The organism is Morganella sp. HSTU-ASny43 (assembly GCF_022819185.1).
Lineage (GTDB): Bacteria > Pseudomonadota > Gammaproteobacteria > Enterobacterales > Enterobacteriaceae > Morganella > Morganella morganii.
Genome location: NZ_WSPG01000009.1, coordinates 57,672 through 115,342, shown reverse-complemented (window position 1 = coordinate 115,342; position 57,671 = coordinate 57,672). Strand labels below are relative to the sequence as shown.

The following is a 57,671-nucleotide window of genomic DNA, read 5'->3' as shown; positions in this document are numbered from 1 at the left end:
GGAAACGCCGCAGTGGCGTGATGCGGATGTGGTGGTGATGTCTGACTTTATTGCCCAGCGGCTGCCGGATGAGGTGGTGAAGATGGTTAAACGTTCGCAGCAGCAGGGAAAACACCGCTTCCATGCGGTAGCCCTGTCCCATTACGGAAAGCCCGGTATCATGCGGATTTTTGATCACATCTGGCGTTTTGATACCGGCTTAAAAAATCGTCTGTTGCGCCGTTTCAGGCGGTGAGCCTCCGGGCTCACCGTACAACAGTGTATTACAGCATGTCAGTGATGGTTTCGCGCACTTCCGGTGCCCACACACTGCATTGTACCTGGCCGATATGGCTGCGCTGGAGCAGTAACATCACCAGACGTGACTGACCGATCCCGCCGCCGATAGTCTGCGGCATTTCACCGGCTGCCAGCGATTTGTGCCAGTCCAGCTCCATCCGCACCTGCTGACCGGTCAGGTCCAGCTGACGCGCCAGGGTGACCGGGTCGACACGGATCCCCATTGAGGATAACTCGAACGCATCCTGCAGTACCGGGTTCCACACGAGGATGTCCCCGTTCAGCCCTTTGTAGCCGTCACTGTTCTCAGTGGTCCAGTCATCATAATCCGGTGCACGGACATCATGGGACTCACCATGAGATAATTTACCGCCGATGCCGATTAAGAAGACGGCACCCAGTTCTTTCGCGATGGCGCGCTCACGGCCTTTGGCATCCAGGTCCGGGTAGCGTGCAAGCAGCTCTTCAGAGTGAATAAAATGAATTTGGTCCGGCAGGAACGGTGTCAGACCAAATTCCTTACTTACTGCAAGTTCTGTTTCTTTTATTGTCTGATATATTTTACTCACTGTCTGCTTCAGATAAGGCAGCGTACGCTCCTCATCTGCCATCACTTTTTCCCAGTCCCACTGATCAACATAGACAGAATGGATTGGGGTTAAGCGATCCTCATCAGGACGCAACGCTTTCATGTCGGTGTACAGACCCTGGCCCGGCTGAAAATCAAAACGCCCTAAGGTTTTGCGTTTCCATTTAGCCAGTGAATGCACGACTTCAAAGGTTGAGCCCGGCAATGATTTAACTTTCACCTGAACCGCTTTCTCGCTGCCGGATAAATTATCCTGAGTACCATCACCCACGCGGCTTAAGATTGGCCCCTGGACTTCAATAAGGCCCAGTTGTTTTTCCAGCAGACGTGAGAAGTAAGACTTCACGAAGCTGATTTGCTGCTGCTGTCGGATGAATGATTTTTCCATGATAATAATCCTTGATATGCGGAACATGTATTGCCTGTGAAATAGATTAAGCAACAGAATGGGGTATAAATTCAATATCCTTTATCAAAAATACCCTTTGCTATTTATAAAATTCATTTTTATGATACTAAAAATGAATATTCGTTAATTTAAGGGACATAAAATGGCCGAAATTTATCAGATCGACAATCTGGACCGTGACATACTTCACGCTTTAATGGCGAATGCCCGCACACCTTACGCGGAATTAGCGAAAAAATTTGCCGTCAGTCCCGGTACGATCCATGTCCGGGTAGAGAAAATGAAGCAGGCGGGTATCATCACCGGCACCCGGGTGGATATCAGTGAAAAACAGCTGGGGTTTGATGTGACCTGCTTTATCGGCATCATCCTGAAAAGTGCCAAAGATTACCCGGCCGCTCTCAAGAAACTCGATAAGCTGGATGAAGTGGTGGAAGTCTATTACACCACCGGGCAGTACAGCATCTTTATAAAGGTGATGTGCAAAACGATAGAATCTCTGCAGGACGTACTTATCAACAAGATCCAGAGTATTGATGAGATACAGTCCACTGAAACCCTGATCTCCTTACAGAACCCGATCATACGAACGATCCGCCCGTAAGAAAAAATTCTTATAACCACATTATCCACAGGTAGATCCCAGCTGTTTCACAGCGTACAATAGCGGCTCTTTACAGCAGGGGATCACCATGACCACAGTTACTCTCATTACCGGCAGTACCATGGGCAGCGCAGAATATGTTGCCGAGCATGTTGCCGAAATCCTGGAAAACGCCGGTTTTACCACAGATGTGCAGCACGGGCCGGAAGCGGACGACGTACCGCAGCAGGACAGTACCTGGTTAATTGTCACCTCCACTCACGGTGCCGGTGATCTCCCCGAAAATATACAGCCGTTCGCTGATGCCCTGCGCGAGCAGCAGCCTGATCTCAGTTCCGTCCGTTACGGGGCTATCGGGATCGGCAGCAGTGAATATGACACCTTCTGTGGTGCAGTCCGTACACTGGACGCTCTGCTCACCTCTCTGGGTGCGAAAAAAATCGGTCAGTCACTCGAAATAGATATTCAGAAACACGAGATTCCTGAAGATCCGGCTGAGATCTGGATCGAAGAATGGAAAAATTTACTCTGATTTGCTGATAAAAACAGCAATCAACTGTGGATAACTCGGGGATCAACTTGCGATCAACCCGTAGTTATTCACTGTATAAGATCACTCTCCGTCAGGCCCTGTGAATAAGTACCCGTTTTGATCCCAGCTTATACTGAACAGGATCAACGGTACTTCACAGGAAATGATCCTTTACAGTTTTATGATCTTTATGGGGATTTAACACTTATCCACAGAGGATCGCGATCCTAATAAAAGATCTAATAAAGAGATCTTTAAATAAAAAGATCTTTATATAATTACCTGCGTCTTTACCGCTCATGGTCAGACGGCAAGAGTTGAGTTATATTCTCTCCCCCGATGCGCTACTGCATTTTGTAATGAAGGTTTAACATGTTTTATCCGGATCATTTTGACGTCATTGTTATCGGCGGTGGCCACGCCGGTACTGAAGCTGCAATGGCAGCGGCACGTATGGGCCGTCAAACACTTTTACTGACTCACAATATCGACACTCTGGGTCAGATGTCCTGCAACCCTGCTATCGGTGGGATTGGTAAGGGACATCTGGTTAAAGAGATCGATGCACTCGGCGGACTGATGGCACATGCCACTGACCGTGCCGGTATTCAGTTCAGAACCCTGAACGCCAGCAAAGGACCGGCAGTTCATGCCACCCGTGCTCAGGCTGACCGCGTGCTTTACCGTCTGGCAGTGCGCACCGCACTGGAAAACCAGCCTAACCTGATGATTTTCCAGCAGCCGGTTGAAGATCTTATCGTTGAAAACGATACCGTTACCGGTGCAGTGACCCGGATGGGACTGAAATTCAGAGCCAAATCGGTTGTACTGACTGTCGGGACATTCCTGGACGGCAAAATTCATATCGGACTGGAAAACTACAGCGGCGGCCGTGCCGGTGATCCGCCATCAGTCTCACTGTCACACCGTCTGCGGGAACTGCCGCTGCGTGTCGGCCGTCTGAAAACAGGAACACCGCCGCGTATTGACGCCCGGACCATCGATTTTGCTCAGCTGACACCACAATTCGGTGACAACCCGATGCCGGTATTCTCCTTCATGGGCAGTGCGGATGAGCATCCTGAACAGATGCCGTGCCATATCACGTACACCAATGAAAAAACCCATGAAGTGATCCGCAATAACCTCGATCGCAGCCCGATGTATGCCGGTGTGATCGAAGGGATCGGCCCGCGTTACTGCCCGTCCATTGAAGACAAAGTGATGCGCTTTGCGGATCGTAACCAGCATCAGATCTTCCTGGAGCCGGAAGGCCTGACAAGCAATGAAATTTACCCGAACGGTATCTCAACCAGCTTACCGTTTGATGTGCAGATGCAGATTGTTCACTCGATGAAAGGCATGGAAAACGCGCGTATTGTGCGTCCCGGTTATGCTATCGAGTATGATTTCTTTGACCCGCGCGACCTGAAACAGACCCTGGAAAGCAAATACCTGCACGGCCTGTTCTTTGCCGGACAAATCAACGGTACCACCGGTTATGAAGAAGCGGCTGCCCAGGGGCTGCTGGCCGGTCTGAACGCCGCCCGCTATTCTGCCGATCAGGAAGGCTGGTTCCCGCGCCGTGATCAGGCGTATATCGGCGTGCTGGTGGACGACCTGTGCACACTCGGCACCAAAGAACCGTACCGGATGTTTACCTCACGGGCGGAATACCGTCTGATGCTGCGTGAAGACAACGCAGATGCCCGTCTGACCGAAACCGGCCGTGAACTGGGGCTGGTGGATGACGCACGCTGGGCACACTTCAGTGAAAAAATGGAGCTGATCGAGAAAGAGCGTCAGCGCCTGAGAGATATCCGCGTCCACCCGCAGTCCGAAAGCGTGAAAGAGATCAACGCGATCCTGAACACTCCTCTCTCCAAAGAAGCGACCGGGGAAGATCTTCTGCGCCGTCCGGAAATGGACTATAACCGTCTGATGACCCTGAGTGATTTCGCGCCGGGGGTTAATTCACCGGCAGCGGCACAGCAGGTGGAAATTCAGGTGAAATACGAAGGGTATATCTCCCGTCAGCAGGACGAAATTCAGCGCCAGCTTCGTAATGAGAACGCCACACTGCCAGTTGATCTCGATTACAAACAGGTGAGCGGGCTTTCCAACGAAGTGGTGGCAAAACTCAACGACCACAAACCGACCTCTATCGGCCAGGCATCGCGGATCTCCGGTATCACACCAGCTGCTATCTCTATCCTGCTGGTTTGGCTGAAAAAGCAGGGCCTTCTGCGGCGGAGTGCGTAACGGATGAGTGATTTACAGCAACAACTTTCCGCGCTGCTGCGCAGTGCGGATATCCGGCTGACCGATCAGCAGAAACAACAACTGACCGGTTATGTGGAGATGCTTCACAAATGGAACAAAGCCTATAACCTGACGTCTGTCCGCCAGCCGGAACAGATGCTGGTGCGTCATATCATGGACAGTATCGTGGTCGAACCGCATCTGACCGGCCGCCGGTTTATTGATGTCGGCACCGGCCCCGGGCTTCCCGGCGTGCCGCTGGCGATTGTCCGCCCGGACTCTCACTTTGTCCTGCTCGACAGCCTGGGTAAGCGTGTACGCTTCCTGAAACAGGTACAGCATGAACTGGGGCTGAGCAACATCGAACCGGTTCAGAGCCGCGTGGAAGAGTATCAGGGCGAACCATTTGACGGGGTTATCAGTCGTGCATTTGCATCACTGGATGATATGCTCAGCTGGTGTCATCACCTGCCGGTACCGGAAACCGGGCGCTTTTTTGCACTGAAAGGCAGTGTGCCGGAAGAGGAATTAACCCGGTTACCGGAGGGGATTTCTCTCGTCAGTGTTGAAAAACTGGTCGTACCGCAACTTGACGAGCAGCGCCATCTGGTGATTCTTAAAGCAAATTGAGTTTGCTGTACGTCAAAAAACAGAAATATTTTTAAGGGGACGGAGTCAGCGCATTTTCTGCACCGTCCCTTTGTTTTGCCGGAGACGAAAATAAAATGCGTAACGGGGCCGTTACAAAGTGACAACGGCAGATTGGTTACTTTCCGGTAAGTTTATCTGCGAAAAATTTCATGCCGGATCGTTTTTACTGATAACGCATTATTTCAAAATTATTTATTTTATTTAAAATTAATCTGTAAATATCAGTTAAATGTTTATTTTTTTAATTAACTGGTTGATAGATATTGCTATTTTTACAACCGCTGATCGCTATAAAATGTTAATTCAACTAATGTATTTTATGTTATGTGATTTTTGTCACGTTTCAGAAATGAGTTGCACGTCGTATTCCGAGGTAGGGTAGACTCTATTTTTTGTACGATTTGTGGCGGCGGCAAAGAAATTAAATTTTTATTCACTTTTTCGCTACTTATTGATTGAAAACAATCTGGCTGCCCGTATAATTTGCACGTTTTTGTCTCTTGACACTCTCGCTCAAAGGCAGTTTTATACATCATTCAGTAAGCCTGACCCCGGAAGGTGCACACGGAGAAACTAAATGTCATGTCTGTCTCCCTTTTCAACGGAAAATTGACCAAAAAACTGTTGTTTTTGCAGTTTATGACGTTTGTTGTTCTTAGTGCGCTTTTTTGCATAAAAAGTATCGAGTGGGGTGCTTCCGCGCTGGCCGGGGGAGTTGCCGCATGGATACCGAATGCGATTTTTTTGCTGATCAGTAACCGGCAGAAAGCGCATGAGGAACCGCAGTCGTACCGGATTGCATGGTTTTTTGTGGTAGGGGAAGGGTTTAAAGTTATCTTCGCGATAGCGATACTGATGATTGCTTTAGGAGTGTTTAAAGCGGCAGTTGCACCACTGGTCTTGACCTATTTAGCGGTGCTTTTCGTGCAGATTATCGCACCGGCCGTGCTAAGCGGTTAGCGGTTTTAACAACAAAGGGTAAGAGGCATCATGTCTGCATCAGGAGAAAGTTTAACCACAAAAGAGTATATCGGTGGCCACCTGAATAACCTTCAGCTGGACCTGAATACTTTCGAGTTGGTCAATCCCCATGCGAACGCGACTCCATCTTTTTGGACGCTGAACATTGACTCCCTTTTCTTCTCAGTCGTATTAGGTATTTTCTTTTTATGGCTTTTCAGAAGGGTGGCAAAGAAAGCGACAAGTGGCGTTCCCGGGAAATTTCAGACTGCGGTAGAAATGCTTATCGGCTTCGTTGACAGCAACGTCCGTGATATGTATCACGGCAAGAGCAAGGTTATTGCACCTCTCGCATTAACTGTGTTCGTGTGGGTGCTGCTGATGAACGCACTGGACTTATTACCAATCGACTTCATTCCGTATATCGGTGAACACATCCTCGGTTTACCTGCGCTGCGTATCGTTCCGACCGCAGACGTAAGTATCACACTGTCGATGGCGATTGGTGTATTCGTTCTTATCCTCTTTTACAGCTTCAAGATGAAAGGCGTGAAAGGATTTGCAAAAGAGCTGACATTACAGCCTTTTAATCATCCGTTATTCATTCCTGTCAACCTGATTCTGGAAGGGGTAAGCCTGCTGTCAAAACCTGTTTCCCTCGGTCTGCGACTGTTTGGGAACATGTATGCAGGTGAGCTGATCTTCATTCTTATTGCAGGTCTGCTACCGTGGTGGTCACAATGGTTACTGAGCCTTCCGTGGGCGATTTTCCACATACTGATTATTACGTTACAAGCCTTTATTTTCATGGTTCTGACGATCGTCTATCTGTCGATGGCGTCTGAAGAGCATTAATTTTATTACCAATAACTGTGATTTAACTGAAACAAACTGGAGACTGTCATGGAAAACCTGAATATGGATCTGCTGTACATGGCTGCCGCTGTAATGATGGGCCTGGCGGCTATCGGTGCTGCGATCGGTATCGGCATCCTCGGTGGGAAATTTTTAGAAGGCGCTGCACGCCAGCCGGATTTAATCCCTCTGCTGCGTACTCAGTTCTTCATCGTAATGGGTCTGGTTGACGCCATCCCGATGATTGCTGTGGGTCTGGGCTTGTATGTAATGTTTGCGGTTGCGTAGTGATACGCCCACTCCCGGATATTTACATCAACTCAATTAGATAAAGAGGTATTGTGCTGTGAATCTTAACGCAACAATCCTCGGCCAGGCCATCGCGTTTGTCCTGTTTGTTTTGTTCTGTATGAAGTATGTATGGCCACCGATCATGGCGGCCATTGAAAAACGTCAGAAAGAAATTGCTGACGGTTTATCTTCCGCAGAACGTGCTAAAAAGGACCTGGACTTAGCGCAAGCCAATGCGACCGACCAAATGAAAAAAGCGAAAGCGGAAGCATCTGCCCTGATCGATCAAGCGAATAAACAACGCGCTCAGATCATCGATGAGGCAAAAGCAGAAGCGGAAGTTGAGCGTAGCAAAATCATAGCACAGGCGCAGGCGGAAATTGACGCCGAACGCAAACGTGCTCGTGAAGAGTTACGTAAACAGGTCGCCATTTTAGCTGTCGCGGGTGCCGAGAAAATTATTGAACGTTCCGTGGATGAAGCTGCTAACAGCGACATCGTTGATAAACTTGTCGCTGAACTGTAAGGAGGGTGGGGCATGTCAGAAATCGTTACTGTAGCTCGCCCCTACGCCAAAGCAGCTTTTGACTTTGCTGTGGAAAACCGGGCCGTTGAAAAATGGCAGGATATGCTGGCATTTGCCGCTGAAGTGACACGCAATGAGCAGATCGACGATCTGATTTCCGGTTCTTTTGCTCCGGAAACCCTGGCTCAGGCGTTTATCACTGTTTGCGGTGAGCAGATTGACGAGCATGTTCAGAACCTGGTTCGTATCATGGCTGAGAATGGTCGCTTAGTGACCCTGCCGGAAGTTAGCCGTCAGTTCGCAACACTGCGGGCTGCGCTGGAGTCAACTGTTGAGGTTGAAGTCACTTCAGCCGGCGAACTCAATGAACAGCAGCTGGCGAAAATTTCTGCAGCGATGGAAAAACGTCTGTCACGCAAAGTTAAGCTGAATTGCAAAATTGATAAGTCAGTTATCGCGGGGTTTGTATTGCGCGCCGGTGACCTTGTCATCGACAACAGCATTCGCAATCGACTCGAGCGTTTAACCGACGTCTTGCAGTCTTAAGGGGACTGGAGCATATGCAACTGAATTCCACCGAAATCAGCGAACTGATCAAGCAGCGCATTGCTCAGTTCAATGTCGTGAGTGAAGCTCACAACGAAGGTACGATTGTCTCCGTCAACGACGGTATCATTCGTATCCACGGTTTAGCCGAAGTTATGCAGGGTGAGATGATCTCTCTGCCGGGCAACCGTTATGCTATCGCACTGAACCTGGAGCGCGACTCTGTTGGTGCGGTTGTGATGGGTCCTTATGCCGACCTGGCAGAAGGCATGAAAGTCAAATGTACCGGTCGTATTCTGGAAGTGCCGGTTGGCCGTGGCCTGTTAGGCCGTGTGGTCAACACCCTGGGTGAGCCTATCGATGGTAAAGGCCAGGTTGAGCACGATGGTTTCTCACCTGTCGAAGTTATCGCACCGGGTGTTATCGACCGTCAGTCCGTTGATCAGCCTGTACAGACCGGTTATAAGTCTGTCGATGCGATGATTCCAATCGGCCGTGGTCAGCGTGAGCTGATTATCGGTGACCGTCAGACCGGTAAAACCGCACTGGCAATCGATGCAATCATCAACCAGCGTGATTCCGGCATCAAATGTATTTACGTCGCAATTGGTCAGAAAGCGTCCACTATTGCTAACGTTGTCCGTAAATTAGAAGAGCACAATGCGCTGGCCAACACAATCGTTGTGGTCGCGAGTGCGTCTGAATCTGCGGCACTGCAATACCTGGCTCCGTATTCCGGTTGTGCAATGGGTGAATACTTCCGTGACCGCGGTGAAGACGCGTTAATCATTTATGATGACCTGTCAAAACAAGCGGTTGCTTACCGTCAGATCTCCCTGCTGCTCCGTCGTCCGCCTGGACGTGAAGCATATCCCGGTGACGTTTTCTATCTGCATTCCCGTCTGCTGGAACGTGCTGCGCGTGTTAACGCGGAATATGTGGAAGCGTTTACCAAGGGTGAAGTGAAAGGCAAAACCGGTTCTCTGACCGCGCTGCCAATCATCGAAACTCAGGCAGGGGACGTATCAGCGTTCGTTCCGACTAACGTTATCTCCATCACTGATGGTCAGATCTTCCTGGAATCCGCGCTGTTCAACGCCGGTATCCGTCCTGCGGTTAACCCGGGGATCTCCGTATCCCGTGTGGGTGGTGCAGCACAGACCAAGATCATGAAAAAACTGTCCGGTGGTATCCGTACCGCTCTGGCACAGTATCGTGAACTGGCGGCGTTCTCACAGTTCGCATCTGACCTTGATGATGCAACCCGTAAACAGCTTGACCACGGTCAGAAAGTTACCGAGTTGCTGAAACAGAAACAGTATGCACCAATGTCAGTGGCACAACAGTCTCTGTCACTGTATGCAGCTGAGCGTGGTTACCTGGAAGATATCGAAATTTCGAAAGTCGTGCCGTTTGAAGCTGCTCTGATTGGCTACGCCACTCGTGAACATGCTGATCTTCTGAAAGAAATCGACCAGACGGGTAGCTATAACGATGATATCGAAGCGAAGTTGAAAAACGTGCTCGATACCTTCAAGGCGACTCAGTCCTGGTAATACTAAACGGCCTGTGTGAACAGTACAGGCCGTCTGGTTCATGAGGAGAGCAAATGGCCGGCGCAAAAGAGATACGTTCTAAGATCGCCAGCGTACAAAATACGCAGAAGATCACTAAAGCGATGGAAATGGTCGCGGCGTCCAAAATGCGTAAAACGCAGGACCGCATGGCGGCCAGCCGTCCTTATGCAGAGACCATCCGCAGTGTGATTGGTCACATTGCATTAGGTAATCTGGAATATAAACATCCATACCTCGAAGAACGCGAGGTTAAGCGTGTCGGGTACCTGGTTGTTTCTACCGACCGTGGTTTGTGTGGTGGTTTGAACATTAACCTGTTCAAGAAGCTGATTGTCGAAATGAAAGACTGGTCTGACAAAGGTGTTCAGACTGATCTGGCTCTGATCGGGTCCAAAGCAACATCATTCTTCTCCTCTGTGGGCGGGAATGTGGTTGCTCAGGTAACCGGCATGGGGGATGACCCGTCGCTGGCTGACCTTATCGGTTCGGTAAAAGTCATGCTTCAGGCCTACGACGAAGGTCGTCTTGACAAGCTGTACATTGTAACTAACCGGTTTGTGAATACCATGTCTCAGGTTCCGACCATTGTTCAGGTTCTGCCGTTACCGCCAAGCGATGACGAAAACCTGAAGAAGAAAACCTGGGATTATTTATACGAACCTGATCCTAAAGCGTTACTGGATTCCCTTTTACGGCGCTACATCGAAGCGCTGGTATACCAGGGCGTTGTGGAAAACCTGGCCAGTGAGCAGGCCGCCCGTATGGTTGCAATGAAAGCTGCAACTGATAACGGCGGTAACATGATCAAAGAGCTGAATTTAGTTTACAACAAAGCGCGTCAGGCAAGCATTACACAAGAACTCACCGAGATTGTGTCCGGTGCTGCCGCGGTTTAACACCCGGGTTTTACGAATTACGTAGAGGATTCAAGATGGCTACTGGAAAAATCATCCAGGTTATCGGCGCCGTTGTGGACGTCGAATTTCCTCAGGATGCAGTACCGAAAGTGTACGATGCGCTTGAGGTAACAAATGGTAAAGAAAAACTGGTGCTGGAAGTTCAGCAGCAGTTAGGCGGCGGGGTTGTCCGTTGTATCGCTATGGGTACATCTGATGGTCTGAGCCGTAATCTGGAAGTAACCGATTTAGGCCACCCGATCGAAGTCCCTGTCGGCGTGAAAACCTTAGGACGTATCATGAACGTTCTGGGTGATCCGATCGATATGAAAGGTGACATCGGCGCAGAAGAAAAATGGTCTATTCACCGTGCTGCACCAACATACGAAGAACTGTCTAACTCCCAGGAACTGCTGGAAACAGGTATCAAAGTAATGGACCTGATCTGCCCGTTCGCGAAGGGTGGTAAAGTCGGTCTGTTCGGTGGTGCGGGTGTGGGTAAAACCGTAAACATGATGGAACTGATCCGTAACATCGCGATCGAGCACTCCGGTTACTCTGTATTCGCAGGGGTCGGTGAGCGTACCCGTGAAGGTAACGACTTCTATCATGAAATGACAGACTCCAACGTTCTGGACAAAGTATCACTCGTGTACGGCCAGATGAACGAGCCACCGGGAAACCGTCTGCGCGTTGCTCTGACCGGTCTGACCATGGCGGAAAAATTCCGTGATGAAGGCCGCGATGTACTGCTGTTCGTTGATAACATCTACCGTTATACCCTGGCCGGTACTGAAGTATCCGCGCTGTTAGGCCGTATGCCTTCAGCGGTAGGTTACCAGCCGACACTGGCGGAAGAAATGGGTGTGCTTCAGGAACGTATCACATCGACCAAAACAGGCTCTATCACGTCTGTACAGGCCGTTTACGTCCCTGCGGATGACTTAACTGACCCGTCTCCTGCAACCACGTTCGCCCACCTTGATGCGACCGTCGTTCTGAGCCGTCAGATTGCGTCTCTGGGTATCTACCCTGCGGTTGACCCGCTGGATTCCACCAGCCGTCAGCTTGACCCGCTCGTTGTTGGTCAGGAGCACTACGATGTTGCCCGTGGCGTACAGTCAATCCTCCAGCGTTATCAGGAACTGAAAGATATCATCGCAATCCTCGGGATGGATGAGCTGTCAGAAGAAGATAAACTGGTTGTTGCACGTGCCCGTAAAATCCAGCGCTTCCTGTCTCAGCCGTTCTTCGTGGCAGAAGTCTTCACCGGTTCACCGGGTAAGTTCGTTTCCCTGAAAGACACTATCCGTGGCTTTAAAGGTATCCTGGAAGGTGATTACGATCATCTGCCGGAGCAGGCGTTCTACATGGTTGGTACCATCGAAGAAGCTGTGGAAAAAGCGAAGAAGATTTAATCCGGTTGACAGGAGGCTGATATGTCTGCAATGACGTTTCACCTGACGGTAGTAAGTGCCGAAAAACAACTGTTTAAGGGCTTAGTCCAGAAGATTCAGGTGACAGGCAGTGAAGGTGAGCTGGGTATTTACCCGATGCATACCCCGCTGCTGACTGCCATAAAACCGGGCATGGTACGGATTGTTAAGCAATTTGGCGAAGAAGAGCTTATCTACCTTTCAGGCGGAATGCTCGAAGTACAGCCAAACGGCGTTATCGTACTTGCGGACACGGCTATCCGTGCAAACGATCTGGATGCTGCACTGGCGATGGAATCAAAACGCCGCGCGGAAGAAAACATCCGGAAAGCACATGGTGACGTGGATTATGCTCAGGCATCAGCCGAACTGGCAAAAGCAATTGCAAAATTACGTGTAATTGACGAATTAGCCAAGAAGATGATGTAACCGAGGCAGTTAAAATATAAAAGCCAGTCAGTATCCGCTGACTGGCTTTTTTGCGTTGCGAAATATGTGGTATTTTCGTGTGTAAACAGGTTTACTTGGCACTCTAAAAGAGGAGCGATCAGATTTCTTATGTCTACGAATGCTAAAAGTGTGGTAATTCTCGCTGCGGGTAAAGGTACCCGGATGTACTCCGCGCTGCCGAAGGTGTTACATCACCTGGCGGGTAAACCGATGGTTCAGCATGTGATTGATACTGCCCTTTCACTGGGCGCACAGAATGTGCATCTGGTTTACGGACACGGCGGTGATTTATTACAGAATACGCTGTCGGATCAGAATCTGAACTGGGTTTTACAGGCAGAACAACTGGGAACCGGGCATGCGATGCAGCAGGCTGCACCTCACTTTGCCGATGACGAAGATATTCTGATGCTGTACGGCGATGTTCCGCTGATCGCGGCTGAAACCCTGGAACGCCTGATGGCGGTCAAACCGGAAGGCGGCATTGGCCTGCTGACGGTGATCCTGGATAACCCGGCGGGTTACGGCCGCATCATCCGTGAAAACGGACTGGTGACCGGGATTATCGAACAGAAAGATGCCTCTGAAGAGCAGCAGAAAATCAAAGAAATCAATACCGGTATTCTGGTTGCCAATGGTGGTGATCTCAAACGCTGGTTAGCAAAACTGAACAACAATAATGCGCAGGGTGAATTTTATATCACCGATATTATTGCCATTGCGCATCAGGAAGGACGTCGTATTGAGACGGCTCATCCGGAAAAACTGAGTGAAATGGAAGGGGTGAATAACCGCCTTCAGCTCGCGGCGCTGGAGCGTATTTATCAGCGTGAACAGGCTGATCGTCTGTTGCTCGAAGGTGTGATGATTCTGGATCCGGCGCGTTTTGACCTGCGCGGCACTCTGACACACGGCAAAGATGTCATCATTGACGTGAATGTCATTATCGAAGGCAATGTGACTCTCGGTAATAATGTGGTAATTGGCGCCGGTTGTGTGCTGAAAGATTGCGTTATCGGTGATGGCTCGGTGCTCAGCCCGTATACCGTGGTGGAATCATCTGAAATGGCCCGCGACTGTACTGTTGGTCCGTTTGCCCGTCTGCGTCCCGGCTCTGTGCTGGCAGACAAAGCCCATGTCGGCAACTTTGTTGAAATGAAGAAAGCGACACTCGGCGTCGGCTCCAAAGCCGGACATCTCAGCTACCTGGGGGATGCGGAAATCGGTAACGATGTGAATATCGGTGCCGGAACCATCACCTGTAACTATGATGGTGCAAACAAATTCAAAACGGTAATCGGCGATGATGTTTTTGTCGGCTCTGATACTCAGCTGGTGGCACCGGTCACTATCGGGAAAGGCGCGACCGTCGGTGCCGGTACAACCGTAACAAAAGATGTGGGTGATAATGAACTGGTGATAAGCCGGGTCAGACAAACCCAGATTTCCGGCTGGAAACGTCCGGTAAAAATGAAAAAGTAAATACAATAATAACCCCATATCTACACAGCCCGGGGACACGGCAACGCCGTAAAAACAATCAGGCAGGACATCGTTAAATCAGGAATTTACAACTATGTGTGGAATTGTTGGTGCAGTAGCACAACGTGATATCGCTGAAATTCTGTTAGAAGGGCTTCGTCGTCTGGAATACCGCGGGTATGACTCTGCCGGTATGGCGGTTGTGGACAGCGAAGGGCACCTGACCCGCCTGCGTGAAGTCGGTAAAGTGAAAATGCTGGCGGAAGAAGCAGAAAAAACGCCGGTTTCCGGCGGCACCGGTATCGCGCACACACGCTGGGCAACGCATGGCGAGCCTCTGGAACGCAACGCACACCCGCATGTTTCCGGAAATATCGCCGTTGTTCATAACGGTATTATTGAAAACTACAGTGAATTACGGGAATTACTGAAAGGCCGCGGCTATCAGTTCACTTCCGACACTGACACTGAAGTTATCGCACACCTGGTGAACTGGGAACATTCACAGGGCGGTACGCTGCGTGAAGCCGTACAGCGCGCTATCCCGCAACTGCGCGGTGCATACGGTACGGTGATTATGGATTCCCGCACACCGGAACTGCTGGTTGCTGCCCGTTCAGGCAGCCCGCTGGTGGTCGGCCTGGGTGTCGGTGAAAACTTCCTCGCCTCTGATCAGCTGGCGCTGTTGCCGGTTACCCGCCGCTTTATCTACCTGGAAGAAGGGGATATCGTCGAAATTACCCGCCGTCATGTTCATATTTTTGACCGCAATGGTGATGAAGCAGAACGCGATGTGATTGAATCCAACGTTCAGTATGATGCCGGTGATAAAGGTATTTACCGTCATTATATGCAGAAAGAGATCTATGAGCAGCCGCTGGCCATCAAAAACACGATGGAAGGGCGTCTGCGCAATGAAACGGTCGAATTCAGCGAGCTGGGTGAAAAAGCCCGTGATGTGCTGTCCGGTATTGAGCATATCCAGATTGTTGCCTGCGGTACGTCATTCAACGCCGGGATGGTCTCCCGCTACTGGTTTGAAGCTCTGGCAGGTATACCGTGTGATGTGGAAATCGCCTCTGAATTCCGTTACCGCAAACCGGCCTGCCGTAAGAACAGCCTGCTGATCACCATTTCACAATCCGGTGAAACCGCAGATACCCTGGCGGCACTGCGTCTGGGTAAAGAGCTGGGCTATCTGACTTCTCTGGCTATCTGTAACGTTGCCGGTTCATCACTGGTGCGTGAATCTGATTTTGCTGTGATGACCAAAGCCGGGACTGAAATCGGTGTGGCCTCCACCAAGGCATTCACTACTCAGCTGACTGTTCTGCTGATGCTGGTGGCTTACCTCGGCCGCCTGAAAGGCAAAGGTGAAGCGCTGGAGCACAGTATTGTGACTGCACTGCATGCGCTGCCGAGCCGTATTGAGAGTATGCTGTCTCAGGATAAAGTCATTGAGCAGCTGGCGGAAGATTTCTCAGACAAGAGCCACGCACTGTTCCTGGGCCGCGGGGATCAGTTCCCGATCGCGGTGGAAGGCGCGCTGAAACTCAAAGAGATCTCCTATATCCACGCAGAAGCCTATGCCGCCGGTGAATTAAAACACGGTCCGCTGGCACTGATTGACGCGGATATGCCGGTCATTATCGTGGCACCAAACAACGAACTGCTGGAAAAACTGAAATCCAACATTGAAGAAGTCCGTGCCCGTGGTGGTCTGCTGTATGTCTTCGCAGATAAAGACGCCGGTTTCAGCGACAGCGAAAATATGAAAATTATTCCGCTGCCGTATGTGGAAGAGCTTATTGCTCCAATCTTCTACACCATCCCGTTACAACTGCTCTCTTATCACGTTGCCTTAATTAAAGGTACTGATGTGGATCAGCCGCGTAACCTGGCGAAATCAGTGACGGTTGAATAAGCTGAGCCTGATTTAGTTTCAGATAATTAATTAGTAAAGCCCGGCGCGTATCACCGTGATACACGCCGGGCTTTTTCTATCCCGCCATTCTCATCCTTAAGAAAAACAACATCATTATTTGACTAATAATCATATTTATAAACTAAATGTGATTAGGTTCACTTACTTATCAGTAATAGAATTTGAATTTATTTCTTTAATAACCAATTATATAGAAAGCCAAAAGAAAAAATAAATTAAGATTCAGGCACTAAAAATATCGCAAAATACCAATACTGGAGTAAGTTATGCTTAAACATATCAGTATAAGAACCGTCATTGTCGTCTTTCTCATCTGTAATTTCACTACAATTAATATTATCTTTCTCTTGCCCCTGTCCGCACTAATTAAATTAGTAATGCTTAATATTGTTAGTGTTTTTACGTTCGCCTGCTCATGGTTTTACATTACGAAGTATCTGGTTATGCCGATCAATGCCGTGAAAAACAGTATTGATGAGGTTAACGCCGGTAACTTGTCGGTGCGGATCCCGGTATTTGGTAATAACTGTGCCGGACGCCTGATCCCCGGGGTGAATCAGCTGGCGGAAAGCCTTTCTCTGCTGGTCAGTGAAATTCGCAGCTCATCAGATTCCGCATCTGTGTTGTCTGAGCAACTGGCAATGCGCAGTTTTGAGCTGTCTGCCAAGACGGAGCAGCAATCAGCCATGCTGGTGGAAACAGCGGCCAATATGGAGGAGATTGCCGCCGGGACTAAAAATAATGCGGAGAATACGGTGCTGGTCAGTGAGCATGCACAGGAAGCAACGGTGTTTGCCGGACATGGCGGTAAGCTGATGGAGGAAGTGGCCACCAATATGCATTCTATTAATGAATGCACCAATAAGATGACTGAAATTATCACCCTGATTGATTCCATTGCCTTCCAGACCAACATTCTGGCGCTGAATGCCGCTGTAGAGGCCGCCCGTGCCGGTGAGCACGGCAGAGGGTTTACTGTTGTGGCCGGTGAGGTCAGAAATCTGGCTCACCGCAGTTCAGAATCAGCGAAAAATATTAAATCCCTGATTGCGGTGACAACCGATAATGTTAAGCAGGGAGAGGATATTGTTCACCGCGCCGAAGTGAATATGAATAAGATTGTTGAGGGTGCGGAGCGGGTAAACGGCCTGATGGCGCAGATCTCTGTTTCCACACAACAGCAGCAGCAGGGGATTGAGCAGATAGCAACGGCCCTTTCCGAGCTGGAACAGGCAACTCAGGGCAGTGTGATGATCGCCGATGAGCTTGCCGGTTCTTCTGATGCGCTTAAGGCTCAGGTTGCGGATTTACAGTCACGGACACGGGATTTCCGCCTGACGAATCACACCGCTGCTCAGCCACACAGCAAACCGGCATTAAACACCGGTAAACGGGTTGCGCGGTTTGCCGCATCAGCTCAGGCATGATTGCCGAAAACCTGAATTGCCTGCTGTAATCGCGAGGAGCGCCGTGTCAGTTCAGAGGTGGCACCGGTGACATTATTGACCATTTCAGTATTGTTGCCGGTCATGGTGCCGATACGGGCGACGGATTCATTGATAAGTTCCAGTGCCTGAGTCTGTTCTTTGGTGGCAAGACCGATTTCATTGATCATGGATGACATTTTCAGCACATCGGTGACCATTTCCCCGAGCTGGGTTTCGGTCTGCTCTGCCATTGTCACGCCGGTGCGGACATTGGCCGCGTTTTTCTCAATCAGGGTTTTTATCTCTTTGGCGGCAGAGGCGGAATGCAGCGCCAGGTTGCGCACCTCTGCGGCCACAACAGAAAAGCCCCGTCCGGCATCCCCTGCACGGGCGGCTTCCACCGACGCATTCAGCGCCAGAATGTTAGTCTGAAAAGCAATACGGTCAATCACACCGATGATATCAACAATCTGATTATTATCCGCAGAAATGGTATGCATCATATCGATGGTTTTCTGCATAGTTTCGTTGCTTTGTGTTGCGCTGTTACTCGCATTACCGGCGATATTCATCGTCAGATAAACACTCTCGGCAGTCTGCTGCACCGCACTGCTGATTTCCTCAATGGCGACTGCGGTTTGCTGCAGATGGGCGGATGCCTCTTCAGAGCGGGTATGCAGCGCGGTGGTTTCCTGTGAAACCCGCTGGTTGATAGCGCGGATCCCGGCAACCTGTGTGCTGACATCATCCACCAGCGAGTTCAGATTAAGCCCGGATTGATTCACCAGGCGCATCAGTAATCCGATCTCATCAACCCTGTCCATATGCACCGGATCCGGTTTCCGTCCGGAAACGACTTTTTTCATCTGTGACAGCAGTAATTTAACCGGCTGAGAGACTTGTGACTGAAGGTAAACCGACAGCAGAATAAATAAAGCCGCCACACCGCCCGCCTGAATAAACGGATTTAACGGTGAAAATACCAGAGCCAGGGTTAATAACATTACAGTTAATAAGGAATAATTAATCCGCTGCCCGACCGGCAGCCATTTCAGTAATGATAAAAATGCCAGTTTACCTTTACGGATAATAATACCTTTAAAAAGACGATATCCGTTTAATTTATTACTCTTTAACCTGCTGTAAAGTGAGGCGCTTTTTTTTATTTCATCACGGGTTGGTACTGTCCGGACAGAAATATAGCCTGTCAGTTTTTTATCGTGCCAGACCGGGGTGACATTTGCCCGCACCCAGTAATGGTCGCCGTTACGGCAGCGGTTCTTGATAATACCTGTCCAGCTGTCACCCTGCTGCAGGGTATACCACATATCGGCAAAGGCTGCCGGGGGCATGTCCGGGTGGCGGATAATATTATGAGGCTGTCCGGTTAATTGCCCTTCCTCAAACCCGCTTGCGGTAATAAATGCAGAGTTTGCATAGGTTATATGGCTCTGAGTGTCAGTGGTTGACATTAATATTGCATTATCGTTAAGCGAGTATTCATGCTGTGTGACAGGCATGTTGTTTTTCATGATAACCCCGGGTGATATAAAATAATTAACAAATAGCCCTCCGCACTGTAAAAAAACAGTACAGAATGGTTGTTTTATTTTTTGGCTAATATATTAGCAATTGACCGGGAAATATAGATTTTTTTATTTTTAAAAATTATTTTTTGTCATGAAAATGAAACAATTTAAGCGATCTTTAATTATTAAATTAATATTATGGTTGTTCTTTTTTATTGATGTGACAACGGTTTTTATGTTATTCGTTTTTTATATCGGATAGGAATTTTAAATTTAAATAAATCTCAGTTTCGGAATTTTTAAATCATTACTTAACCGTAATTTTCAGTCAAGACAATGGCGGCATTTTTAAGGTAAATGTGTGCCGGTTATCTGGCCGGATGATCCGGAATGTGGCGCAGCGTCATTTCGGCGATATTCAGTGATTCCGGCAGAGCGATACGGTAAGTGCAGAACACTTTTCTCAGGTTCATGTCCACAACGACGGTGTCGGGTGGGCACCACACCAGTAATTGAGGTTATCCGGTGTCTGCGGCGGGTGTGATGACACCGGGTCATTATCCCCGGCGTACTCTGCCCGTCCCTGCCAGGTCCGGCCGAAAAAACCGAAACCGTCCGGGCGGAGTATCTGACTGATATGCTCTGCCGGGATATCCGGGGATTCTATCTGATGCGCCGGTAACTGTGTTTTATCACACTGAGCCAGAAATTCCGCCGGATACCAGCCCATACCAACCGGGTTTGCCGGAGAGGTAAAAACCGTATCACCGGCGCTGTATGTACCGCCGGAGGCATGCTCATAACGGATATCAAGATAACTGATCGGTTCAGATTCTGTGAGAAACCACTCGTCATCCTCCTTTACCCAGTAACGGGGACCGAATATGCGCAGGACTTTCTGATATTTTCCGATCTGAATACCGACATCAAAAACCGGAACCGGATTATTTTCCGGGACAAATGCTGTGGCGTTAATGACAATATCAGTTTTTGGTTTATAAGGGGCTAAATCACTTTCGTATTCAATACTGGTATCAACCATTTCATTGTAGCTGACATCCGTATAATTCAGCAGGGATTGTTCTGGGGAAATAACAAGCTGGCTCTGTCCGTCACGGTTATTTATCCGGATATCATAGGTAATACGTGATGCAACGATATGAAATGTATCATGTTGCTGATTATCGCTGTCATAATTCAGCGCCGGAAAAATAGTGTGGTTGATAAAATTCATGACATTAGCCTTTATAACAGATAAAAAATCACAAAAATACGCAATTTCCCTCAGGCTGATGTAATACAAGGCAGATATAATAATATCCTATGTATAAACACGATATTTTTACGGATTCAGCCGGTTTTTAATATCGCTAATGTAGTCTTTTCCCGGGAAAAGAATATAAAAGTTAGCCGATATTCTTTTTATTATTTACCGCCCGCACCGCAGGCGGTAAATAAAGGTTTATCAGCCGGAAAAATTGAGACAGGCTGCGCCCCGGGCGCCACCGGAATCCCCGTAACGGGCTTTATGAATGGCGGGCAGTGAGGCAACGCCATAGAGATACTGCGGCAGATATTCCGGCAGCAGGCGGTAAATCTCCTCAAATTGTGATAATCCGCCGCCGATCACCAGCAAATCAGGATCAAAGACACTCAGCACATTTCCCAGGTAGTGTGCAAGCAGCGACATATACCGCTCAACGTGCAGTTTTGCATTATGATCACCGTCGTAGTAACGGGCGATAATATCAACCGCACTGAGCTTTTCGCCGTAAAATGCCGTGAAAATCCGCTCAAATCCGGGGCCGGAAAGATAGGTTTCAAAACAGCCGGTTTTTCCGCAGCCGCAGAGGGTCTCCGGAACCTGATGCCCGAGAAGCTTATCCCCTTCCAGCGTCATATTGATGTGACCGATTTCACCGGCAATCCCGTTTTTTCCCGGTAACACGGTGCCGTTAATCACAAAGCCGCCGCCGACACCGGTACCGAGGATCAGCCCCAGTACTGTCGGATAGTGGCGGAATGCCGGATCCCAGGCTTCGGAGAGTGCAAAGCAGTTGGCGTCATTTTCAATTTTTACCGGGCGCTGCAATATGGTTTCCAGATCATGACGCAGCGGCTGATACTGAGCGGCAGGCACATTGGTGGTAAACACCGTTCCTTTTTCATGATTCACAATGCCGGGAACGCCGATGCCGATTTTTCCTTTGCATCCGAGTTCGCTATCCGCCTGTTCTGTCAGTTGTCTGAGTGCTTCAAGCAGCGCGGCGTAGCTCTCTTTCGGTGTCGCAATACGCTTTTGCCAGACCGGTTCCAGTGCTTCATTAAAAACGGCAAGCTCAATTTTTGTCCCGCCCATATCAAAACCGTAATACATGATGATTCCGCCCTGTTCTGATCACTGTTGTGTTATCCCCAGCATAAAGCACCGGCGGCCGGATGAGAACCCGTCGTCTGATATAAGTCCCGCTTCTGAACAGCGGGGGATCATCAATAAATTCACTTGCACCGTTATCTATATTTTGTCAGGTTAAGAGTATTGCAAACGCAGTTCAGATGAGAATAAAAGGAAACATCGCGATGAAAAATGTGGGATTTGTCGGCTGGCGCGGGATGGTGGGGTCTGTGCTGATGCAGCGCATGACAGAAGAGCGGGATTTTGACGGGATCCGTCCGGTATTTTTCTCAACCTCGCAGAGCGGCGGGGAAGCGCCGTCATTTGGCGGACACTGCAGCACGTTACAGGATGCATTTGATATTGATGCACTGCGCGCGCTCGACATTATTATCAGCTGCCAGGGCGGCGATTACACCAATGATGTTTATCCGAAGCTGCGTCAGAGCGGCTGGGACGGCTACTGGATTGATGCGGCATCAGCACTGCGGATAAATGATGACGCCATTATTATTCTCGACCCGGTGAACGGTAAGCATATAGAAGAAGGGCTGAACCGCGGCATTAAAACATTTGTCGGCGGTAACTGTACGGTCAGCCTGATGCTGATGTCACTGGGCGGCCTGTTTGAGGCGGATCTGGTGGAGTGGGCCTCTGTGGCAACCTACCAGGCGGCATCCGGTGCCGGTGCGCGTCATATGCGTGAATTGCTGGTGCAGATGGGGGCACTGAATGCCCATGTGGTGAAAGAGTTACAGGACCCGGCCTCCGCGATTCTGGATATTGAACGCAAAGTCACTGAATTTACCCGCAGTGGTGCATTACCGGCGGAACAGTTCGGTGTACCGCTGGCCGGGAGCCTGATCCCGTGGATTGATAAGCAGCTGGATAACGGCCAGAGCCGCGAAGAGTGGAAAGGGCAGGCTGAAACCAACAAAATTCTGTCACGCGGTCAGAATATTATTCCGGTGGATGGCTTGTGTGTCCGTATCGGCGCTCTGCGCTGTCACAGCCAGGCATTTACCCTGAAACTGAAGAAAGATCTGCCGGTTGCAGAGATTGAGTCTCTGCTGGCTGCCCATAATGAGTGGGTTCGCGTGGTACCGAATGATCGCGATATTACCGTGCGCGAGCTGACCCCGGCGGCGGTTACCGGCACACTGAAAACGCCGGTCGGGCGCATCCGTAAACTGAATATGGGGCCGGATTATATCTCCGCGTTTACTGTGGGTGACCAGCTTCTGTGGGGTGCTGCAGAACCGTTACGCAGAATGCTGAATATTTTGCTGAAATAACGATAATAATCTGAAGATAGATTTCGATGTAGACCTATGTGTTGATTTTTTCACATGGGTCATTTTTTTTGTTTGCGTTTTTCTTTTTTTGCAGAATCTGCATCTTCTCACTGACTGAACCGGTTAAACAACCGGATGTGTGTGTTTTCTTCAGCTGAAAAATGCCTGTCAGGTCTATATTACCGGAATTATTGATACACTCCGTTTATTGTTTGTTATTTGCGCAAAATGCACCGGTAACATTTCGTTCCTGTCCCGTTTTTATTTTATTGTTAAAACTGTACACATAATATGTTGTATATCCCCGGGGCTGTTTTATAGCAGCTATTTAATCTTTCTGAGAATTAAAATCCGCGTCAGCAGCCGGAGAGACTGACTTAATGTTTATATTTAGTTGTATGTTTTAAATCACCCGCTGTATCTGTCCCTTTCCTGTTTTTTTGTCTGCTGTTCCCGGCGCTGTAAAAATGGCTTGATTCGGGTAATAAAAAAAGGCGCTGATTTCTGATCCTTCGTACCACCCGCTTTTTCCTGTCATTCATTCTTCTTTCGTTAATTTTAGTCTGTAAGTTTCTTATATAAACAGATCCGGGTTTCACAAAACCGTAACGAAATAAATAAATGTTTCTTTTGTGTTAATCCGGTTTTTTATTAACGAAATTTATTTATTATCGCAATGGTTAAATCAGATCACATAAGAAAACATAATTATTAACCTGTTTTACGGGTTTGAAAATTGCGCATTTCATAAGCTAATATACTTAGGTTGCTTCACTGAATGCACATTTTCAGCAGGAGATATCCTGTTTTTCCGTAAATTCCCGTGTTCAGAATGACAGCAGCGTTAATTAATTTTAACTATCAATAAGTGATCTGAGAAGGAGGTTTTATGTCTCTTCATGCAGTGAAAGGTAAAAATAGTTCAGAATTTATTGATATTTACGCATCAACGGACTCGGATGCAAAACTCCCTAAATACAAAATGCCGGACGACAGCAGTGACCCGCGAATTATTTACAGCGTGGTCCGTGACGAATTACTGCTGGATGGTAACTCCCGTCAGAATCTGGCGACATTTTGTACAACATGGGTTGAGGATGAAGTCAAACAGCTGATGACCGACAGTGTCGATAAAAACATGATCGACAAAGACGAATATCCGCAAACTGCAGAAATTGAAAGCCGCTGTGTGCATATTATTGCCGACCTGTGGAATTCCCCGCAGGCACAGGAAACTATCGGCTGCTCTACCACCGGCTCCAGTGAGGCGGCAATGCTCGGCGGGCTGGCAATGAAATGGCGCTGGCGTAAAAACCGAGAAAAACAGGGGAAAGAGACCGGTAAGCCAAACCTGGTAACCGGCCCGGTACAGGTGTGCTGGGAAAAATTTGCCCGCTATTTTGATGTGGAACTGCGGCAGATCCCACTGGAAGGTGATGCCCTCGGTATGCAGCCGTCTGACCTGCGCAAATATTGCGATGAAAACACCATCGGTGTGGTGGCGACACTGGGGGTCACGTTTACCGGGATTTATGAACCGGTGGCGGAACTGGCAAAAGAACTTGATGCAATACAACGGGATACCGGCCTTGATATTCCGCTGCATGTTGATGGTGCCAGCGGCGGGTTTATCGCGCCGTTTATCCAGCCGGAACTGGTGTGGGATTTCCGGATTGAGCGGGTGAAATCCATTAACAGCTCCGGACACAAATACGGCCTGTCACCGCTGGGTGTCGGCTGGGTGGTCTGGCGCAGCAAAGAAGACCTGCCGGAAGAGCTGGTTTTCAATGTCGATTATCTCGGCGGCAATATGCCGACATTTGCACTGAACTTTTCCCGTCCCGGCGGGCAAATCATTGCACAGTATTATAATTTCCTGCGTCTGGGACGCGCCGGTTATACCAAAATTCAGCAGGCGTGTGCAGATACTGCGCAATGGCTTGCGGATGAACTGAACAAGCTGGGGATTTTCGACCTGGTGTATGACGGCCGCGGCGCACTGCCGGCGGTGGCTTACAAGCTGAAACCGGGCGTGACACAGTTCAATCTGTATGACCTTTCCGACCGCATCCGCACACGCGGCTGGCTGATAGCCTCTTATCCGCTCCCGGCGGACAGAGAGAAAACCGTTGTTCAGCGCATTATGATCCGTCACGGCGTCAGCCGCGACCTGGCTGCACTGCTGCTGGATGATATTAAGCGGGCTATCGATCACTTCAGGCAAAATCCGGTAGTGAACTCGACTGCCAAAGCCACCTTCCATCACGGTTAATTTTTATACAATGACCTCCGGCCGGTATCAGCGGCCGGAGGATCTCACTCATTATCCTCCGGGGTGCTTTTATGACTGATACTTCAACCAAAAAACCGTCTTCCGGTGCAGCAAAACTGACTGTCGGCACACTTATCGTCATGAATATTGTGGCGGTGGTGAGCCTGCGCGGTTTGCCTGCCGAAGCGGAATACGGTCTCAGTGCGATTTTTTATTATCTGTTTGCGGCAGTGTTTTTCCTGATCCCGGTATCACTGGTTGCTGCTGAACTGGCCACCGGCTGGTCAGAGAAAGGCGGGGTGTTCCGCTGGGTCGGCGAGGCGTTCGGGCCGCGTCTGGCGTTTCTGGCGATGGCGATGCTGTGGATTGAGGTGACGGTCTGGTTCCCGACCGGGCTGACATTCGGGGCGGTATCACTCGCCTTTATCGATCCGCATCAGACATTCGATGAAGCGCTGGCGGCGAATAAATTCTTTGTGCTCGGTATTGTCCTGTTTATCTACTGGCTGGCGACCTTTATTGCCTTTAAAGGCGTGGGCGCGTTTGCCCGGGTATCAAAATGGGGCGGGATTATCGGGACGATTGTTCCGGCGATCATTCTGATTGTACTTGGTTTCTCCTACCTGTTCAGCGGCCAGACGCCGCAGATTGACCTTGCGTGGGATCAGGTTCTGCCGGATTTCTCAAACTTCGATAACATTGTGCTGGCGGCCAGTATTTTCCTGTTCTATGCCGGTATGGAAATGAACGCCATTCACGTAAAAGACATTGATAACCCGACCAAAAACTACCCGAAAGCCATCATTCTGGCGGCGGCGGGTACGGTGGCTATCTTTGTGCTGGGTACGCTGGCGATCGCCTTTATCATTCCTCAGTCCGATATCAGCCTGACCCAGAGTCTGCTGGTGGCTTACGATGACATGTTCAAATGGGCACACATTCCGTGGATGGGGCCGATTGTCGCCGTCATGCTGGCTATCGGTGTGCTGGCGAGTGTGGTGACCTGGGTTGCCGGGCCGTCTTCCGGTCTCCTGGAAGTGGCGAAAGCGGGCTATCTGCCGCACTGGTTCCAGCATACCAACAAGAACGGGATGGCAACACATATCCTGCTGGTACAGGCTGTGCTGGTCTCTCTGCTGGCGGTACTGTTTGTGGTGCTGCCGTCCGTGCAGGCGGCTTATCAGATCCTCAGTCAGCTGACGGTTATTCTCTATCTGATTATGTATATGCTGATGTTCAGCGCCGCGATTTACCTGCGCTTCAGTCAGCCGCAGCGTGCGCGTCCGTACCGGATCCCGGGCGGTAATGCGGGGATGATTATCCTCGGCGGTATGGGGCTGCTCGGCTCATTAACCGCGTTTCTGTTCAGCTTTATCCCGCCGGCTCAGATTGCGGTCGGCAGCCCGGAAGTGTATGTGGGGGCGCTGATCGGACTGACCGTTCTGTTCGTTCTTCTTCCGTTTGTTGTTTATCAGATCCGTAAACCCGGCTGGCGTGATCCGGACAGTGATTTCGCACCGTTTACATGGGAAAACAAAGGAAAAGCATCATGACAGATTTAACAGCAATCAAACAGGCAGTGACCAATGCCTGGCAGCAGTTTCATCAGGCTCCCGGCGGTGCGAATGCGGATTATATTCCGTTCCTGGCTAATATCCCGTCCGACCTGGCGGCGGTTGCGGTAGTCACTGCTCAGGGCGATATTATCAGCAGCGGTGATGCTGATTACCGGTTTGCCATCGAGTCAATTTCCAAAGTCTGCACGCTGGCACTGGCGCTGGAGGATATCGGCCCGCAGGCGGTTCAGGATCAGATTGGTGCGGATCCGACCGGGCTGCCGTTTAACTCTGTGATGGCGCTGGAGCTGCATAATGATAAGCCGTTGTCGCCGCTGGTGAATGCCGGTGCGATCGCGACCGTCAGTGCGGTTACCGCAAAATCTGCCGATGAACGCTGGCAGCGCATCCTGACCATGCAGCGCCGTCTCGGGTCGGAGAATATTGCTCTGTCGGACGAACTGAATCAGTCAGAGCAGACCACCAATTTCCATAACCGGGGCATATCCTGGCTGCTTTACGCCGCTCAAAACCTCTATTGTGACCCGATGGAGGCCTGTGATGTGTATACCCGCCAGTGCTCCACACTGCTGACCACCAAAGAGCTGGCCACAATGGGCGCGACACTGGCCGGACACGGCAAAAACCCGGTGACCGGTGAGCAGGTGCTGAACCCGGCACATACTCCGTTTATCCTGGCAGAAATGACCATGGAAGGGCTGTACGGCCGCTCCGGTGACTGGGCATACACAGTCGGGTTACCGGGCAAAAGCGGGGTCGGCGGGGGGATCCTCGCAGTGGTACCGGGTGTGATGGGGATAGCGGCATTTTCACCGCCGCTGGATGATGACGGAAACAGTGTCAGAGGCCAGAAAATGGTGGCTTCGGTTGCCGCCGCACTGGGATATAACCTTTACCGGTGATCCCGCTGATAACGATAACGCCCGGGCTTCCGGGCGTTATCAGATATAAATAAACACCAGCGGCAGCACATGTTTTATTTCAGGAGCGGGTTATGAAGCCAGTGTCATCAGAAAAGCCGTTAACGTTGTTACAGGTTATTGCGCTGGGGATCGGCGCAATGGTAGGTGCCGGGATTTTTGCCCTGCTGGGGCAGACGGCACTGATTATGCAATCTGCAACATGGATTGCCTTTGCCTGCGGCGGTCTGGTTGCGTTATTTGCCGGTTATGCCTATGCCCGGTTATCCGCCTGTTATCCCTCGCCGGGCGGTATTATTGATTTCTTCCGGCTGTCATTGCCCGCCGTGCTGACGATCGCCTTATCCTTTTTGTATCTTGTCACGCTGATCCTGACGGTGGCGATGGTGGCAAGGGCGTTCGGGGCTTACGCCGTTCAGCTTTTTCATCAGGGAAATGAATCGGCCTTATTACCGGAAGTGTATACCGCGTTTATTATCATCGCGGTTGGTCTGATGAATATCACCGGCAGCCATGCTGTCGGTAAAGTGGAAGTCCTTCTGGTAGGCACCAAACTGGTGATTATTATCGCCCTGGTGGCGACGGGCGTATTTACTGTGGATACAACACTGCTGAATATCAGCACGTTTTCCGGAGATACCCTTTTTTCCGCCGTCGGGCTGACGTTTTTCGCCTATGCCGGGTTCGGCATGATGGCAAATGCCTCAGACAAAGTGGCAGACCCCGGCCGGGTGATGCCGAGGGCATTTATGATCGCCATTTTATTCACGATTGTACTGTATATCAGCCTGGCGCTGGTATTGCTCGGTAATCTCTCGCCGTCTCAACTGGTCCGTTATGCCGATACCGCTGTGGCTCAGGTGGCTTATCCCGTATGGGGAAAAACCGGTTTTGTGATTGTGGCCGCCGCCGCGCTGCTGGCGACAACATCCGCCATTAATGCCACCCTGTTTTCCGCCTTCAATATCACCGACAGAATGTGCAGCACCGGTATTCTGCCGGATTCCTGGGGCAAAACGGTATTCCGGCAGGGAACAACAGTGAATATTCTGCTCATTCTGCTGACACTGCTGCTGGCGCTGTTCCTGAATCTCAGTGATCTGGCCAATGTCGCCAGTTTTACGTTTCTTCTGTGCTATCTGATGGTGCTGGTGGTGGCGTGGCGTCAGAGCGCAGTTATCCGGGCATCAAAACTCATTACCGGGACCGGGATTGTCCTTGTCACCGCTGTATTGGCTGGTTTTGTGGTGACGTTGCTGAGCGGAGGATTTATTTCTGTCAGTGTGATTGCCGGGGCCCTTATTCTCTGTCTGTTTGCCGGTTATCTGCGGAAACGGAGCCGGAAAGATGAATGAATGGCTCGATAATATTCTTCTTAATTATGTGACTTTTGTATCACTGTTCAGTCCCCCGGCAACTATCACTGCCGCCACAATTATCCTTGGCCGGATTGACCGGAACATATTGTGGCAAATTGCCTGGAAAATTGCGGCGGGATACACGCTGGTCATGCTGGTGGTTATCTGGCTGGGGAACTGGCTGCTGACGGCTCTCGGGCTGAGTGCGGATGCCCTGACTGTTACCGGCGGTATTGCTTTATTGGCACAGGGATGGCCGATGCTTATCCGCGGGGTCAAAGAGGAGCACAGCGATATTCCGGTCAGTGTGACGCCGCCGAAAGATATTATGCGGCTGGCAATGGTACCGCTGCTTTTCCCGCTGTCGATGGGCGGCGGCACGATAGCGGTCGGAATTTCGCTGGCCGGACACAGTGATTCCCTGTCCGGGCTGATACAGCTTTCTGTTGTGATCCTGCTGATGCTGCCCACTATTGCGCTGACCTTTCTGGCAACCGGGCCGCTGCACGGGCGTTTATCCCCGGGGGTGATGGATACCCTGGCGCGGATCTCCGGCATTATTCTGGTTACACTGGCGATTCAGTTACTGGTCTCGGGAATGGTCGGTCTTATCACAACGAATCTGAAGCATCTTACGGGGTGATAAAAAATAAAGCCCGGAAAACCGGGCTTTATGGGGTCTCAGAGAGAGGAAAAAATTATACGTCGATGTTTGCCGCTTTCAGGGCATTCTCTTCGATAAAGGCACGGCGCGGTTCAACATCATCACCCATCAGTGTGGTGAATAACTGATCCGTTGCAATCGCATCTTTTACCGTGACCTGCAACATACGGCGGGTTTCCGGGTTCATTGTGGTTTCCCACAGCTGTTCCGGGTTCATTTCACCCAGCCCTTTATAGCGCTGTACAGCCAGACCACGGCGTGATTCTTTCATCAGCCAGTCCAGTGCCTGCTCAAAGTTGCTGACGTTCTGACGGCGTTCACCACGGACAACATAAGCACCTTCTTCAATCAGACCACGGATAAGCTCACCCAGTTTGGAGATACGGGCATATTCGCTGCCGTGAACAAAATCGAAATCCAGATTGTAGTCAGTATCCACACCGTGGGTACGGATAGTCAGTACCGGCTCAAACAGCTGGCGCTCTTTGTTTTCCGCAATACGGTAGCTGTAGGTGCTGCCGTGCTCTTCATGACGGGTCAGGCGCTCTGTCAGGCTCTGTGCCCAGGCTTCCACCTCGGTTTTGTTCAGCAGCGCGGATTCTTCCAGTTTCGGCTGGTAGACCAGGCTGTTTAACAGTGCCAGCGGATAGAGACGCTCTAAACGGCGGATAATTTTGTGTGCGCCGTTGTATTCGTGCAGCAGTTTTTCCAGATGTTCGCCCTGAATCGGAGCTGCATTTTCGTTTACATACAGTGCCGCGCCATCCAGTGCGATAGAGACCTGATACTGCTCCATCGCTTCGTCATCTTTAATATACTGTTCCTGCTTGCCTTTTTTCACTTTATACAGCGGCGGCTGTGCGATATACACATAACCGCGCTCAATGATTTCCGGCATCTGACGGTAGAAGAAAGTCAGTAACAGGGTACGGATGTGTGAACCATCGACGTCGGCATCGGTCATGATGATGATGCTGTGATAGCGCAGTTTGTCCGGGTTGTATTCGTCGCGGCCGATACCGCAGCCGAGTGCGGTGATCAGGGTGGCAACTTCCTGAGAAGCCAGCATTTTATCAAAACGCGCCTTCTCAACGTTCAGGATTTTACCTTTCAGCGGCAGGATAGCCTGGTTCTTACGGTTACGCCCCTGTTTTGCAGAGCCGCCCGCAGAGTCCCCTTCCACTAAGTACAGTTCGGAGAAGGCCGGGTCGCGTTCCTGACAATCCGCCAGTTTACCCGGCAGACCGGCTAAATCCAGCGCGCCTTTACGGCGGGTCATTTCACGGGCACGGCGTGCAGCTTCACGGGCGCGTGCGGCATCAATAATTTTGCCGACAATGATTTTGGTGTCGTTCGGGTTTTCATCCAGATATTCAGACAGCTTTTCGTTCATCAGGGTTTCAACCGCCGTTTTCACTTCGGAAGAGACCAGCTTGTCTTTAGTCTGGGAGGAGAATTTCGGATCCGGCACTTTGACGGAAATGACCGCCACCAGTCCTTCACGGGCATCGTCCCCGGTGGTGCTGACTTTGGATTTTTTATTCAGCCCTTCTTTCTCAATATAGCTGTTGAGGGTACGGGTCATGGCGGCGCGGAAACCGGCGAGGTGAGCACCACCGTCGCGCTGCGGAATGTTGTTGGTGAAGCAGTATACGTTTTCCTGGAAGGAGTCATTCCACTGCATGGAGATTTCCACGCCGATATCGTCTTTCTCAGTGGAGAAATAGAAAACGTTGTTATGAATCGAAGTTTTGGCGCGGCTTAAATATTCCACGAATGCTTTGATACCGCCTTCGTAGTGAAAGTGATCTTCTTTGCCGTCGCGTTTATCGATCAGACGGATCGATACACCGGAGTTCAGGAAGGAGAGTTCGCGCAGGCGTTTTGCCAGAATGTCGTACTGGAATTCAGTCTCGCCTTTGAAGGTGTCCATGCTCGGCCAGAAACGCACGCGTGTCCCGGTTTTATCGGTTTCGCCGACAACAGTCAGGCGATCCTGCGGTTCACCGTGGCGGTAAATCTGCTCGTGAACTTTGCCGTCACGGCGGATAACCAGTTCCAGTTTTTCAGACAGGGCGTTAACAACAGAGACCCCGACGCCGTGCAGGCCGCCTGAGACTTTATAGGAGTTATCATCGAACTTCCCGCCGGCGTGCAGAACAGTCATGATAACTTCTGCGGCGGAGACGCCTTCTTCTTCATGGATCCCGGTCGGGATACCGCGACCGTCATCCTGTACGGAGACTGAATTATCATTGTGAATGGTCACAATGATGTCTTTACAGTAACCGGCGAGGGCTTCGTCGATAGCGTTGTCAACAACCTCGAAGACCATGTGGTGTAAACCGGTTCCGTCATCGGTATCACCAATGTACATTCCCGGGCGTTTACGCACCGCGTCCAGCCCTTTTAATACTTTGATACTTGAGGAGTCATAGGTATTCGACATCAACGTTTCCCGCTCATCTAATCCTGATTATTGAACCTGTATTTTACCTTTTTCCACGACAAAGAGGCGACTGTTTTCATCCGCCATATCACTGACCTGTTCAGGGGTGATGGCACTGACAAAAACCTGTGCCTGTGTGGCTTTCAGCCGGTGAGCCAGTAAAAGACGGCGCCCGGCATCCAGTTCGGAGGCAAAATCATCAAGCAGATACAGGCATTGCTGCCCGCTCTGACGGGTGAAATATTCACCCTGTGCTAACCGCAGCGCGCACATCAGCAGTTTTAACTGACCACGTGAAAGTAAATCTTCCACCGGCACCCCGTCCGCTCTGATCCGTAAATCCGCTTTATGCGGGCCGGAGGCGGTGTAGGTCAGTGCGCGGTCCCGTTCAAACTGGCGCTGCAGAAGCTCTGAATAATCGGTCTCTTTATCCCATCCGCGCTGGAAAGAGACACTCAGCGAAAATTCAGGTAAAAACTGCTGACAGGTCTGCTCAATATCCTGAGCAATCGCTGTCACATAATTCTCCCGCCACTGACTGACCTGCTCAGCAACCGGAATCAGCTGCTGATCCCAGTGGCGGATCTGACCGTAATTCGATACCTGGCGGAGGGCGGCATTGCGCTGTCTCACCAGACGTTTTAAATCACTCCACAGCGCAAAAAATTGCGGTTCATTGTGGAAACAGCCCCAGTCAATATAAGCCCGGCGGAATTTCGGCCCGCCGTTGAGCAGGGTAAAGCCTTCCGGGGTGATAAGCTGCATCGGCAGTAATTTTGCCAGCTCGGCAATTTTATGGCCGTCAGTGCCGTCAATGCGGACCTTGCTGTCACCCTGGCGGTTTTTACTCAGGCCGACGCTGGTGGCCCGGTCTGTCTGTTCCTGCCCGAGTTTGCCGTGCAGGATAAATTCGTCGTTATCATGGCGGATAACACGCCCCGCCTGTACTGAGCGGAATGCCCGGCCGTGGCCGAGTGTGTAAATGGCTTCCAGAACACTGGTTTTACCGCTGCCGTTCGGGCCGACCAGAAAGTTAAACCCGGTGGCCAGCGGTAAATCCGCATTTTCGATATTGCGAAAATCACGGATAAGTAAACGCGAGAGGATCATCGTGTTACAGGCGCATCGGCATCACAACGTAAGCGGCTGCATCACTGGCGTCATCTTCAATCTGCACGCTGGAGGTGGCATCGGTCAGTTTCACCGAGACATCTTCGCATTTCAGTGTGTTAAGAACATCAAGGACATAGCTGACGTTGAACCCGATTTCCATGTCCGTTCCGTCATAGGTGACATCCACGATCTCTTCGGCTTCTTCCTGCTCCGGGTTATTGGCGGTAATTCTGAGCTGATTGTTGCTCAGGTAAATCCGCACGCCGCGGAATTTCTCGTTCGATAAAATCGCCGCACGGGAAAAAGCCTGCTTCAGCATATCACAATTTGCCGTCAGCGTTTTGTCCGGGTTCTTCGGCAGGACACGGCGGTAGTCCGGGAAGCGGCCATCCACCAGTTTGGAGGTGAAAATAAACCCGCCGACATGGGCGCGGATGTTGTTGCTGCCGATTTCGAGTTTCAGCAGGGCATCGCCGCCGTCGAGCAGGCGCATCAGTTCGATAACCCCTTTACGCGGCACGATCACCGAATGGTCCGGCAGTTCCTGTCCGATATCCAGCGAGCAGACCGCCAGGCGGTGCCCGTCTGTGGCGACAGTACGCAGCACAGAGCCGCTGGTTTCAAACAGCATGCCGTTTAAGTAATAGCGGACATCCTGATGTGCCATGGAGAACTGGGTGGATTCAATCAGGCGTTTCAATGTTGCTTGCGGCAGAGAGAAAGTGACATCACTCTGCCAGTCATCCAGATTCGGGAAATCCGAGGCCGGTAAAGTGGACAGCGAGAAGCGGCTGCGCCCGGAGCGGACCAGAAGACGGTCACCGTCAAGCTCAACACTGATTTGCGCGCCGTCCGGCAGACCCCGCCAGATATCCAGGAACTTCCGGGCCGGTACCGTGGTTTCGCCGTTTTCATGCGGCTGGTCCAGCGGAACGGCGGCCATCATTTCCATCTCAAGGTCTGTCCCTGTGAGATGCAGTACGCCATCAGAGACTTTCAGCAGTAAGTTACCCAGAATCGGTAGGGTCGGGCGACCGCCCAACGGACTGCTGACCTGTTGTAAGGGTTTTAACAATTGCTCACGTTCAATGATAAATTTCATAGCGCTATGATGATAATGTCCGGATTAAGTTAGAAAAATCTTCTTTGATGTCGTGGCTTTCCTCACGCAGCTGCTCGATCTTACGGCAGGCGTGCAGAACGGTCGTGTGGTCACGGCCGCCAAAAGCATCCCCGATTTCTGGCAAACTGTGGTTTGTCAGCTCTTTTGCCAGTGCCATCGCCATCTGGCGCGGCCGGGCGACAGAGCGCGAACGGCGTTTGGAGAGCAGATCAGCCACTTTAATTTTATAATACTCAGCAACAGTTTTCTGAATATTATCGATGGTGACCAGTTTCTCCTGCAGTGCTAACAGATCCCGCAGTGCTTCACGCACAAAATCGATGGTAATCGCCCGCCCGGTAAAGTTGGCGTTGGCAATCACCCGGTTCAGTGCACCTTCCAGTTCACGGACATTGGAGCGCAGACGTTTCGCAATAAAGAAAGCCACTTCATCCGGCAGGCGGATGTTGTTTTCATCGGCTTTTTTCATCAGGATGGCGACCCGCGTTTCCAGTTCCGGCGGTTCAATGGCAACGGTTAATCCCCAGCCGAACCGCGATTTCAGGCGATCTTCCACCCCGTTAATTTCTTTCGGGTAGCGGTCGGAGGTCAGGATTATCTGCTGATTACCTTCGAGTAAGGCATTGAAGGTATGAAAAAATTCTTCCTGAGAACGCTCTTTGTTAGCAAAGAACTGAATATCATCTATCAGTAAGGCATCGACAGAACGGTAGTAACGTTTGAACTCTTCAATCGCGTTGTTCTGTAAGGCTTTGACCATATCCTGCACAAAACGTTCTGAGTGCATATAGACCACTTTGGCGTTGGCTTTGCTTTCCATAATGCTGTTGCCGACGGCATGTAATAAGTGGGTCTTACCCAGACCGGTTCCGCCGTATAAGAACAGCGGGTTGTATGCGCCACCCGGGTTATCCGCCACCTGACGGGCGGCTGCGCGCGCCAGCTGGTTCGATTTACCTTCCACAAAGCTGTCAAAGGTGTGTTTCGGGTTAACGTTGGAACGGTAAGCCACATCCGGTTCCGCGCTGTTATCATGCCAGCTCGGGCGCAGTGCGGGGGCTTTTTCCCGCGAAGGCGGCTGTTTCATCGTCCGTGACGGGGGAATACTTCTTTCCGGTGTGCTGACAGCGCCGGCCGGCTTATTACCGACCTCAAAGCGCAGTTGCGGAATTTCGTTGCCGCAGAAATCGGACAGGAGCGCATTAATGTTATTAATGTACTTCTCCCGTACCCAGTCGAGCACAAACCGGTTTGGGGCATAGAGCGCCAGAGTGTCATCACTCAGCTCAGCCTGAAGGGGGCGTATCCACATACTGAATTCTGTGGCAGGTAATTCATCCTGCAAACGGGCAAGACATTGCTGCCAAAGCGAAAGAGACACGGTGAACTCCCCTAAACAAGACCAGTCAAAGAAACAGAATAAGATTTTTCACGCAGACACAGCACATACAGACGAATTGTCCTCTGCATGTTTCAACGGACACGTCAGTGTACAAAAGTGGGGCTGTGTTATGGACGATCATTCCCTGCACCGGCGATCACCGCACGGGTGAAAATGATCGTGACGACGGATCATATCGCAAAAGCGGGACAAGATCCTCATCCTTTTACACAGTTTTCCGGGTTTTTATCCACAGGGGCTGTCAGCCCGTCCGGAGCGGGATTCAGGCCGGAGTATAACGAATCCGGGCAGGAGAATACAGCGGGAAAATCCCGTTTGGGGATAAGTTTTGGTGAATTATCCTCAGGCTGAAAAAACGCATTCAGGATCAGGCGCGCGATCGAATATTCACGGATCGCGGATCGATCCTTGCGCTTTGCCGGGGAGTCCGTATAATCTTGCACCCTGTGCGCGTTATCTGTGTCTTGATGCGGTGATGTGTGCAGGCAGGTTATGGGTAAATGCAATTATGTGCAGAAATCTGTGTTATCGCGCCATCTTTGATTGACGGACAGGCCCGGATTTTATTACAATCTCGCATCTTTCCATATTGATGTTGCGATAAGGCACAGAGGTCAGCCACTTTCCGTGATGACCCTTTCAGCAGAAAGATGAGAATCCGCCGCTGAATTTACTGTTTGCCGATGCGTTTACTGAATCAGTAATAATTTAAAGTTTAGGTAGAAACCGCTATGAAACGCACTTTTCAACCGTCCGTACTGAAGCGTAACCGTTCCCATGGTTTCCGCGCTCGTATGGCCACTAAAAATGGTCGTCAGGTTCTGGCTCGCCGTCGTGCTAAAGGCCGCGCTCGTCTGACCGTTTCTAAGTAATAAAGCTAACCATACGTGGTTAAGCTCGCTTTTCCGAGGGAGTTACGTTTGTTAACTCCCGAGCATTTCAACTTTGTCTTCCGGCAACCACAACGGGCAAGTACTCCTGAAATAACACTTCTGGGACGCCGTAATGAGCTGGAACATCCCCGCATTGGTCTTACCGTCGCTAAAAAAAACGTTAAACGGGCTCATGAGCGCAACCGCATCAAACGGTTAGCGCGTGAATACTTTCGTCTGCACCAACATGAGTTGCCCGATATGGATTTCGTGCTTCTGGTAAGAAAAGGGGTATCGGAGTTGAGTAATCGCGAGATTACGGAAGCATTAGGTAAGTTATGGCGTCGTCACAGTCGCTTGGCGCACGCTTCCTGATCCTGTTAATCAGAGGTTACCAGCTGGTGATAAGTCCGCTGCTGGGACCACGTTGCCGCTTCACACCAACATGCTCGCAATACGGAATTGAGGCATTGCGCAGGTTTGGTATGATAAAAGGCGGTTGGTTAACGGTGAAACGCGTATTAAAATGCCACCCTTTACACGAAGGTGGTGATGATCCTGTCCCACCTAAAAATGATGATAACAGAGAACATTAACGATGGATTCGCAACGTAATCTTCTATTCATCGCTTTGCTACTCGTATCCTTCTTTGCATGGCAGACGTGGGAAAGTGATAAGACACAAGCACTTAACGCGGCTACTCAGGCAACGCAGCAGACGACAACGCCAAGTGGTGAAAGCAGCGGGCAGAACAAATATATTACGGTCAAAACAGATGTGCTGTCACTGAACATCAATCTGCGCGGCGGTGATATTGATGAAGCTGACCTTTTGGCTTACCCGGCAACCTTAAAATCCGCAGATCCGTTCCGTTTACTGGAAACAACACCTGAATTTGCCTACCAGGCAATCAGTGGTTTAACCGGTGTGAATGGTCCGGATAACCCGAATAATTACAAAGATCGCCCGCTGTATACCACTGAAAGCGATACATTTGTGCTGGCGGAAGGCCAGGATGAACTGCGTGTTCCTCTGACTTTCGTTCTGGATGGTGTCACGTATGTGAAAACCTATACTCTGAAGCGCAAAGACTATGCCATCAGTGTTGATTACACCATCAAAAACGACACCTCAGCTCCGCTGGAAATGGCGTTTTTCGGTCAGTTAAAACAATCTGTGAATTTACCGGAACGTCTTAACAACGGCAGCAGCAACTTTGCGCTGCATACCTACCGTGGTGCGGCGTACTCGTCTGAAGACACTAACTACAAAAAATACAGCTTCAGTGATATCGAAGATAAACCACTGAACATCAACAGCAATGTTGGCTGGGTAGCGATGTTACAGCAGTATTTTGCGACAGCGTGGGTTCCTGAGAAAGGCACCACCAATAACTTCTATACGCTGTACAGTGCCAAAACCGGCGATGCATTCATCGGCTATAAGAGTGATGCAATCCGTATCGGGGCAAACAGCGAAGCGAAATATAACGCAACACTGTGGGTCGGACCGGAACTGCAGAACGAAATGGAAGCCGTGGCACCGCATCTGGACTTAACCGTTGATTACGGCTGGTTATGGTTCATTTCTCAGCCGCTGTTCAAGTTACTGAAGTTTATCCACAGCTTCATCGGTAACTGGGGCTTCTCCATCATCGTTATCACCTTTATCGTCCGCGGTATCATGTATCCGCTGACCCGTGCGCAATACACCTCAATGGCGAAAATGCGTATGCTTCAGCCGAAGCTGAAAGCAATGCGTGAGCGCATCGGTGATGATAAACAGCGCATGAGTCAGGAAATGATGGCGCTGTACAAAGAAGAGAAAGTGAACCCGCTGGGTGGCTGCTTACCGCTGATCATCCAGATGCCTATCTTCCTGGCACTGTATTACATGCTGATGGGCTCGGTGGAACTGCGTCACGCGCCGTTTATCGGCTGGATCCATGACTTATCCGCACAGGATCCGTACTACATCCTGCCGATTCTGATGGGTGCAACGATGTTCGTGATCCAGAAACTGTCTCCGACAGCGGTCACCGACCCGTTACAGCAGAAGATTTTCACCTTTATGCCGGTGATCTTCACAGTCTTCTTCCTGTGGTTCCCGTCAGGTCTGGTGCTGTACTATATCGTCAGTAACCTGGTGACTATCCTCCAGCAGCAGATTATCTATCGCGGCCTGGAAAAACGCGGTCTTCACAGCCGCGACAAAAAATAAGCCCGTGACCGGCGGGGAATCTCTGCCGGTCTTATAGTATTATTTAAAGGCGGTCATATTGACCGCCTTTATTGTTTATCACACGGTGAGAAAGAGAGACATGGTCATGAATAACGCTGAAATTCAGAGCACCGATACCATTGTGGCACAGGCAACCCCGCCGGGACGCGGCGGAGTCGGTATTTTGCGTGTGTCCGGCCCGCAGGCGGCACAGGTGGCTCAGATTGTACTGGGGAAACTCCCGAAAGCGCGTTATGCCGATTATCTGCCTTTCCGTGATGAAACCGGCAAAGTGCTGGACCAGGGGATTGCAATTTTCTTCCCCGGCCCGAACTCCTTTACCGGTGAGGATGTGCTGGAACTCCAGGGACACGGCGGACCGGTTATCCTCGATTTATTGTTAAAACGTATTCTGCTTATCGATAATATCCGTATCGCCAATCCCGGTGAGTTTTCAGAGCGTGCATTCCTTAATGACAAACTGGATCTGGCACAGGCGGAAGCCATTGCTGACCTGATTGATGCCAGTTCGGAACAGGCGGCCCGTTCGGCGATGAATTCATTACAGGGCGCTTTCTCCGGGGAAGTGCATCAGATGGTGGAAGCACTCACTAACCTGCGGATTTATGTCGAAGCAGCAATCGACTTCCCGGATGAGGAAATTGATTTTCTCTCGGATGGTGTGATTGAAGCCAAACTCGATACCGTTATTGCTGACCTGGAACGGGTTCGTTCTCAGGCGCGTCAGGGCAGCCTGCTGCGTGAAGGGATGAAAGTGGTGATTGCCGGGCGCCCGAATGCCGGAAAATCCAGCCTGCTGAATGCTCTTGCCGGACGCGAAGCTGCGATTGTCACTGATATTGCCGGAACCACCCGTGATGTGCTGCGTGAACATATTCATATCGACGGTATGCCGCTGCATATCATTGATACTGCCGGGCTGCGCGAAGCCGGGGATGAAGTGGAGCGGATTGGTATTGAACGCGCCTGGCAGGAAATTGCACAGGCAGACCGCGTCCTGTTTATGGTGGACGGTACCACGGTGGATGAACAGACCCCGGAGCAAATCTGGCCGGAATTTATGTCCCGCTTACCGGCCGGTATCCCGGTCACCATTATCCGCAATAAAACCGATATCACCGGGGAAACCACCGGCATCACAGAGCGGAACGGCGATACGCTGATTAAACTTTCTGCCCGCGAAGGCCACGGTATTGATTTGCTGCGCGATCACCTGAAAACCACCATGGGATTTGAAGGCAACACTGAAGGCGGATTCCTCGCCCGCCGCCGTCATTTACAGGCACTGAACACTGCGGCAGAGCATCTGATCTCCGGTCACGAGCAGTTAGTGGTTGCCCGCTCCGGCGAATTACTGGCAGAAGAATTGCGTCTCGCCCAGCAGGCACTGAGCGAAATCACCGGTGAATTTACCTCCGACGATCTGCTCGGGCGCATTTTCTCGAGTTTTTGTATCGGGAAGTAAAATAGTAAAACGCATCAAACCAAATCAAAACAACATTATGATTTTAAAATAATTTTGTTTTATTGGGTGGGAAGTGATTTGAAGGGTTTTGTCGATTCTTGCGCCACGTGTGCGCCACAGATAAATTCTGGCGCACATATGGCGCACAAGATGAGAAAAACCTATGAAAATCAGCATACATAAACGAGATCCAGATAAAAATGGCCTGCGAGCTATCAGGCTTGTTTACTATTATGGATCAAAGACCTCGGAAAACGGCTCAAGAGCTCAAAAACGCTCATACGAGACGTTAAATCTGTTCCTCTACAACAAGCCAAAAAACGCAGTTGAGCGTGAGCACAACAAAACCACATTGCAAAAAGCCGAGGCCATTCGTGCCAAACGCCTGCTAGAAATGGAATCTGCTAAACATGGATTGGATGACCGCACCAAACTCAATGCCAGTTTCTTTGACTACTTCGATCAAATAGCAGCAAGTAAAGCATCCGGTAGTAAATCCAATTACTCAATTTGGATTTCAGCGGGCATCCATCTCCACCGTTATCACCGCCACGCAGAACTCACTTTTGAACAGGTAGATAAACACTTTTTGGAAGGGTTTCGCCATTACCTACAGCATGAGGCAATAACAAAATCAGACACTGGCCTATCTAGGAATACCGCCTGTAGCTACTTCAATAAAATCCGGGCTGCGCTCAACCAAGCACAACGAGACCGAATAATCAGAGATAACCCTGTTGAACAAGTCAAATCCATCAAAGCAGAGAGGACACAGCGCACTTACCTCACTCTGGATGAGGTAAAGGCCCTTACCAAGGCAGAATGCCGTTACGATGTGCTACGAAGAGCATTTCTGTTCTCCTGCACTACGGGTCTACGCTGGTCAGACATTCATAAACTGGTGTGGGGTGAAATTGAACTATTTGCTCAAGGGCACTACCGAATCATCTTTTCCCAGATAAAGCTCAAAAACTCGGGCAATGGCCTGCAATATCTCGACTTACCGGATTCAGCAGTACGTTTGCTCAACTTGGAAAACAGGGGAAAACCGACAGAACGGGTTTTTAAGGGCTTACGTTACGACAGCTATAGCAACGTCGCGCTAGTGCAGTGGGCTATACGTGCCGGGATCACCAAACACGTGACCTTTCATGCAGGCCGCCACACCTTTGCAGTGAACCAACTGGCCCGAGGCCTGGACATCTATTCCCTTTCCAGATTGCTTGGCCACAGCGAACTCAGAACGACAGAAATCTACGCAGATATTCTGGAAACCCGCCGCACAGAGGCCATGCGGACTTTTCCGGATATTTTTAAAGAAGAGTCAGACTAAACACCGATAACACGAGGAATTTCGTCAGAAGTAAGTACAGAGTCTTGAAGATAATGTAAATTATTACTTAAGAAATATGCTTGTTCATCAAATAATTGAGAAATAAAATCTGTTTTATCTAATATAGAAACAGAATTATAGTCGAAGGAACCGTTTTTGACTTGTAATGACAGAAAACGGTTCCATTCCAAGCCATTTGAGCAAACGAGATCAAAAATTACCTCACCATTTAACTCTTGACCGAGCAAACAAGTTAATTCATGTTCAATTTCAGATAATGAAGACAAAGGATTCTCGTAGCCAATTGCCGTAACAATAGCTATTGAGTTTAAATCTAAACTTAACCGTCTAATATTAAACATTTTATATACTATATAATTTCTTGATGAGATCCCAAGCTTGAGTAGATTTTGTCATGAGATGGGCAATGTTGCTAATCATTCTACTAGCTTCAACAAGTGCTTCCATATGGAATAAGCCATGACGTTCTCTATTGTAGAAAGTATAGGCTTCACTAATGATTTTTGCGGCTTCAGCATTCGCACACAAAGCTGCACAGTCAGCATTCAAAACATGAACACCTTGGTCTTTTACAAAAAAATCACCAAATCCGTCCTTACCAACTTCGATACCCAAGGCCATGAATTTACTCTTTAAAGCCCCCTCAATTGAACGCAACTCCGGATAAAGCAACATACAGTAGTCAGGCAAATTGGGGGACGCGAGCTTAACACAAAGACCAGAAATGAGCAATTTTTCTACATTAGAGTGCAGTCGTTCGTAAGATTCACCGAGGACTGACTGCAGGTAAGAACGAGCCACTTCTTGCTGAACGATTTCAGCATTGCCATCTTCTTGTCTAATCAGAACCTTTTCTAATCCCTGTAAATCAAGTAGTTCTGATAGGTTGAAAATAAAAACCCTATAGCATGATAGTGGACGACCTTGTATTTGAAGTTTATCCGTTCTGATATGAAGTGTTACAGTAAGTTCATCTTGATATTCTTCAGAACGTATTTTCCATACAGTTTTATGTTCGTCTTGAGCATGCACAACAACTTTGATGTGAGACTCTTCAGCTGCAAACTCTAAAACAGGTAATATAGCAGACTCGGTGAACCCCTCAAGAACCATATTAACTTGTTCAAATTCAGCTGGATTTATTGAACCATAAAGATGATCGGTCATTAATTTACCAATATCATGATTCGCACCAGTCAGATACTGTATAGTTGAAGTGCCATCTTTGTTGAAAAACACATTTACAGTCGCAAATTTGTTGCCTGTGCGTCCAAAAACAATCCTAGTTCCTTTTTGTGTGCCAGGTATTGCTGATATCGACTTAATCGTAAATTGGTGCTCAGTTGCAAAACTCTCCACCAAATTTTTGATCGCCGCACGATCAAGGTTTAAGTTCTTGTAGCTCCGTTCCACAACAATAATTCCTTATAATAATCAAACATTTAAAAGCAACATAAAATTCGAGGTCTGCACCGATTTTAACCACGTTTGCTTAACTTGCCAATTACCGATGTCATCATTAGAAAATACCTGTTACATGTCACAGCTAGAGAACATGACATGTAACGCATCTAATGATTAATTATTACTTTCAGAAGCTTAAATAGCTACTCAATATCTCCGACCATAAAATTTTCGGTTAGCAACTAGATGATCTGCAGCGGCTTTATCAATCTCATATGAAGAAGCAACTCGGTTACTCTGCAACCAAGCCAATATATCGGCTCGCCTGAAGAACACACGGTTACCATTAGGTTTGAAAAATGGGATCTTGCGTTCATGGGTCAACCTGTACAAAGTGCTTTTCTTTAGCCCCGTCAGCTCAGCACATTCCTCAACTGTGAGGATTTCCTTTGTTGTGTCAGGACGTTGCTCGTTTTTGATATGATCGGTAATCAGTTTTTTAAGCAATGACATATCCATCAGCATGCGCTGAAGCATCTCTTTTTCAGTCATGTTGATACTCTCCTACACTGCCAAGTTAAAGTGGGATAAACGGGAAACTGGGAACACTAAGCTAGTCGTCATGTTCAACCCTCTCTAAATCTTCAAGGTGGCGCCTAACTTGGTCTGGTTTGAGCGCAAAAAAACGTTGAAACTCACCATTAATCCGCGTCTTATAGGTTCCCCTGGAGCGCTCGTTCGTTACCAAGCAACCGCGTTGCAGCAAGATTTCCACTTCTCGCATATAGTGGGTGGGAAGCTCAAGTTTTTGCAGGAAATGAGTTTTGTTGATAAGCCACAATTCGCATCCATCCAGTGAACGGCGGTAACCAGGCATTCCCTTACCTGAATCCTGATCAATTTCACCGATATTGCGTTCCCAGTTGCGCATCGCTTTTTCCAATGACCTAAGCAGCCTAAACTCTTCGGAATTCTTAGAGTGCCCACGATTAGCGAGCCACGCACGAAGGACTTTATGTACCGCATCGAGTGACTCTTCCTCAGACCACGGCAAGATGAAATTTCGACTAGCGAGGCATAGTGCAGTACCAATCAGTGCAAATCGTCTAACGACTCGCTGTACTTGAGAGGCCATTGAGTCGCTTGTCCAAGCGTTGCTAAGACGACCTATTTCATAGCTGAGGTAGCGGCTAAGCTCATCATGCAGCCCTGTAAGTAGCGATAACCACTCTCGGATTACTGTGCCATGAAAGCACTGACAAGACATTTTAAGCTCATCAACGAATTGTTGAGCACTCTTACGGCCATGTAATTCATCGAATGCACCATGTATACCAAAAATTGGGATCTCCACCAGTCGTATCTGCTGACCAGCCCTAAGTGGCTTTCCTATCTGCTGAAGTAATTCGGCAATCCAAACTTCCCCGCTACTGAGCACCAGCGTTCGCCATTGTGACGTCGCGGCCAACTCTCCTGACACGTTAGCGCGCAGTTTTCCTGAACCATTCATGATCTGATAAATGGCGGTATCAACATCTTCTGGGCGAGCCAATCCTATCTCATCCAACGTCAGCAGCATGTCGTTATGCTCCGACGAGACAGCAGCTAATCCATTGCTTGTCGAGATCCAGCTACGTCTATAGCTATCGCTGCCATATAAGCTTGCCGCAATCTGCAATAAAGTTGTTTTACCGGCAGAAGAAGCACCAACAAAATGAAAGGCTCCATTTTCCATACCAGAAGGGGCTAGTAATGGTGCTGCCAACCCTGTTCCTATACAGAAAATAGCTAGCGGATTCCCACGGCATAGCTTCCCAACATGGTTTTGCCAATCACTCAAACTCCCTGCTTCCTCTAACAGCTTGGAACTGGACAACTGACCCACAAAATAGTGGGGTTCGTCAGCAGAACCCACAGTCCAACTGCTTGTGGCAAATATGGGCCCATGCCAGCCAGTGCGATTCACCACAGTTGCCGGTGCAGCAAGAGCCATCTGTTCTATTAAATAATGTTGAAGCCGACTCCAACTTGATTGGCCTGGGGTTAATGGATACCCAGTATCGACCAGCATATCCCTGATCTGGCGGGCGTTATCACTATTCAGGTCTCTGGCATACACAACTTCACGTAACCTAACCCCATCAAAATTTTGCCATTCCAGCAGCGCTCCATGCCCATGTCGTTTGTCAGTTAAACGAGTGCGAGCCAATACCTGCATCCAACCACCTATTCGCTGCCAGCGGTCAGCTGACAAGCAATAGATCCCATCATCCTGCAACTTATTTTGCATCACTTCCCCCTTTTATAAATCACTCAACCATGTAGCAATATCGCTGTACCTAAACCGCACAGAGCGGCCATTGGGATTGGGTTTTATTGGAGGAGGAAAGCGTCCATCTCGCACGTAGCGACGAAGTGTCGCTTGTGACGTTTGCAAAACGTCACACACTTCTGCATAAGTTAGTAACCGTTCTTCTTTAGGTTGGTTATTACCCTTCATGATAACTCCTGTTTATTATCTAGCTTGCGGGAGCAATCATCCCGAAAAAGGCTAATTAAACAGACCGCTGGAACTGCCCTTTTGGGGAACGTCAATAATAAATTTCAAAGCATTGATATTTAATGATATTTATTCAACATATAGATTAAAAATAGCCTCTGAAGAGCAAAAATCTAAGCCATTGATGAGTTGGCCGACATTACCGTATCAATTTATGCGCCAGTGAATAACCAGAGAAAACTTTCACATGTGAAAGTTTAGAGACCTGGCGATTTACAACTCTTAAAGCCATGTCCCCCATTAAAAATGGAATCGTTTAGCTCAGGTCTTTTATTGGCGATAAAGCTTGTATGGAATAAATCGTCCAAGGTCCCCCATCAGATAGTTATTGGAAAGGAATTGGTAGGGTCTTTTGGCTAAGGCGTCACAACAAAAGACCCGTGTGCCCCAAAAGGGCACGAAGGCAGGCGATGAATTAACTCATGAGACAATAGACTCACTCTGTATTCAACATACAGTGGATTATGTCATGATCAAAAATTATTCATTTTTAGAACAACAAATTGTTGCATTTGGTGCCGCACTAAATAGGGGAAATCAACCGCAATCAGAGTATATAGAAGCCTTCTCAAAATCATTTAAAGGACTAGAAACACAAATTAATATTTGGGAAACCTTTATTGCCAATAGCACAAACGTTAATCAAGACGATGCTATGCTTTTTTCATTATCAGTTTCAGAGCAATATCTACGCTACACCCATAAATCGATCGAAATAGAGCAAATACGCTACTACTACATAGCACAAAAAATTGCAGACTTGTTCTGGCAGCACAACCGAGAGCATAGAGGGAAAAACTCACCAGGTTATCCGGGTCATTTTGGTTGTCGTGTAAGGCTAAGAAACAAAAAACTCGAAATTTTTTGGGTTTATAACCAGTTTAAGCCTAAAAAGAATTCTGATGGATTCCAGGTAATCAGCCATTATCTTCCGCGAGATGGGCATTTCCGATACCCCAAAACTACGTTTACCCGAGCACAAGACTGGGAAAAACCTGTGATTGAGGCAGTTGAGGACGCTTTTGCCATCATCCGCAGAGCCAACTCAAATCTAATGCGGGTTAGACAACTGTGCCGTTGGAATGACACCAATCTATTCAAAATGACAGGCGATATCGACGATTTTAAGATGGATAATCCTTTATAGTTATGATCTTACAACACAGCCCTCAACTCATTAGAGATCAGGGCTGCACTATATCGGCTATTTATCTTTTTTGAGTATGGCCTTGAGTGCTGCAATATTAGCCCGCGCGCCTTCGGCTTCTTTTAAACGACGGCGCTGCTGGGCAAAGAGGTCAAACTCCAATTTCGCTTTATCATCAGCGTCTTTCTTGGAGATTTTTCCAGCTCCGCTTAGTACGTCCCGATCATTAAAACTTAAAAACTGGTCAAGCTTATCGGCCCAGTCCTGTAAGAATACCTGCTTGCGACGCAGCGCTTGATCTTCGGCAAAGTCGAGCCACATATTGACGATGCGATTAAGCTCTTTGATTTCATCTTCACGCAGATAGTTCTTGGCAACAGTAACGTCAGTCTTGCGCACTTCATCGCCTTTATAGCTGGTTAAGCCCATATCCGGCTTACTGGCATCCACACGGCTGGCGATAAGCTCAGCAGCCGTCATATGCGTACAAGCATAATGCAGCTTGTTCTGAATGGTTTGGAAGAAGCGGTTGGTCTCTTGGTTAGATGGCTCGTAATCAGCAGCCATGGTAAAGATTTCTTTCACCCGCAGATAAACGCGACGCTCACTAGCTCGGATATCGCGAATGCGTTCCAGCATCTCGTCAAAGTAGTCAGGCACCGCAGAGTGACCAACGGGCGGATTTTTTAACCGCTCGTCATCCATGGCAAATCCCTTGATCAGATATTCTTTCAGGATTTGCGTTGCCCATTGACGGAACTGTGTACCACGTTGCGAACGAACTCTGTAGCCTACAGACAAAATTGCATCGAGATTGTAGTGGTCGATCTCGCGAGATACTTGGCGAGTACCTTCCAATCGAACTATCCGGAATTTCCGGATGGTTGCGTTTTGTACAAGCTCACCCTCGTTGTAGATATTGATTAAATGCTCATTAATTGTACGGACGTCCTTATCATAAAGCTCTGCCATTGCAGCCTGAGAAAGCCACAAAGTGTCCGACTCAAAGCGGCACTCTACGCGGGTTTGACCATCAGCACTGGTGAAAAGAACAAACTCGCCTTGAGGAGCTTGGGGGATATTATCTGTCATGCAATCAACCTTTTTGCTTACATAGAGGGGAGTCCAAGCTTGTCAAAGAATGCACGGTTACGTTCCTTTGCGGCCCTCACAAGCTGATTAAAACTTATGACCTCGATATAAGCTTTGTAATTGGGGTTGTACCCGAAGAATCCCATGCCATCCGCAGTCATGGTTAAACTAAAGTTTTTGCAGCGCGTTACCATTGTTGAGGTCAGGTCGCACACAATATAGCAGTATGCGGGGATATCATGATTTCTAGGGATAAGTAGTCCTGATTTTGTTTTCGCTTGCCCCTCACGAATTCTCTCTACATAACCGAGGGCTTGAGCTATTGGGTCTTTATCTTCACCTTCCCGCATATCGTTGCGCATTGGACGTTTGATCTCAACCACAGAGATAGATGCTAAGGGAAAGCTATTTTGGTCATTAACCAGCAGCGGGTTATCGAACATTCTTAGGCTGAGTAAATCCGGTTCCTTTGTCGAATCATTACCAGTAATAGGCATCGCATTCAGCGTTTTGTCGGAAGCCAAATAGTTGTGAAAAGCCAAACGTTCATCGATCAACCAAAGGTTGCAAGAATCCAGTAAAACCTCACTGGAATCTTTACGCATCGGCATGATTAACTCATGAATCATATCCTCACGAGCATACTTGCCATCATCCAGTCGCTCGATGGATTTTTGCAGCAGATCAATAATGACCTTTCGATGTGATACGTAATTAGCGAGGTCTGATTTTTTCAGATCTTCAGCTTTTCGCAGATATTCACTCAGCCGTTCCTTATACTCCTCTACATGCTCCTCATTTTGAGGTTGCATGATGTCATGACCCTCACTTACTAACTGTCGCTCGACCTCATACCACTGGGCATGTAGATGTAACTCTAAGTCTTTGTCCGACTTTTCTGGGTCAACAATGAGCTGTTCTTCTGCAACATAGTGAGCAATAGGCCGGTATCGGGGTGCATGGCTATTAATAAAATCATCTACGCGTTTACGACCGGCTGAGACATTTTCTGCCAAAACATCTTGCAGATATTCTTTCGTGCGTGCGAGCACTGCATCGCGAATATCTTTAAAGCTTACTTCGTTGAGCATGTCTTCTACGTTTTCGGCAATATCAAAAGAGGTACGCTCGCTGCGAACACGCTCATCTAGGTAGCCTGAAGACACGTAACAGGTATAGGTAAATTCCCCAGATTCGTCAGATATTTTGCCGTACAAGCCGGGAATTTTTCCTTGAATGGATTCTTCTTTAACCAAACGATTTGCGGCGCACAAGGCTAACTGATGCTTTTTATTTACTGATGCTCGAAACTTGATGTGAGTAAGATCGAATGAGAAGTCACCTATGGTAATCGTTTCAGGAAACGAACTCGCGTGCATATGCTCTGTAAGCAAGTCATCAAGATCGAATACTTCATCTGCATCCTCTACCAGTATCTTGGGAGCGCTGCCTTGACGAACAAAGTACCAGAGCACATGTTCAAGTAGCTGATTAGCCACTGTTAGCCCTTTGGTTGGTACCTGCTTTCGATAACTTTCATCAAATCCCACCAGTTTGATTTGAGTACCTGGTTGCTGTTCGGTAGCTACCTGAACATTTTCACTGTGAACACCTGATTTATCGTTAAAGCGAAATACACGTTTTTTAAGCTGGCCATCCCCATCGATAAAATGGCTTTCCACCTCAACTAGGTCAAATACCTTCAACCACATCAAACGACCAACACCACGGCAGCCTTTATCCATTTTGTGGTCGGAATCCAGTGTTTCAAATGATTTAAAGTTGGTTTCATCAAAACCACAACCATTATCAGTTATGGTGAAACCCAAAATAGGTGGTAGCGATTTGGCATCGAAATCTAAACTCTCCTGAGTCGCGCGATTGATCCGAAGAACAACCTTACCGTTATCGCTATTCCCTTTTTCTTCAATCGAGTGAATAGAGTTTACAACCGCCTCAAAAACAGGCATCAGGCCGTGACTCTTAGGTAAAGAAGTGTTGCGTAAGCGACCTTTGAGATTGGTTTGTAAACTCATACTCCCACCTTAGAGCTCGCCTTTAAAGGCGGAATCGAGAATTGATGCTTTTAATGAACGCATTAATTCTACTTTTTCATTTAATTCAGCTTTTACTTTGTTTCTGAAATTCGAAACTTCATCGATCTTTCGGCAAATTGTTTCTTGTAGCTGTTTGTTGGGCGCACAAAACGAAAGTGCTTTAATACCTTTCTGGTTGATGATGGGTAATGTCGCGGTTGATGCGTTTGTCAGAATTTCTGGTTTAATAAACCGAAACCAGTAATACGCATATCTCGGAATTATGGCACTGTTAAATTTCATACCGGTTATTTGCTGGTTAGAACTGGCATCTTGCTCTAAATAACCGATCTTACCGATGGTCGCGCCAATGGCGACGAGCATGATCGTACCAGCATCAAACTTACGAGCTTTGCCTGCATCAAATGCTTTTTGACTGAGTTTTTTATTGGAATCAAACAGAATATCGTGATCACCAAAGTCAGAAGGCGCAAACCAATTAATGTCACCATTTTCGTAAAATTCAGGTTGCTTTGTTGGCGGTGTTGTCCCCGTCTGGATCTGCTCAATATGCTTTTCGACCGTAGATAGACCAGCCAACTCAATTGCTTGCATCATTTGCTCGTTTATCGTGCTTGCATACAACGCATCAGCCAGTGTGACGCTCTGCTGCAAATGCTCGATGGCGGTATCGATGCGGGTTAGCAGTGCATCGAGTTTTTCGACGATGCGTTTTTGTTCCGGCAAGCTTGGAAGAGGAATGTTCAACTCTTCAACCATAGCTTTAGTTAGGGCCTGTCTAGTAGCACCGCCAGCCCCCTGCCATAGCAGTTGTGCCTTAAATTTTGGGTTTACGATCAAATAGTTCAGGAATTTACTATCGACATACTCCGTTGGTCTAATAATTGCGACATGCTGATTTACACGTGCAGGCAAGAACTCATTAGGAACAATACAGCATCTTGCAATTGATGCCCCTGTAATATTGAGTAGTACGTCTCCACTCTCCACGACTACATTTTTGAGGCCATTAGCTTGCTCATCATCAATAAATGCAAGCTTTTCCTCTTTAAAGAAACAGTCGTGAACATTTAGGCTTCTAATTAGCGAAATACCGCTAGATTTATAAGCTTTTTCGCCTCCCTTCGGAGTTGCCCCACTTCCAATCTTGGTTGTGAGATCTTTCAACTTGTGCCACTCCCACCCATCCGGCAATTTATATAAAACCTGTTCCATGGTTATTTCTCCGCCAACAGGTCTTCAATTTCATCCAACAGCCCAGATACCAGTTTTTCCTTGGTGCGGATTTGCTTAAGAATATCGCTGGGCGCTAAATGCTCGGCATCTTTTTGCTTGGCTGGGTTTTTGGCAGATAGATCATAGTCTTCAGCTAATTTACTGGCTGAAACTGTCCAGGAACGTTCGGTAGTTTCGCGGCTGCTATACAGATCAACAAACTCTTTTAAGTGATCGTCGGTGATGGGTTTGTTTTTGGTGAGTTTTTGCTCGGGTTCACATTCGTAGTACCACACATCGCTGGTGCCACCGCTGCGCTCAAAAAACAGCACGTTGGTTTTAACACCCGAATAAGGCAAAAATACCCCTGCAGGCAGGCTTAAAATGGTGTGCAGGTTAAAGTTTTCCAGCAGCTCCTGTTTGACTTGCTTAAAGGCGCTGTTGGTTTGGAACAGTACGCCTTCTGGCACTACGATCGCTGCTTTACCGCCACTTTTTAGTGTTTTCATAAAGTGCTGTAAAAACAGCAATTCAGTCGCGTTACTCTGGATAGGGAAGTTTTGCTGAATCTGCGATTTCTCTTTACCACCAAATGGCGGATTGGCCAAAATAATGTCGTAACGGTCTTTTTCCTGAATATCGCGGATATTTTGGGTGAGCGTATTACCCCTGAACAGGTTTGGGGATTCGATGCCATGCAAAATCATGTTCATCATACCCATCACGTACGCCAGCGAGGTTTTCTCGAAACCAAAGAAGGTATCACGCTGGATAAAATCCCACTGCTCGGTAGAGAGTTGGTTCTTTTTCCCCTTTAAATGCTCAAAGGCTTCCACTAAAAATCCGCACGAGCCAGCCGCTGCATCGTAAATGGTTTGCCCGGCTTGCGGGTCAATGGCCTTAATCATGGCACGTACCACCGGACGCGGTGTGTAAAATTCGCCCGCATAACCACCTGCATCGCCCATGTTTTGCAATAAGCCTTCATAGACAAGCGAGAGTTCAAACATTTCATCACTGGATTGGAAATTCAGTGTGTCGATAATATCCAACACTTCACGCAATGTATGGCCAGAAGCTACCTTGTTGTCTAAATACTGGAAAATGGCACCAATTTTATAGGCAAAGGATTTTGGGTCTGCTCCTGCACCAGTGATAGCCGAATTGGCAAAGCTTTTTAAGTAAGGGAATAACTCGTTATTAACGTAATCAGTTAAGTCATCGCCCGTGCGAACTTGGTTTATATCTAGCTTACCATCGGCATTTTTTGGGCATGCCCAATTTGACCAACGATGTTCTTCATCCAATATGGGTAGATAGTCTTTCCCTGACAGTACCGCTTCATCTTCTTTTTCAGATTCAAAATCATCCAAAAACTTTAAGAACAGTACCCACGAGGTTTGCTCGGTATAGTGCATAGCACCACTAATGCCATCGTCGCGGCGCAGTATGTCGGTAATTCGGTCAATCTTTTGTTGTAATGACATGGCTTATAGTTTTCCGATAATAAAATTGTACATATTGGTGATGTCTTCGCTGATTTCTGCGGGCGGAATCAGGTCGATATAGACTTGGAGTTTTGCAGGGTCTAAGCCTTCGCCATCGGTGTTAATCAGCGGGTTGATAATGTCTTTGACGTTCATCCTACGAATATCGTCGTTATCACCAGGATTATTGGACTGAAGGTGATTGCGCTGCGCAATATCACCATTGTTTATTTGGCCAAGCAGATTGTGGTGCGCCAATGCGGTGTATGAGAGCAAATAGTTTTTGATTTCACGGCGTTTCCAAGCCAATAGATATGGCGATACGTTGGTGCCACGAGGCCATTGAATGGCATTTAGCAACTCACGGTACACTTGTCCGTTCACTTGAACTCCATTGGCAGCATTCCAGTCCAATGCCGCCTCGTCTCGATCACAAATTAGGAAAATCTGTGTTGTTACAAGTGGTGATTCAATCTTGCTTAAGCCATGTAACCAATCTATTTTACCCTTGCCAAAGGTTTCGTTAGCAGTAGCGTAGCTGGACGACTTTTTCATGGCATGCACAGTGGCTAGACGGTTTATATCTAGCCCTGCACGTGCCGCAAGTTTGGTAAAAATAATCCAATCGTTGTAGTCATCTAATAAGGCGATGTTAGGCAGCTTGCCACACACCTCAAATTCAACGGATTTGGCACGAGAAAGTACACTGAGTCGGCTGATTAGTTGCTTGATCTTGTTGTCTTCGTTAATTCGGCCGTGCTCCACCACTTTCAGATGTTCTATGCGGTTTTCTTTTGCAGAAATAGAATCCAACAGGTGTGTAGTAGTAATCGCATGGCCTTGTATGCTGTGTAATAGAGACCATAGTTTCTCTACGTTTTTGTAGTGCAGGTGCGAATCTGCTTCATCAAACAGGAATAAAGTATTCGGCGCATCAAAAAGGTCTATCAACGCGTATAGAAAGAGCAGTTGGTATTCACCATCGCTTAACTGGTCAAGCTCTATTCCATCTTTAAAAACGAGTTTGTAGCCGTGTTTATCTATGAAGTAATTGTTATCCGCCGCTTGGGTAAAAAAACTCACTTCAGGATCAAACGCAATATTTTGAGCCTGAGCATTTGCTTCACCAGCTTCGATACCTTCTTCACCTGCTTGTGGCTGTCTTGGGTAATCGAATGAAACATCGATCAATCGGCTTGCTGGTATTTCAATAGTTCGCTTACGTAGCGGTTGCTCAAACTCATAGTCATTTGAGACAAATGTGTTGATAAAGCTATCTAACGAACGGAAATAGGGCGTATTTCGTAGCGTATCAACCTCACCACTTTCTTCACGCTTCAGAGCGTCTTGAACTCGATTGACATAATTTTTATCAATCTTGAATGCGCATTTTAAGCACGTAGTTTGGTCATCACCTGCAAATGCCGACTCAGTAACGTAACCTCTTTCGCGCAAAAAAGAGCGAACTTTGCCACTACGTTTAGTCGCCGTTGCGAGGAAAATGAGTAATTTTGACCAGGGCTTGTCAAAGTAAAGGCACTCTAACCCCAACCCTCTGCCCGCTTGACGCTCGCGTTTTAAGTAAATACCAAACTTTGCAGAGTAATTTTCATTCTGGCCTGAAGAAAAGCACACCACATTTAGGTGGTGATGTGCGAGTTTGTTTAACCGCTCTTCAAATACTGACTGTAAGATACTGGATTTACCGCTGCCGTTTTCACCAATCAAGGTCGCTACCTTGTTGATATGTAGAGTCTGCGGCTGGTCGTACAGCGGGTTAGGTGCGAGTGTTAATTCCATTTCAGTTCACGTGATAAAGCTGTTGTTGTAATTGTTTAAATGCCGCCAGCAAATAGGCTGGTTTTCCACCGAATGCTGTTGAGGCATCTTTGACAGTACCCAACCCTGATAGCTCGATAAGCGCTGGCAAGCGCTCGCGTGATAACTCCGTACTGCCAGTTTGCTCATACCGGTTAAGCACAAAGTGCAAAAACTGCTGTGCCTTTTCTTGTTGGTACTGATTAAAGAAGGTGCTGTTAGTACGTACTTGATCGGCACGAGCTTTACGGGTTGCCATTGGCTGTTCAAAGGCTAAAAAAGCCAGCAGATCGAAGATATCGCACTCTTCTGCTTCAAACATGCGTCGCAGTGTGGCGAGTTGTTCTTTATCAAAACCAGCTTGTACAAGTTTACCGAGCAAGGTTTCGCGCTCATCTGGGTCTGACCATATCCGCCGCAATTCCTCAACTGATTTAAACAACCCTGGTAATTGGGTGATCAAACGCTCAACAAATTCTTGCACAGTGAGAGGTTTGCCGTTTTCATCGATATAACGAGTTTCAACGTCAATGACTTTCAGTTCACGGTGTTTGCCTAGCTTTACTTTCAACCGAGGTTTTGGCTCACCCGGTTCAGGTTCTGGGCCATCTGTTCCTCCGGGTGGTTCTGGTGTGTATGGCGGTGGTTTAGGCTCCCCTGTGCCACCGGGCTCTGGTGCTTCAGGTTCACCATCCCAATCTTTGTCATAAAACTTATTGGTTGCACCGCGAAAATCGACAATGGTGAAATAGTCTTTGCCATCAAAAACACGGGTTCCGCGACCGACAATTTGTTTAAACTCCACCATGGAGCCAACGGTTCTATCCAGCACTACGTTACGTACATTACGGGCATCTACCCCCGTGGTTAACATTTGCGATGAGGTAATGATGGTGGGGATGTCTTTGTCGTTATCTTGGAATTTTTCCAGCAGCTCGCGGCCAACTTTACCTTCGTCACTGGTTACACGCACACAGTAATGCGGATCTTTCAGCTTTTTATGTTTGTTGATCATGTCACGCATGGTCAGTGCATGATTTTGGTTTTCGCAAAAGACGATGGTTTTTTCTAGTGGATTGATATTGTCCAAAATGGCTTTTGCGACCAGCTCGGTACGTTCATCAACAATGATCTTCTTGTCGTAATCTTCTACCTGATAGACGTCTTGCCCAGACTCTCCTTCGATCACTTGGTCATCTTTGGTCAGCACGAGCTCGTCTAAGTTGGTACGTACCCGCTTAACACGATATGGCGTTAAGAAGCCATCATTAATACCTGCTTTTAGAGAATATTCAAAAGCTGGTTGTCCAAAATAATCATAAGTATCAATATTATCTTCTCGTTTGGGTGTAGCAGTTAAACCAATGTGAACAGCACTTCCAAAGTGGTCCAGAATTGCACGCCATGAACCAGTGTCATTGGCGCTACCTCGGTGACACTCATCAATCATTACTAAATCAAAAAAGTCGGTTGGATAAGACTTGTAATACCCTTCAATATTTTCTTTTTCTCTATCCGTTCGATCTGCGATAGCTTGATAAATTGCAAAAAAGATATGAGCATTCGTCGGCACAACACCATTACGCTTTCGAACCTCCTCCCCATTAATTTTAATAAGATCTTTTTCGTACGGATTAAATGTATTGATAGCTTGATCTGCCAAAATATTGCGATCAGCTAAAAACAAGATTCGAGGCCTACGTGTACCCGGAGATTCTTTGTTCCAACGGGACTGGAACAGTTTATGGACGATTTGAAAGGCAATAAATGTTTTACCTGTACCAGTAGCCAGCGTTAACAACACTCGTGGCTTACCTTTACCAATAGCATCTGTGGCGGCATGTACCGCTAATTCTTGGTAATAACGCGGCTGCATAGCTCCTTCTAGATGAAAGGGCACATTACGAAGCTGCTGGCCTAGATCTGAATTAACACCCGCGTAGCGGTTTTCTAGTTCTTGTGGCGTTGGGTAAAACTCGATGTAGTCACCTTTACCGGTTTCTAAATCGAACTCATAGGTTTGTTTGCCGTTACTTGAATAAACAAAGCGAACGAGTAGCTTCTTGGCATAGTCGATGGCTTGTTGGAGGCCTTTGGTTGGATACTCAGATTCTTTTTTTGCTTCTACAACAGCAAGATAACGGTTGTCTTTATGAAGTAGATAATCAACAAAACAGCGACGCCCACGGACACCACCGGCAAGCTTACGGCCATCGGTAAAGTAATGCTCCCGAATGATGTTGCCCGGTTGCCAATGTGCAGCTTTTAACGCTGGGTCAATGTAGTTTGCTCTGGTATCTGCTTCTGACGACATGTCATCGCTCCTTGATGCTTTTTAGCTTTGGCTATTGCTTGGCACTTTTTCCAATATGTCGCTCAATGAACAGTTAAATAAATCACATAGCTTATCGAGCGCTTCTAAATCCACCTTGAGCGCGGTTTCTTTGTAAAGTAGCGTCACGGTGGTACGGCTGAGGCCAGTTTCTCGCATCACGTCGCTAATGCGCATTTTTTGTTCACCCATTAAGCGGGCAAGGTGGCAGCGGATCATGCTTTCTCCACGGTGTTTTAACTATAAACTCTGGGTGTTATCACTGTTGCATACCCTATCACTATTATGATTTTTCTCAACTTATTTGAGTTGAAACCAAATTTTTAGAGAAGTGAGAACAGATTGTCAATGTGAGGAAGTTAGATTGCCGTAATCAAGAAAATGATACGGCAGAAAGTCGTGGAATTACTGCTCTGTACTACCGATATTCTTCGAGATAGTTGCAATCAGGTGCCGTGAACATCCCAACATGTCCTGAATGTCACTATAGCTATGCCCAGTCTTCAATAGACTGGCTATGTGCTGATGTCGTTTAAGGTCTGGCTGACGTCCATTGTATTTTCCATCAGCTTTAGCCTTTGCGATTCCCTGAGACTGACGTCTGCGCCGGTCATCATAATCTTTACGGGCAACCGCCGCGAGCATGTCCAACATCATGGCATTCACCGCTTGTAAAATCGCACCGGTAAAGTCAGTTTCGCTATGTTGTTGCAAAGCCAGCCAACTGGTAGGAAGTTCTGGTGAAACAATGGCTAAGTGTTTGCTGGCCAACTTTTGTTTCAACGTATCCCAATCACTTTGCTTAAGCCGCG

The 57,671-nt window shown here is 48.5% G+C and carries 52 protein-coding genes (2 of these 52 cut by a window edge); 30 read left to right on the top strand and 22 right to left on the bottom strand.

The window, feature by feature from the left end:
• Positions 1–235, top strand: the 3' end of a protein-coding gene (gene viaA / locus GN208_RS07085; RefSeq protein WP_004240219.1) for an ATPase RavA stimulator ViaA. It extends 1,220 nt beyond the left edge of the window; 235 of the gene's 1,455 nt are visible here — the last part of the coding sequence; its start codon lies off the left edge, out of view; its stop codon occupies positions 233–235.
• 28 nt (positions 236–263) lie between these two features.
• Here viaA and asnA read toward each other — a convergent pair whose 3' ends face one another.
• Entirely contained in the window at positions 264–1,256 is a 993-nt protein-coding gene (gene asnA, locus GN208_RS07080) for an aspartate--ammonia ligase (protein ID WP_004240217.1), read from the bottom strand.
• A 163-nt stretch (positions 1,257–1,419) separates the two neighbouring features.
• Between asnA and asnC the strand changes: the two genes are divergently transcribed.
• The 16 genes from asnC (at position 1,420) to GN208_RS07000 (ending at position 17,717) form a co-directional block, all read left to right on the top strand.
• Complete coding sequence (gene asnC, locus GN208_RS07075; protein ID WP_004240216.1) at positions 1,420–1,881, top strand: transcriptional regulator AsnC; 462 nt, start codon at positions 1,420–1,422, stop codon at positions 1,879–1,881.
• 88 nt (positions 1,882–1,969) lie between these two features.
• Positions 1,970–2,413: an FMN-binding protein MioC gene (gene mioC, locus GN208_RS07070; protein ID WP_004240215.1), complete on the top strand. Its 444-nt coding sequence runs from the start codon at positions 1,970–1,972 to the stop codon at positions 2,411–2,413.
• 372 nt (positions 2,414–2,785) lie between these two features.
• The gene (gene mnmG, locus GN208_RS07065; RefSeq protein WP_004236742.1) at positions 2,786–4,675 is read left to right on the top strand and encodes a tRNA uridine-5-carboxymethylaminomethyl(34) synthesis enzyme MnmG; all 1,890 of its coding nucleotides are present in this window, start codon (positions 2,786–2,788) and stop codon (positions 4,673–4,675) included.
• A 3-nt stretch (positions 4,676–4,678) separates the two neighbouring features.
• Positions 4,679–5,305: a 16S rRNA (guanine(527)-N(7))-methyltransferase RsmG gene (gene rsmG, locus GN208_RS07060; RefSeq protein ID WP_004236740.1), complete on the top strand. Its 627-nt coding sequence runs from the start codon at positions 4,679–4,681 to the stop codon at positions 5,303–5,305.
• 603 nt (positions 5,306–5,908) lie between these two features.
• Complete coding sequence (gene atpI, locus GN208_RS07055; protein WP_004236739.1) at positions 5,909–6,286, top strand: F0F1 ATP synthase subunit I; 378 nt, start codon at positions 5,909–5,911, stop codon at positions 6,284–6,286.
• A 30-nt stretch (positions 6,287–6,316) separates the two neighbouring features.
• Positions 6,317–7,141 carry a F0F1 ATP synthase subunit A gene (atpB, locus tag GN208_RS07050; RefSeq protein WP_004236738.1) on the top strand — a complete coding sequence of 275 codons (825 nt, stop codon included), beginning with the start codon at positions 6,317–6,319 and terminating at the stop codon, positions 7,139–7,141.
• Positions 7,142–7,189: 48 nt separating this feature from the next.
• The gene (gene atpE / locus GN208_RS07045; RefSeq protein ID WP_000429386.1) at positions 7,190–7,429 is read left to right on the top strand and encodes a F0F1 ATP synthase subunit C; all 240 of its coding nucleotides are present in this window, start codon (positions 7,190–7,192) and stop codon (positions 7,427–7,429) included.
• Positions 7,430–7,487: 58 nt separating this feature from the next.
• A complete protein-coding gene (gene atpF / locus GN208_RS07040; RefSeq protein ID WP_004240211.1) occupies positions 7,488–7,958 on the top strand; it encodes a F0F1 ATP synthase subunit B in 471 nt (156 codons plus the stop codon).
• 12 nt (positions 7,959–7,970) lie between these two features.
• Positions 7,971–8,504 carry a F0F1 ATP synthase subunit delta gene (gene atpH, locus GN208_RS07035; protein WP_004236736.1) on the top strand — a complete coding sequence of 178 codons (534 nt, stop codon included), beginning with the start codon at positions 7,971–7,973 and terminating at the stop codon, positions 8,502–8,504.
• 14 nt (positions 8,505–8,518) lie between these two features.
• Positions 8,519–10,060 carry a F0F1 ATP synthase subunit alpha gene (atpA, locus tag GN208_RS07030; protein WP_004236735.1) on the top strand — a complete coding sequence of 514 codons (1,542 nt, stop codon included), beginning with the start codon at positions 8,519–8,521 and terminating at the stop codon, positions 10,058–10,060.
• Positions 10,061–10,113: 53 nt separating this feature from the next.
• On the top strand, positions 10,114–10,977 hold the full coding sequence (atpG, locus tag GN208_RS07025; protein WP_004240209.1) for a F0F1 ATP synthase subunit gamma: 864 nt from the start codon (positions 10,114–10,116) through the stop codon (positions 10,975–10,977).
• A 35-nt stretch (positions 10,978–11,012) separates the two neighbouring features.
• The gene (gene atpD / locus GN208_RS07020) at positions 11,013–12,395 is read left to right on the top strand and encodes a F0F1 ATP synthase subunit beta (RefSeq protein ID WP_004236732.1); all 1,383 of its coding nucleotides are present in this window, start codon (positions 11,013–11,015) and stop codon (positions 12,393–12,395) included.
• Positions 12,396–12,416: 21 nt separating this feature from the next.
• Positions 12,417–12,842, top strand: coding sequence for a F0F1 ATP synthase subunit epsilon (locus GN208_RS07015; RefSeq protein ID WP_004236731.1), 426 nt, complete (start codon positions 12,417–12,419; stop codon positions 12,840–12,842).
• Between the two features lie 129 nt (positions 12,843–12,971).
• The gene (gene glmU, locus GN208_RS07010; protein WP_004236730.1) at positions 12,972–14,345 is read left to right on the top strand and encodes a bifunctional UDP-N-acetylglucosamine diphosphorylase/glucosamine-1-phosphate N-acetyltransferase GlmU; all 1,374 of its coding nucleotides are present in this window, start codon (positions 12,972–12,974) and stop codon (positions 14,343–14,345) included.
• A 94-nt stretch (positions 14,346–14,439) separates the two neighbouring features.
• A complete protein-coding gene (glmS, locus tag GN208_RS07005) occupies positions 14,440–16,269 on the top strand; it encodes a glutamine--fructose-6-phosphate transaminase (isomerizing) (protein ID WP_004236729.1) in 1,830 nt (609 codons plus the stop codon).
• Positions 16,270–16,556: 287 nt separating this feature from the next.
• Positions 16,557–17,717, top strand: coding sequence for a methyl-accepting chemotaxis protein (locus tag GN208_RS07000; RefSeq protein ID WP_015422362.1), 1,161 nt, complete (start codon positions 16,557–16,559; stop codon positions 17,715–17,717).
• Here the strand turns inward: GN208_RS07000 and GN208_RS06995 are convergent.
• The 3 genes from GN208_RS06995 to nagK all read right to left on the bottom strand — a co-directional run bounded on the left by GN208_RS06995 (position 17,708) and on the right by nagK (position 21,623).
• Positions 17,708–19,249: a PAS domain-containing methyl-accepting chemotaxis protein gene (locus GN208_RS06995; protein ID WP_004236727.1), complete on the bottom strand. Its 1,542-nt coding sequence runs from the start codon at positions 19,247–19,249 to the stop codon at positions 17,708–17,710. The genes GN208_RS07000 and GN208_RS06995 overlap by 10 nt on opposite strands.
• A gap of 466 nt (positions 19,250–19,715) precedes the next feature.
• A complete protein-coding gene (locus GN208_RS06990; RefSeq protein WP_015422364.1) occupies positions 19,716–20,480 on the bottom strand; it encodes a DUF2169 domain-containing protein in 765 nt (254 codons plus the stop codon).
• Between the two features lie 231 nt (positions 20,481–20,711).
• Positions 20,712–21,623: an N-acetylglucosamine kinase gene (gene nagK / locus GN208_RS06985; RefSeq protein ID WP_004236725.1), complete on the bottom strand. Its 912-nt coding sequence runs from the start codon at positions 21,621–21,623 to the stop codon at positions 20,712–20,714.
• A gap of 203 nt (positions 21,624–21,826) precedes the next feature.
• Here nagK and asd point away from each other — a divergent pair, with 203 nt between their 5' ends.
• Positions 21,827–22,936, top strand: a complete 1,110-nt coding sequence (gene asd, locus GN208_RS06980) for an aspartate-semialdehyde dehydrogenase (protein WP_243828320.1) — start codon at positions 21,827–21,829, stop codon at positions 22,934–22,936.
• A 403-nt stretch (positions 22,937–23,339) separates the two neighbouring features.
• Here asd and GN208_RS18070 read toward each other — a convergent pair whose 3' ends face one another.
• A complete protein-coding gene (locus GN208_RS18070) occupies positions 23,340–23,474 on the bottom strand; it encodes a hypothetical protein (protein WP_004236722.1) in 135 nt (44 codons plus the stop codon).
• Positions 23,475–23,825: 351 nt separating this feature from the next.
• Here GN208_RS18070 and GN208_RS06975 point away from each other — a divergent pair, with 351 nt between their 5' ends.
• The 5 genes from GN208_RS06975 (at position 23,826) to GN208_RS06955 (ending at position 29,706) form a co-directional block, all read left to right on the top strand.
• Positions 23,826–25,208 carry a glutamate decarboxylase gene (locus tag GN208_RS06975; protein ID WP_004236721.1) on the top strand — a complete coding sequence of 461 codons (1,383 nt, stop codon included), beginning with the start codon at positions 23,826–23,828 and terminating at the stop codon, positions 25,206–25,208.
• A 71-nt stretch (positions 25,209–25,279) separates the two neighbouring features.
• Positions 25,280–26,761 carry a putative glutamine/gamma-aminobutyrate antiporter GadC gene (gene gadC, locus GN208_RS06970; protein WP_004240194.1) on the top strand — a complete coding sequence of 494 codons (1,482 nt, stop codon included), beginning with the start codon at positions 25,280–25,282 and terminating at the stop codon, positions 26,759–26,761.
• Positions 26,758–27,687 (top strand): glutaminase A, encoded by a 930-nt coding sequence (gene glsA, locus GN208_RS06965; RefSeq protein ID WP_004236718.1) that lies wholly within the window; start codon positions 26,758–26,760, stop codon positions 27,685–27,687. Before gadC ends, glsA begins: the two co-directional genes overlap by 4 nt.
• A 92-nt stretch (positions 27,688–27,779) precedes the next feature.
• Positions 27,780–29,060, top strand: coding sequence for an APC family permease (locus GN208_RS06960; RefSeq protein ID WP_004236717.1), 1,281 nt, complete (start codon positions 27,780–27,782; stop codon positions 29,058–29,060).
• Entirely contained in the window at positions 29,053–29,706 is a 654-nt protein-coding gene (locus GN208_RS06955) for a MarC family protein (protein WP_004236716.1), read from the top strand. The genes GN208_RS06960 and GN208_RS06955 overlap by 8 nt, the downstream gene beginning before the upstream one ends.
• Before the next feature lie 55 nt (positions 29,707–29,761).
• Here the strand turns inward: GN208_RS06955 and gyrB are convergent, their stop codons facing one another.
• From gyrB to dnaA, 4 genes are read right to left on the bottom strand one after another with little or no spacing between them, the layout of a single operon-like run.
• Positions 29,762–32,176, bottom strand: coding sequence for a DNA topoisomerase (ATP-hydrolyzing) subunit B (gene gyrB / locus GN208_RS06950; protein WP_004236715.1), 2,415 nt, complete (start codon positions 32,174–32,176; stop codon positions 29,762–29,764).
• 27 nt (positions 32,177–32,203) lie between these two features.
• Positions 32,204–33,286, bottom strand: coding sequence for a DNA replication/repair protein RecF (recF, locus tag GN208_RS06945; protein WP_004236714.1), 1,083 nt, complete (start codon positions 33,284–33,286; stop codon positions 32,204–32,206).
• 4 nt (positions 33,287–33,290) lie between these two features.
• Entirely contained in the window at positions 33,291–34,391 is a 1,101-nt protein-coding gene (gene dnaN, locus GN208_RS06940) for a DNA polymerase III subunit beta (RefSeq protein WP_004236713.1), read from the bottom strand.
• Positions 34,392–34,395: 4 nt separating this feature from the next.
• Complete coding sequence (gene dnaA / locus GN208_RS06935; protein WP_015422366.1) at positions 34,396–35,793, bottom strand: chromosomal replication initiator protein DnaA; 1,398 nt, start codon at positions 35,791–35,793, stop codon at positions 34,396–34,398.
• Between the two features lie 752 nt (positions 35,794–36,545).
• Here dnaA and rpmH point away from each other — a divergent pair.
• From rpmH to GN208_RS06905, 6 genes are all read left to right on the top strand, one after another.
• A complete protein-coding gene (rpmH, locus tag GN208_RS06930) occupies positions 36,546–36,686 on the top strand; it encodes a 50S ribosomal protein L34 (protein ID WP_000831330.1) in 141 nt (46 codons plus the stop codon).
• Positions 36,687–36,701: 15 nt separating this feature from the next.
• Entirely contained in the window at positions 36,702–37,061 is a 360-nt protein-coding gene (rnpA, locus tag GN208_RS06925; protein WP_071592722.1) for a ribonuclease P protein component, read from the top strand.
• The gene (gene yidD, locus GN208_RS06920; RefSeq protein ID WP_015422368.1) at positions 37,025–37,282 is read left to right on the top strand and encodes a membrane protein insertion efficiency factor YidD; all 258 of its coding nucleotides are present in this window, start codon (positions 37,025–37,027) and stop codon (positions 37,280–37,282) included. The genes rnpA and yidD overlap by 37 nt, the downstream gene beginning before the upstream one ends.
• Positions 37,283–37,284: 2 nt before the next feature.
• Positions 37,285–38,907, top strand: a complete 1,623-nt coding sequence (gene yidC / locus GN208_RS06915; protein ID WP_015422369.1) for a membrane protein insertase YidC — start codon at positions 37,285–37,287, stop codon at positions 38,905–38,907.
• A 121-nt stretch (positions 38,908–39,028) separates the two neighbouring features.
• Positions 39,029–40,393: a tRNA uridine-5-carboxymethylaminomethyl(34) synthesis GTPase MnmE gene (gene mnmE, locus GN208_RS06910; protein ID WP_024473709.1), complete on the top strand. Its 1,365-nt coding sequence runs from the start codon at positions 39,029–39,031 to the stop codon at positions 40,391–40,393.
• A 163-nt stretch (positions 40,394–40,556) separates the two neighbouring features.
• Positions 40,557–41,726 (top strand): site-specific integrase, encoded by a 1,170-nt coding sequence (locus GN208_RS06905; protein WP_175233749.1) that lies wholly within the window; start codon positions 40,557–40,559, stop codon positions 41,724–41,726.
• Here GN208_RS06905 and GN208_RS06900 read toward each other — a convergent pair.
• The 5 genes from GN208_RS06900 to GN208_RS06880 form a co-directional block, all read right to left on the bottom strand.
• Positions 41,723–42,088: a type II toxin-antitoxin system RnlB family antitoxin gene (locus tag GN208_RS06900; RefSeq protein ID WP_129979813.1), complete on the bottom strand. Its 366-nt coding sequence runs from the start codon at positions 42,086–42,088 to the stop codon at positions 41,723–41,725. The two genes, GN208_RS06905 and GN208_RS06900, sit on opposite strands and share 4 nt — an antisense overlap.
• Before the next feature lies 1 nt (position 42,089).
• The gene (locus tag GN208_RS06895) at positions 42,090–43,160 is read right to left on the bottom strand and encodes a type II toxin-antitoxin system RnlA family toxin (protein WP_129979812.1); all 1,071 of its coding nucleotides are present in this window, start codon (positions 43,158–43,160) and stop codon (positions 42,090–42,092) included.
• A gap of 198 nt (positions 43,161–43,358) precedes the next feature.
• On the bottom strand, positions 43,359–43,703 hold the full coding sequence (locus GN208_RS06890; RefSeq protein ID WP_115983839.1) for a helix-turn-helix domain-containing protein: 345 nt from the start codon (positions 43,701–43,703) through the stop codon (positions 43,359–43,361).
• 61 nt (positions 43,704–43,764) lie between these two features.
• Positions 43,765–45,441 (bottom strand): DUF927 domain-containing protein, encoded by a 1,677-nt coding sequence (locus tag GN208_RS06885; protein ID WP_175233747.1) that lies wholly within the window; start codon positions 45,439–45,441, stop codon positions 43,765–43,767.
• A 12-nt stretch (positions 45,442–45,453) separates the two neighbouring features.
• A complete protein-coding gene (locus tag GN208_RS06880; protein WP_175233746.1) occupies positions 45,454–45,651 on the bottom strand; it encodes a helix-turn-helix domain-containing protein in 198 nt (65 codons plus the stop codon).
• A gap of 412 nt (positions 45,652–46,063) precedes the next feature.
• Between GN208_RS06880 and mobI the strand changes: the two genes are divergently transcribed.
• Entirely contained in the window at positions 46,064–46,858 is a 795-nt protein-coding gene (gene mobI / locus GN208_RS06875; RefSeq protein WP_175233745.1) for a conjugative transfer protein MobI(A/C), read from the top strand.
• A gap of 57 nt (positions 46,859–46,915) precedes the next feature.
• Here mobI and GN208_RS06870 read toward each other — a convergent pair whose 3' ends face one another.
• The 8 genes from GN208_RS06870 to GN208_RS06835 form a co-directional block, all read right to left on the bottom strand.
• Positions 46,916–47,950, bottom strand: a complete 1,035-nt coding sequence (locus tag GN208_RS06870; RefSeq protein WP_175233744.1) for a virulence RhuM family protein — start codon at positions 47,948–47,950, stop codon at positions 46,916–46,918.
• Between the two features lie 17 nt (positions 47,951–47,967).
• A complete protein-coding gene (locus tag GN208_RS06865; RefSeq protein ID WP_231402270.1) occupies positions 47,968–49,986 on the bottom strand; it encodes an ATP-binding protein in 2,019 nt (672 codons plus the stop codon).
• Between the two features lie 9 nt (positions 49,987–49,995).
• The gene (locus tag GN208_RS06860) at positions 49,996–51,222 is read right to left on the bottom strand and encodes a restriction endonuclease subunit S (RefSeq protein WP_196982670.1); all 1,227 of its coding nucleotides are present in this window, start codon (positions 51,220–51,222) and stop codon (positions 49,996–49,998) included.
• A gap of 2 nt (positions 51,223–51,224) precedes the next feature.
• A complete protein-coding gene (locus GN208_RS06855) occupies positions 51,225–52,709 on the bottom strand; it encodes a type I restriction-modification system subunit M (protein WP_196982671.1) in 1,485 nt (494 codons plus the stop codon).
• A gap of 3 nt (positions 52,710–52,712) precedes the next feature.
• Entirely contained in the window at positions 52,713–54,509 is a 1,797-nt protein-coding gene (locus tag GN208_RS06850; RefSeq protein WP_175233740.1) for an AAA family ATPase, read from the bottom strand.
• 1 nt (position 54,510) lies between these two features.
• Complete coding sequence (locus GN208_RS06845) at positions 54,511–56,841, bottom strand: DEAD/DEAH box helicase family protein (RefSeq protein WP_175233739.1); 2,331 nt, start codon at positions 56,839–56,841, stop codon at positions 54,511–54,513.
• A gap of 21 nt (positions 56,842–56,862) precedes the next feature.
• Positions 56,863–57,078, bottom strand: a complete 216-nt coding sequence (locus GN208_RS06840) for a helix-turn-helix transcriptional regulator (RefSeq protein ID WP_110775826.1) — start codon at positions 57,076–57,078, stop codon at positions 56,863–56,865.
• A gap of 186 nt (positions 57,079–57,264) precedes the next feature.
• A protein-coding gene (locus tag GN208_RS06835) for a recombinase family protein (protein WP_175233738.1) crosses the window boundary here: on the bottom strand, positions 57,265–57,671 show its 3' portion. Its footprint extends 220 nt past the window's final position; the window shows 407 of its 627 coding nt (coding positions 221–627); its start codon lies off the right edge, out of view — the gene reads right to left on this strand; the stop codon is at positions 57,265–57,267.

Coding starts and splice junctions, on each gene's coding strand:
- atpB (WP_004236738.1), top strand. CDS start 6,317: ATGTCTGCATCAGGAGAAAGTTTAACCACAAAAGAGTATATCGGTGGC.
- atpD (WP_004236732.1), top strand. CDS start 11,013: ATGGCTACTGGAAAAATCATCCAGGTTATCGGCGCCGTTGTGGACGTC.
- GN208_RS06955 (WP_004236716.1), top strand. CDS start 29,053: ATGAATGAATGGCTCGATAATATTCTTCTTAATTATGTGACTTTTGTA.
- atpI (WP_004236739.1), top strand. CDS start 5,909: ATGTCTGTCTCCCTTTTCAACGGAAAATTGACCAAAAAACTGTTGTTT.
- GN208_RS06905 (WP_175233749.1), top strand. CDS start 40,557: ATGAAAATCAGCATACATAAACGAGATCCAGATAAAAATGGCCTGCGA.
- GN208_RS06845 (WP_175233739.1), bottom strand. CDS start 56,841: ATGTCGTCAGAAGCAGATACCAGAGCAAACTACATTGACCCAGCGTTA.
- GN208_RS06995 (WP_004236727.1), bottom strand. CDS start 19,249: ATGAAAAACAACATGCCTGTCACACAGCATGAATACTCGCTTAACGAT.
- rsmG (WP_004236740.1), top strand. CDS start 4,679: ATGAGTGATTTACAGCAACAACTTTCCGCGCTGCTGCGCAGTGCGGAT.
- atpG (WP_004240209.1), top strand. CDS start 10,114: ATGGCCGGCGCAAAAGAGATACGTTCTAAGATCGCCAGCGTACAAAAT.
- mnmG (WP_004236742.1), top strand. CDS start 2,786: ATGTTTTATCCGGATCATTTTGACGTCATTGTTATCGGCGGTGGCCAC.
- atpE (WP_000429386.1), top strand. CDS start 7,190: ATGGAAAACCTGAATATGGATCTGCTGTACATGGCTGCCGCTGTAATG.
- GN208_RS06890 (WP_115983839.1), bottom strand. CDS start 43,703: ATGACTGAAAAAGAGATGCTTCAGCGCATGCTGATGGATATGTCATTG.
- yidD (WP_015422368.1), top strand. CDS start 37,025: ATGGCGTCGTCACAGTCGCTTGGCGCACGCTTCCTGATCCTGTTAATC.
- glmS (WP_004236729.1), top strand. CDS start 14,440: ATGTGTGGAATTGTTGGTGCAGTAGCACAACGTGATATCGCTGAAATT.
- yidC (WP_015422369.1), top strand. CDS start 37,285: ATGGATTCGCAACGTAATCTTCTATTCATCGCTTTGCTACTCGTATCC.
- asnA (WP_004240217.1), bottom strand. CDS start 1,256: ATGGAAAAATCATTCATCCGACAGCAGCAGCAAATCAGCTTCGTGAAG.
- glmU (WP_004236730.1), top strand. CDS start 12,972: ATGTCTACGAATGCTAAAAGTGTGGTAATTCTCGCTGCGGGTAAAGGT.
- GN208_RS07000 (WP_015422362.1), top strand. CDS start 16,557: ATGCTTAAACATATCAGTATAAGAACCGTCATTGTCGTCTTTCTCATC.
- GN208_RS06865 (WP_231402270.1), bottom strand. CDS start 49,986: ATGAGTTTACAAACCAATCTCAAAGGTCGCTTACGCAACACTTCTTTA.
- recF (WP_004236714.1), bottom strand. CDS start 33,286: ATGATCCTCTCGCGTTTACTTATCCGTGATTTTCGCAATATCGAAAAT.
- GN208_RS06990 (WP_015422364.1), bottom strand. CDS start 20,480: ATGAATTTTATCAACCACACTATTTTTCCGGCGCTGAATTATGACAGC.
- GN208_RS06960 (WP_004236717.1), top strand. CDS start 27,780: ATGAAGCCAGTGTCATCAGAAAAGCCGTTAACGTTGTTACAGGTTATT.
- GN208_RS06900 (WP_129979813.1), bottom strand. CDS start 42,088: ATGTTTAATATTAGACGGTTAAGTTTAGATTTAAACTCAATAGCTATT.
- asnC (WP_004240216.1), top strand. CDS start 1,420: ATGGCCGAAATTTATCAGATCGACAATCTGGACCGTGACATACTTCAC.
- GN208_RS18070 (WP_004236722.1), bottom strand. CDS start 23,474: ATGACAGGAAAAAGCGGGTGGTACGAAGGATCAGAAATCAGCGCCTTT.
- gyrB (WP_004236715.1), bottom strand. CDS start 32,176: ATGTCGAATACCTATGACTCCTCAAGTATCAAAGTATTAAAAGGGCTG.
- GN208_RS07015 (WP_004236731.1), top strand. CDS start 12,417: ATGTCTGCAATGACGTTTCACCTGACGGTAGTAAGTGCCGAAAAACAA.
- GN208_RS06860 (WP_196982670.1), bottom strand. CDS start 51,222: ATGGAACAGGTTTTATATAAATTGCCGGATGGGTGGGAGTGGCACAAG.
- GN208_RS06870 (WP_175233744.1), bottom strand. CDS start 47,950: ATGACAGATAATATCCCCCAAGCTCCTCAAGGCGAGTTTGTTCTTTTC.
- GN208_RS06975 (WP_004236721.1), top strand. CDS start 23,826: ATGTCTCTTCATGCAGTGAAAGGTAAAAATAGTTCAGAATTTATTGAT.
- asd (WP_243828320.1), top strand. CDS start 21,827: ATGAAAAATGTGGGATTTGTCGGCTGGCGCGGGATGGTGGGGTCTGTG.
- atpH (WP_004236736.1), top strand. CDS start 7,971: ATGTCAGAAATCGTTACTGTAGCTCGCCCCTACGCCAAAGCAGCTTTT.
- rpmH (WP_000831330.1), top strand. CDS start 36,546: ATGAAACGCACTTTTCAACCGTCCGTACTGAAGCGTAACCGTTCCCAT.
- glsA (WP_004236718.1), top strand. CDS start 26,758: ATGACAGATTTAACAGCAATCAAACAGGCAGTGACCAATGCCTGGCAG.
- GN208_RS06840 (WP_110775826.1), bottom strand. CDS start 57,078: ATGATCCGCTGCCACCTTGCCCGCTTAATGGGTGAACAAAAAATGCGC.
- GN208_RS06885 (WP_175233747.1), bottom strand. CDS start 45,441: ATGCAAAATAAGTTGCAGGATGATGGGATCTATTGCTTGTCAGCTGAC.
- atpA (WP_004236735.1), top strand. CDS start 8,519: ATGCAACTGAATTCCACCGAAATCAGCGAACTGATCAAGCAGCGCATT.
- gadC (WP_004240194.1), top strand. CDS start 25,280: ATGACTGATACTTCAACCAAAAAACCGTCTTCCGGTGCAGCAAAACTG.
- GN208_RS06880 (WP_175233746.1), bottom strand. CDS start 45,651: ATGAAGGGTAATAACCAACCTAAAGAAGAACGGTTACTAACTTATGCA.
- GN208_RS06855 (WP_196982671.1), bottom strand. CDS start 52,709: ATGTCATTACAACAAAAGATTGACCGAATTACCGACATACTGCGCCGC.
- GN208_RS06850 (WP_175233740.1), bottom strand. CDS start 54,509: ATGGAATTAACACTCGCACCTAACCCGCTGTACGACCAGCCGCAGACT.
- nagK (WP_004236725.1), bottom strand. CDS start 21,623: ATGTATTACGGTTTTGATATGGGCGGGACAAAAATTGAGCTTGCCGTT.
- dnaN (WP_004236713.1), bottom strand. CDS start 34,391: ATGAAATTTATCATTGAACGTGAGCAATTGTTAAAACCCTTACAACAG.
- mioC (WP_004240215.1), top strand. CDS start 1,970: ATGACCACAGTTACTCTCATTACCGGCAGTACCATGGGCAGCGCAGAA.